The organism is Paenibacillus sp. GYB003 (assembly GCF_036577625.1).
Taxonomy (GTDB): domain Bacteria; phylum Bacillota; class Bacilli; order Paenibacillales; family NBRC-103111; genus Paenibacillus_AB.
On sequence record NZ_JARBDC010000090.1, the window covers coordinates 1 to 57,671 of the forward strand.

The 57,671-nt window shown below is 60.1% G+C and carries 50 protein-coding genes (1 of these 50 running past the window's edge); 6 read left to right on the forward strand and 44 right to left on the reverse strand.

Features of this window, described 5'->3' with window-relative positions; genetic code table 11:
- Window positions 1-639 precede the first annotated feature (639 nt).
- The 8 genes from PV407_RS28825 to PV407_RS28860 form a co-directional block, all read right to left on the reverse strand.
- On the reverse strand, window positions 640-1,317 hold the full coding sequence (locus tag PV407_RS28825) for an XTP/dITP diphosphatase (protein WP_332093467.1): 678 nt from the start codon (window positions 1,315-1,317) through the stop codon (window positions 640-642).
- Entirely contained in the window at window positions 1,298-2,059 is a 762-nt protein-coding gene (rph, locus tag PV407_RS28830) for a ribonuclease PH (RefSeq protein WP_332093468.1), read from the reverse strand. Before rph ends, PV407_RS28825 begins: the two co-directional genes overlap by 20 nt.
- 412 nt (window positions 2,060-2,471) lie before the next feature.
- Entirely contained in the window at window positions 2,472-4,781 is a 2,310-nt protein-coding gene (locus PV407_RS28835; protein ID WP_332093469.1) for a phosphodiester glycosidase family protein, read from the reverse strand.
- Between the two features lie 46 nt (window positions 4,782-4,827).
- Entirely contained in the window at window positions 4,828-6,138 is a 1,311-nt protein-coding gene (locus PV407_RS28840) for an ABC transporter substrate-binding protein (protein WP_332093470.1), read from the reverse strand.
- Window positions 6,139-6,257: 119 nt separating this feature from the next.
- On the reverse strand, window positions 6,258-8,792 hold the full coding sequence (locus tag PV407_RS28845; RefSeq protein ID WP_332093471.1) for a phosphodiester glycosidase family protein: 2,535 nt from the start codon (window positions 8,790-8,792) through the stop codon (window positions 6,258-6,260).
- Window positions 8,793-8,809: 17 nt separating this feature from the next.
- Entirely contained in the window at window positions 8,810-9,580 is a 771-nt protein-coding gene (locus tag PV407_RS28850) for a Cof-type HAD-IIB family hydrolase (RefSeq protein WP_332093472.1), read from the reverse strand.
- Between the two features lie 39 nt (window positions 9,581-9,619).
- A complete protein-coding gene (locus tag PV407_RS28855) occupies window positions 9,620-10,792 on the reverse strand; it encodes an ROK family transcriptional regulator (RefSeq protein WP_332093473.1) in 1,173 nt (390 codons plus the stop codon).
- Between the two features lie 238 nt (window positions 10,793-11,030).
- A complete protein-coding gene (locus PV407_RS28860; RefSeq protein ID WP_332093474.1) occupies window positions 11,031-12,083 on the reverse strand; it encodes a GerMN domain-containing protein in 1,053 nt (350 codons plus the stop codon).
- A gap of 184 nt (window positions 12,084-12,267) precedes the next feature.
- On the opposite strand from PV407_RS28860, the gene PV407_RS28865 reads away from it, so the two are divergent.
- Window positions 12,268-12,792 (forward strand): phosphatidylglycerophosphatase A family protein, encoded by a 525-nt coding sequence (locus PV407_RS28865; protein ID WP_332093475.1) that lies wholly within the window; start codon window positions 12,268-12,270, stop codon window positions 12,790-12,792.
- 187 nt (window positions 12,793-12,979) lie between these two features.
- Here PV407_RS28865 and PV407_RS28870 read toward each other — a convergent pair whose 3' ends face one another.
- The 9 genes from PV407_RS28870 to PV407_RS28910 form a co-directional block, all read right to left on the reverse strand.
- Complete coding sequence (locus PV407_RS28870) at window positions 12,980-13,747, reverse strand: dioxygenase family protein (RefSeq protein ID WP_332093476.1); 768 nt, start codon at window positions 13,745-13,747, stop codon at window positions 12,980-12,982.
- A 105-nt stretch (window positions 13,748-13,852) separates the two neighbouring features.
- Window positions 13,853-14,824: an MBL fold metallo-hydrolase gene (locus PV407_RS28875; RefSeq protein WP_332093477.1), complete on the reverse strand. Its 972-nt coding sequence runs from the start codon at window positions 14,822-14,824 to the stop codon at window positions 13,853-13,855.
- 247 nt (window positions 14,825-15,071) lie between these two features.
- Window positions 15,072-16,193: a Gfo/Idh/MocA family protein gene (locus PV407_RS28880; protein ID WP_332093478.1), complete on the reverse strand. Its 1,122-nt coding sequence runs from the start codon at window positions 16,191-16,193 to the stop codon at window positions 15,072-15,074.
- Between the two features lie 15 nt (window positions 16,194-16,208).
- On the reverse strand, window positions 16,209-17,066 hold the full coding sequence (locus tag PV407_RS28885; protein ID WP_332093479.1) for a sugar phosphate isomerase/epimerase family protein: 858 nt from the start codon (window positions 17,064-17,066) through the stop codon (window positions 16,209-16,211).
- A gap of 151 nt (window positions 17,067-17,217) precedes the next feature.
- Window positions 17,218-18,054 (reverse strand): helix-turn-helix transcriptional regulator, encoded by an 837-nt coding sequence (locus tag PV407_RS28890; protein ID WP_332093480.1) that lies wholly within the window; start codon window positions 18,052-18,054, stop codon window positions 17,218-17,220.
- A gap of 153 nt (window positions 18,055-18,207) precedes the next feature.
- A complete protein-coding gene (locus PV407_RS28895; protein ID WP_332093481.1) occupies window positions 18,208-19,794 on the reverse strand; it encodes a hypothetical protein in 1,587 nt (528 codons plus the stop codon).
- 1,411 nt (window positions 19,795-21,205) lie between these two features.
- Window positions 21,206-21,430, reverse strand: a complete 225-nt coding sequence (locus PV407_RS28900; RefSeq protein ID WP_138877617.1) for a helix-turn-helix domain-containing protein — start codon at window positions 21,428-21,430, stop codon at window positions 21,206-21,208.
- Between the two features lie 258 nt (window positions 21,431-21,688).
- Window positions 21,689-22,363, reverse strand: coding sequence for a YhcN/YlaJ family sporulation lipoprotein (locus PV407_RS28905; protein WP_332093482.1), 675 nt, complete (start codon window positions 22,361-22,363; stop codon window positions 21,689-21,691).
- A 142-nt stretch (window positions 22,364-22,505) separates the two neighbouring features.
- Window positions 22,506-23,303, reverse strand: a complete 798-nt coding sequence (locus PV407_RS28910) for a CAP domain-containing protein (protein ID WP_332093483.1) — start codon at window positions 23,301-23,303, stop codon at window positions 22,506-22,508.
- Window positions 23,304-23,543: 240 nt separating this feature from the next.
- On the opposite strand from PV407_RS28910, the gene PV407_RS28915 reads away from it, so the two are divergent.
- The gene (locus PV407_RS28915) at window positions 23,544-24,545 is read left to right on the forward strand and encodes a ketoacyl-ACP synthase III (RefSeq protein WP_332093484.1); all 1,002 of its coding nucleotides are present in this window, start codon (window positions 23,544-23,546) and stop codon (window positions 24,543-24,545) included.
- 179 nt (window positions 24,546-24,724) lie between these two features.
- Here PV407_RS28915 and PV407_RS28920 read toward each other — a convergent pair whose 3' ends face one another.
- From PV407_RS28920 to PV407_RS28985, 14 genes are all read right to left on the reverse strand, one after another.
- Window positions 24,725-26,071 (reverse strand): NTTRR-F1 domain, encoded by a 1,347-nt coding sequence (locus tag PV407_RS28920; protein WP_332093485.1) that lies wholly within the window; start codon window positions 26,069-26,071, stop codon window positions 24,725-24,727.
- A gap of 191 nt (window positions 26,072-26,262) precedes the next feature.
- Window positions 26,263-28,173 carry a glycosyltransferase gene (locus PV407_RS28925; protein WP_332093486.1) on the reverse strand — a complete coding sequence of 637 codons (1,911 nt, stop codon included), beginning with the start codon at window positions 28,171-28,173 and terminating at the stop codon, window positions 26,263-26,265.
- Window positions 28,170-29,270 carry a glycosyltransferase family 2 protein gene (locus PV407_RS28930; protein WP_332093487.1) on the reverse strand — a complete coding sequence of 367 codons (1,101 nt, stop codon included), beginning with the start codon at window positions 29,268-29,270 and terminating at the stop codon, window positions 28,170-28,172. The genes PV407_RS28925 and PV407_RS28930 overlap by 4 nt, the downstream gene beginning before the upstream one ends.
- Window positions 29,267-29,971, reverse strand: a complete 705-nt coding sequence (locus tag PV407_RS28935) for a hypothetical protein (protein WP_332093488.1) — start codon at window positions 29,969-29,971, stop codon at window positions 29,267-29,269. Before PV407_RS28935 ends, PV407_RS28930 begins: the two co-directional genes overlap by 4 nt.
- 5 nt (window positions 29,972-29,976) lie before the next feature.
- A complete protein-coding gene (locus PV407_RS28940) occupies window positions 29,977-30,681 on the reverse strand; it encodes a glycosyltransferase (RefSeq protein WP_332093489.1) in 705 nt (234 codons plus the stop codon).
- Window positions 30,682-31,405: 724 nt separating this feature from the next.
- A complete protein-coding gene (locus tag PV407_RS28945; RefSeq protein WP_332093490.1) occupies window positions 31,406-31,948 on the reverse strand; it encodes a hypothetical protein in 543 nt (180 codons plus the stop codon).
- Between the two features lie 160 nt (window positions 31,949-32,108).
- Window positions 32,109-33,569: a DEAD/DEAH box helicase gene (locus PV407_RS28950; protein ID WP_332093491.1), complete on the reverse strand. Its 1,461-nt coding sequence runs from the start codon at window positions 33,567-33,569 to the stop codon at window positions 32,109-32,111.
- 343 nt (window positions 33,570-33,912) lie between these two features.
- Window positions 33,913-34,554, reverse strand: a complete 642-nt coding sequence (locus tag PV407_RS28955) for a hypothetical protein (RefSeq protein WP_332093492.1) — start codon at window positions 34,552-34,554, stop codon at window positions 33,913-33,915.
- 332 nt (window positions 34,555-34,886) lie between these two features.
- Window positions 34,887-35,738 (reverse strand): sugar phosphate isomerase/epimerase family protein, encoded by an 852-nt coding sequence (locus PV407_RS28960; RefSeq protein WP_332093493.1) that lies wholly within the window; start codon window positions 35,736-35,738, stop codon window positions 34,887-34,889.
- Entirely contained in the window at window positions 35,735-36,934 is a 1,200-nt protein-coding gene (locus PV407_RS28965) for an N-acetylglucosamine-6-phosphate deacetylase (RefSeq protein ID WP_332093494.1), read from the reverse strand. Before PV407_RS28965 ends, PV407_RS28960 begins: the two co-directional genes overlap by 4 nt.
- Before the next feature lie 4 nt (window positions 36,935-36,938).
- Window positions 36,939-37,712 (reverse strand): glucosamine-6-phosphate deaminase, encoded by a 774-nt coding sequence (locus PV407_RS28970; RefSeq protein WP_332093495.1) that lies wholly within the window; start codon window positions 37,710-37,712, stop codon window positions 36,939-36,941.
- A 1-nt stretch (window position 37,713) separates the two neighbouring features.
- Window positions 37,714-39,009, reverse strand: coding sequence for a neutral/alkaline non-lysosomal ceramidase N-terminal domain-containing protein (locus PV407_RS28975; protein WP_332093496.1), 1,296 nt, complete (start codon window positions 39,007-39,009; stop codon window positions 37,714-37,716).
- Window positions 39,006-40,037, reverse strand: a complete 1,032-nt coding sequence (locus PV407_RS28980) for a Gfo/Idh/MocA family protein (RefSeq protein WP_332093497.1) — start codon at window positions 40,035-40,037, stop codon at window positions 39,006-39,008. Before PV407_RS28980 ends, PV407_RS28975 begins: the two co-directional genes overlap by 4 nt.
- A 19-nt stretch (window positions 40,038-40,056) precedes the next feature.
- Window positions 40,057-40,926, reverse strand: coding sequence for a sugar phosphate isomerase/epimerase family protein (locus tag PV407_RS28985; protein WP_332093498.1), 870 nt, complete (start codon window positions 40,924-40,926; stop codon window positions 40,057-40,059).
- Window positions 40,927-41,293: 367 nt separating this feature from the next.
- On the opposite strand from PV407_RS28985, the gene PV407_RS28990 reads away from it, so the two are divergent.
- Both PV407_RS28990 and PV407_RS28995 read left to right on the forward strand, forming a co-directional pair.
- Window positions 41,294-42,691: an extracellular solute-binding protein gene (locus PV407_RS28990; protein ID WP_332093499.1), complete on the forward strand. Its 1,398-nt coding sequence runs from the start codon at window positions 41,294-41,296 to the stop codon at window positions 42,689-42,691.
- A 255-nt stretch (window positions 42,692-42,946) separates the two neighbouring features.
- The gene (locus PV407_RS28995) at window positions 42,947-45,091 is read left to right on the forward strand and encodes a methyl-accepting chemotaxis protein (RefSeq protein ID WP_332093500.1); all 2,145 of its coding nucleotides are present in this window, start codon (window positions 42,947-42,949) and stop codon (window positions 45,089-45,091) included.
- 46 nt (window positions 45,092-45,137) lie between these two features.
- Here the strand turns inward: PV407_RS28995 and PV407_RS29000 are convergent, their stop codons facing one another.
- The 6 genes from PV407_RS29000 to PV407_RS29025 all read right to left on the reverse strand — a co-directional run bounded on the left by PV407_RS29000 (window position 45,138) and on the right by PV407_RS29025 (window position 49,339).
- Window positions 45,138-45,479, reverse strand: coding sequence for a hypothetical protein (locus PV407_RS29000; protein WP_332093501.1), 342 nt, complete (start codon window positions 45,477-45,479; stop codon window positions 45,138-45,140).
- Complete coding sequence (locus PV407_RS29005; RefSeq protein WP_332093502.1) at window positions 45,479-45,823, reverse strand: restriction endonuclease subunit S; 345 nt, start codon at window positions 45,821-45,823, stop codon at window positions 45,479-45,481. Before PV407_RS29005 ends, PV407_RS29000 begins: the two co-directional genes overlap by 1 nt.
- A 40-nt stretch (window positions 45,824-45,863) precedes the next feature.
- Window positions 45,864-46,151 (reverse strand): nucleoside-diphosphate sugar epimerase, encoded by a 288-nt coding sequence (locus tag PV407_RS29010; RefSeq protein ID WP_332093503.1) that lies wholly within the window; start codon window positions 46,149-46,151, stop codon window positions 45,864-45,866.
- Between the two features lie 98 nt (window positions 46,152-46,249).
- Window positions 46,250-47,401, reverse strand: a complete 1,152-nt coding sequence (locus PV407_RS29015; RefSeq protein ID WP_332093504.1) for a glycosyltransferase family 61 protein — start codon at window positions 47,399-47,401, stop codon at window positions 46,250-46,252.
- Window positions 47,398-48,555 carry a glycosyltransferase family 61 protein gene (locus PV407_RS29020; RefSeq protein ID WP_332093505.1) on the reverse strand — a complete coding sequence of 386 codons (1,158 nt, stop codon included), beginning with the start codon at window positions 48,553-48,555 and terminating at the stop codon, window positions 47,398-47,400. The genes PV407_RS29015 and PV407_RS29020 overlap by 4 nt, the downstream gene beginning before the upstream one ends.
- A gap of 76 nt (window positions 48,556-48,631) precedes the next feature.
- Window positions 48,632-49,339 (reverse strand): class I SAM-dependent methyltransferase, encoded by a 708-nt coding sequence (locus PV407_RS29025; RefSeq protein WP_332093506.1) that lies wholly within the window; start codon window positions 49,337-49,339, stop codon window positions 48,632-48,634.
- 292 nt (window positions 49,340-49,631) lie between these two features.
- Here PV407_RS29025 and PV407_RS29030 point away from each other — a divergent pair, with 292 nt between their 5' ends.
- Window positions 49,632-50,609: a glycosyltransferase family 2 protein gene (locus PV407_RS29030; RefSeq protein WP_332093507.1), complete on the forward strand. Its 978-nt coding sequence runs from the start codon at window positions 49,632-49,634 to the stop codon at window positions 50,607-50,609.
- 73 nt (window positions 50,610-50,682) lie between these two features.
- Here the strand turns inward: PV407_RS29030 and PV407_RS29035 are convergent, their stop codons facing one another.
- The 7 genes from PV407_RS29035 to PV407_RS29065 form a co-directional block, all read right to left on the reverse strand.
- A complete protein-coding gene (locus PV407_RS29035) occupies window positions 50,683-51,306 on the reverse strand; it encodes a UDP binding domain-containing protein (protein WP_332093508.1) in 624 nt (207 codons plus the stop codon).
- Window positions 51,243-52,010, reverse strand: a complete 768-nt coding sequence (locus PV407_RS29040) for a nucleotide sugar dehydrogenase (RefSeq protein ID WP_332093509.1) — start codon at window positions 52,008-52,010, stop codon at window positions 51,243-51,245. The genes PV407_RS29035 and PV407_RS29040 overlap by 64 nt, the downstream gene beginning before the upstream one ends.
- Window positions 52,011-52,039: 29 nt before the next feature.
- Window positions 52,040-53,140 carry a glycosyltransferase gene (locus PV407_RS29045; RefSeq protein WP_332093510.1) on the reverse strand — a complete coding sequence of 367 codons (1,101 nt, stop codon included), beginning with the start codon at window positions 53,138-53,140 and terminating at the stop codon, window positions 52,040-52,042.
- A 23-nt stretch (window positions 53,141-53,163) separates the two neighbouring features.
- A complete protein-coding gene (locus PV407_RS29050; RefSeq protein ID WP_332093512.1) occupies window positions 53,164-54,252 on the reverse strand; it encodes a glycosyltransferase in 1,089 nt (362 codons plus the stop codon).
- 95 nt (window positions 54,253-54,347) lie between these two features.
- Window positions 54,348-55,451: a glycosyltransferase family 4 protein gene (locus tag PV407_RS29055; RefSeq protein ID WP_332093513.1), complete on the reverse strand. Its 1,104-nt coding sequence runs from the start codon at window positions 55,449-55,451 to the stop codon at window positions 54,348-54,350.
- Window positions 55,452-55,493: 42 nt separating this feature from the next.
- Window positions 55,494-56,579: a glycosyltransferase gene (locus tag PV407_RS29060; protein WP_332093514.1), complete on the reverse strand. Its 1,086-nt coding sequence runs from the start codon at window positions 56,577-56,579 to the stop codon at window positions 55,494-55,496.
- Between the two features lie 18 nt (window positions 56,580-56,597).
- Entirely contained in the window at window positions 56,598-57,206 is a 609-nt protein-coding gene (locus PV407_RS29065) for a class I SAM-dependent methyltransferase (RefSeq protein WP_332093515.1), read from the reverse strand.
- 227 nt (window positions 57,207-57,433) lie between these two features.
- Between PV407_RS29065 and PV407_RS29070 the strand changes: the two genes are divergently transcribed.
- Window positions 57,434-57,671, forward strand: the 5' portion of a protein-coding gene (locus tag PV407_RS29070) for a glycosyltransferase family 61 protein (protein ID WP_332093516.1). 887 nt of this gene lie beyond the right edge of the window; the window shows 238 of its 1,125 coding nt (coding positions 1-238); it begins with the start codon at window positions 57,434-57,436; its stop codon lies beyond the right edge, outside the window.

A 57,671-nucleotide genomic window follows, 5' to 3' on the forward strand; every position in this document is an offset into this window, starting at 1 on the left:
CTACGCCGTGAAACCGTGGTCCCAATTAGACGCAGCACTGCACCGAAAACCGAGTAAGCGGAGTAAAGGCCGACAGAAGAAGGATCCCCCGGTTCCCCGAGAAGTGATGGAAGTGACCGGGGTATGTGTCCGGCAGCCGAAAAAGCGGAACAGGTAATTTGATATAAATCGACCAATATTTGTAAATGGATGATTCCTGCTCGTAAGAGTAGACAGCCTTTTTCAAGTTGTACGGTGAAAAATAATGTCGACAATATCACATTCTTTTTGCTTGCCCTTGTTTTGTTAGCTTTGATGCAACGCTAGTGGAGCTTTTCCCGATAATTCGATACGGCGCCTATAGGAGTGCGAATGAACTGGAGGTTTTCCCGTTCGTCCGATTCCGGTGGCCCGGCTGCATTCGGATACGCGGGAAGTGGAAACGAAAGTCGCGACCCGCTTCATGCAGCCGACGTTTACGAACACCACGGAGCCTAATTCGCAAAAAACGCTTTATTAAGAGCTAACGGTCTCCAATGCATTCGCGTTTGAGCGGCGGCTTGCTCTCGGCAAAGAAAGCATCGCTTTGTCAAATTAAAGCTCCCTTAACGAAAAAAAAGAGGGCGAAAGCCCTCTTTTTTTCGTCAAGGAAGATACCGCCTACTCCGTTTCGGAGCCCGTCGCCGGCGCGCCCGCGATCAGCTCCCGCAGCTTGCGCAGCGCCTGCGCCCGATGGCTGACGGCGTTTTTCGCCTCCAGCGGCAGCTGGGCCAGCGTCGCGCCGTATTCGGGCGCGTAAAACAGCGGGTCGTAGCCGAAGCCGCCGTCGCCGAGCGGCGTATCGACGATGAAGCCGTCGAACGCCCCGTCCGCGAACAGCGGAGGCTTGCCCGGCACGAACAGCGCGAGCGCGCAGACGAAGCGGGCTTTGCTGAGCAGCCGCACTTCCCGCCCGCCGACAACGGCCGCAGCCGGGGTGTCCCCCGCTTCCGCGAGCTTGCCGAGCTCGCCGAGCAGCTTCGCGTTGTTGTCCGCGTCCGTCGCCCCGGCTCCCGCGTACCTGGCCGAATAGACGCCGGGCGCACCGCCCAGCTTGTCCACGCACAAGCCGGAATCGTCGGCGAGCGCCGGCACGCCGAGCCGCTCGGCGACGGTCCTCGCCTTGATGAGCGCGTTGTCCCGGAACGTCTCGCCGTCCTCGACGATATCCGGTATTTGCGGATAATCGTTCAAGCTGCGCACGGCGATGCCGAGAGGCTCGAACAGCGCGGCGAATTCGCGCGCCTTGCCGGCGTTGCGGGTCGCGATTACGACCGGATCATTTGCCGTCAGCCGCACCGGCGTTCCCTCCCACGATGGCGACGAGCGGACCGAGCGCCTCTTTCTGCTTCTCGATCATCGACCGTATGCCGATCTCGGCCGAGGCCAGCAGCGCATCCAGCTCCACGCGCGAGAACGGCGACTCCTCCCCCGTCCCCTGCACCTCCACGAATTTGCCTTCCCCTGTCATGACGACGTTCATATCGACCTTCGCCTGGGAATCTTCCTCGTAGTTCAGGTCGAGGCACACTTGATTTTTCACGATGCCGACGCTGATCGAAGCCAAATAGTCGGCGATCGGCGATTTGCTCAGCTTTTGGCTTTGCAGCAGCTTGTTGACGGCATAGCAGAGCGCGACGAACGCGCCGGTGATCGACGTCGTGCGCGTCCCCCCGTCCGCCTGGATCACGTCGCAGTCGAGCGTAATCGTCCGCTCCCCGAGCGCCTCCAGATGGACGACCGAGCGCAAGGCGCGGCCGATCAGCCGCTGGATTTCCATCGTCCGGCCGCCGAGCTTGCCTTTGGCGGCTTCCCGTTGGTTGCGCACCTGCGTTGCCCGCGGCAGCATCGAATATTCGGCGGTAATCCACCCCCGGCCTTGTCCTTTCATAAAGGGGGGCACCTTCTCTTCGATCGAAGCGGTGCAGATCACTTTCGTATCGCCTACCTCGATCAAAACGGAGCCTTCGGCATGCTTCATATAGTTTGGCGTTATCGTAACGGCCCTTGTTTCCTCGTGTTGTCTTCCGTCGGTTCTCATAGTGCCTCCCGCTCCTCGTTGTCCGAAATGAAACCTCCCTCATTTTACCAAAACCAATAAAGAAAAGAAACCGAATAAGCAACCGCGTCCCGATATCATACCAAGAGCGCGGCGGTTTCGGCAACAAGAGAAACCGCCGGGGAATAAAACGCCGGCGGTGCTATAACGTCTCAAACCGGTCCGACCCCGCTTGCGGCTCCGCAGCTGCCGACGAACCGAGCAATCGTTATCCGAGCCGAATCCGCAGGTTTTGAAGACGTAACGAACTCCCTATCGTTATTTGCGGCAAATCGGATCGTTTTGTTCCACATTCGCTTTCGAGCTTTAGCGAAGGTAACGAACGAAAAAACCGGCCGCATCGGATCGAATCCGATTGCGGCCGGTTGAACGCGACGCGTTGGCCTGTATTCGTTCAGTTCGCCGGGGAGCCTCCTTCGACCGCATATTCGGCGCGGAATTGATCGAAATAAAGGACGCCGGCGTTTTTGTTCGAGGAGCTCGCTTCCTCGACCACGACGTTGCGCACTTTAAGCGGAAAAACGGTGCCTTCCGGCACGTTCGCATAGACGTACCTCCAGCCGGTCCAGTTGATGCCTCCGGAAGCGGTCATGTTCCATATCCGGTTTTTCCCGGTTCCGTCGGTGACGCCCAGTCGGAGGATATGGTTGTTGGCGTCGCCGTACAGCCACACTCCGAAGCGGGCGGGCTTGCCCCCGATTTCCCGCCCCGTTTTGCCGCCGTCGTCGAGGAAGTTGATATAAGCCCCCGACGTGCCGGAAGTTCCGGTGAAATCGTACGTCAGCTTCGCCGAATGATCGCCGAAACGGACCGGGTCGCTTGCGAGCGAAAGCGTCACCGAGCCCGGAACCGTCCTCGCCTCGGACGAGCGTATACGGCCTGCGCTTTCGAAAGGCTCGATCAATGGCGATTTGCCGGCAACAACCGAAGCTTCCGCGGAAACGGTCCCGTAACGCGCCGCGACTTTGCCCGATGCTTCTCCGTAAACGGCGCGCAGTACGCCTTGCCCGGACACGGTTCCGATTCCTCCTTCGACGGACCAATCCAGACGGTCCGGGGAGAGCAGAACCTCATGGCCGGCTTCGTCATAGGCTTTCGCCCGGAGCGCGATCGTACCGCCCGCTTCGACGACGAAGTTATCGGGAAGCAGCGTCAGCCGGGCGATACGGTCGGTTACCGCAATATCGACCGATTGCGAAACGCGGCTCTTATTCGCCCGATCGGCGTTTCCGGGCGTATCGTCCGCTGCCGTAATCCGCCCGGCGGCCGGATTCGCGCCTGCCGTAAACAGACCGGTACGGTCGATCGTGCCGATGCCCGGATCGGCCGTCCAAATCAGATCGCCGGGCGATACGGGGACGGCATTGTAATAACGATCCCACCCTTTCGCATCAAACCGTACGGAGCTTCCGGACAAAATCCGAAGCGGGCCGGACGGGGTAAGCGCGAGCCCGTCCCGATGCTTCGGCTTCGTCGTCGCAAGCACGACGAGCGCGTTGCCGACCGGCCGCTCGTGGCCGTCGGAAGGCCGGTTCAGCAAGCTCGGAACGGCGTCCCCGGGGATGCGGGCGTAATAAGTGGTCGAGCCGCCTCCGTCGATGTTGATCGCCTGCTCCATGCCAAGCGATTGCAGGTAGCGGGCCGCGGCGGGCAGCGACAAGCCGTCGGAAAAACCGGGCTGGCGTCCGTCCACGGCGAAAACGTACAGCTTGCCCTGCTTCGTGGCGAGAATCGTGCGCGGATGCAGCTCGGTATTGTTCGGATCGGAGGCGTCGAGGAGGTCAGCCGGAATTTGCCCGTCTTTCAGCAGCACGAACCCGAGCGTCGAATTGCCGGAGATGACCTGCCGCGCCTCGTTCACGCCTTTGTCGAACGAAATGTCCAGTTTCACCTTCCGGCCCGGAGCCGTATGCTCCCGCACCCAATCCGCTTTCGTCCCCGAAGCGGACAAGACGAGCTTCCCGTCCGAAATCGGCGTATCGGCCGTCTCGCTTACCGATTCGATCGTACCGGTCAGCGTCTGTCCCGCAGTCAGTTTATGATGAGGGTCGGACAAGGCGATAACCGCCTCGACGCCCCCCTCCGGCGTCCGGGTCGAATCCCCGAAACGCGGCGTATAGACGAAAGCGTAATTCGTATGCGAAGCGACCCGGGTCCGATTGATCATATTGATCGACAGCGTTTCGCCGTCGTCCGCCGTCAACGTGGCCGTCATCCGGACCGAATCTTGGAGCCGGACCGACCCGTCCGGCATGACGAGCAGCATCGTTTTGATCGTCGTAGGCGACGTGACGATCTCGCCGTCCGTTATTTGCAGCCCGGACGGTACTCCGACCGCGCTGAAGAAATCGCCGTTGAAGCCGGCCGCCGCATGCATGCCGAGTGACTCCAATTCGCCGATCATGCGGCCTACCGTTTCCTGCTCCGATACTTCGCCCCTCGAAGAGTAGGCGATCAGGCGGATATGAGGATTTTTCGGGTCGATCTCCATCAGGTGCGCGGATTGCTTCAGTCCTTCGCCGGTCATCGTGAAGCTCGTATGCGAAACTCCGGGAGCGGCTTGAAACGAAGCCGTTCCGGAAATCGCGAATCCGCCCGTTTCTTCGGCACGAGCCTGATTTCGTCCGAAATCCGCCGCAAGCGGCAACCATAATGCGGCAAAGACCGACGTTAAAGCGGCGGCGAGACGCCTTCTTTTTCCCATTGCAACCGACCTCCTCGTGCCGTATGACGAAACGGCGATTTCGGCATTATTTCGCGCTTCTCACTTCCTGAATATATTTGTCCGCGTTTTCGCCGGCCGCGCGCAGCGCCGAATTCAAATCCGCGCCGTCGACGATCATGCTCTTCATGGCGTCTCCCAAAAACGAATAAATTTTCGTATCGTATACGGTCGTCGCCGGAATCGATGCCGGCTTCACCTTGAAAACGCCGGACAAGTTTTTCCCGTCGTACAGCTTCGTATCCTTCGCGAATTCGCTTTTCAACTCCGGCTTATTCAGCACGGTCAGGTTGGTTCCCCGGTTCATGATCGTCTGCGACTCGTCGCCGACCATCGCTTCGATGAGCCGGTAGGCCGCTTCTTTATGTTTGCTGGTCGGCGTGACGATCAGCGACTGGAATTCGATTTCCCGACCGATCCCCGGCTTGTCGTCGAACGCGGGATGCGAGACGATGTCCCAGTCGAACGACTGTCCTTGCTCCTCCAGCTGCATAAGACGGCTCGTAATCGCCGCGATCCACGACGGGAACATCGCCATCTTCTGGTCTTTCATGAAATAGTTGATGCCGTACGAATAGTTTTTTTTCGGATCGACGATGCCCGGAATGTCGTAAATGCGCTTCATCATGCTCATGACGCTTTTGTAACCGTCCGTGTCAATGAGCGACTTGCCGAGCTTTTCGTCCACGACCGGGAGCGAGTATCCGCGACCGACCGTTCTCGGGGAACCCGGATCGATGCCGATATACGAGGTGCCGTTTTCGACGCGCGTCACTTTACGGGCCAGCTCGGTAACCTCGCTCCACGTCATCCCGTCCTTCGGATACGGAGCGGCGAATTTGTCGAATATCGTTTTGTTGTAAATGAGCACGCCGTAATTGAGCGTATACGGAATGCCGTACAGCTCGCCGTTTTTGCCGTAGGAGCGGACCGCCTCGATCGCCTTCGGCTCGAAACGGTTCAAGTCCACCTTGCGACGTTTGACGAATTCGTTCAAGTCGGAAACGAGCCCGAGCTGGATTATATCGTTCATGTAATAATGCGTCGTAGCGATCAAATCCGGGACTTCGCCGGCGGCGATCATGTCCTCGAGCTTCCCTTTTTTCTGCTCGATCGTAATGTTCGGAAGCTTCTTTCGAACGGCGCCGAACAGCGCCTCCAAATCTTTTTCGGTATTGATCGCGGCCAAGTGGGAGTAAAGCGTCAACGTCACCGGCTCCGTTACGGCCGGCTCCTCCTCCTTCCCTCCGCTTGCGGGCTGTTCCCCGCCTTGGCCGCACCCGGCCAGCGCAAGCGCCAGAACGAGCGGCAGCCCCGTCCGAAAGCATCGTTTGTTCATAGGTTGATCCTCCTTTTATTAATCAAATGGATTTATTATGTATGCAGCGATCGTACACCCGATTTGTAAGATCCGGATTAGCTCTATGATAATAAATTGTAAATTCATGCATGCGCCGTTCAAAACTCCGGACGTTTTCCGTCGATTCGGAACGTCCAGACGGCCGGAGGAAGAGCCGATGTGCCGTTTTTGTCCGCGGCCTCGATTTTCGCTTCGTATTCCCCATCCGGCAAATCCCGGCTCGGCACGTATTCGACCTGCCCGGTCGAAGGGTCGTACCGGTGATCGGCCAGGGTGCCGTTCAGCCACAGCCGAATCGAAGACGGGTGCACGCCGCTTCCCTCGTCGGTAACGAAAGCGCCGACGGCGGGTCTCCGGTTCGGGCTGGCGGAACCGGGCTCCGGCGTCAGCCGCCGGATCAGCGGACCGTCCACATCTTCCCCCAGGTCCATATACTCCGCGCGAAACAGGTCCAAATAAACGGCGCCGGCGCCTTTGCGCTTCTCGTCCGTCTCCGCGACGGTCAAGGCATGAACCCGGACCGGAAACGCCATCGATTCCGGAACGTCGGCATAAACGTATTTCCAGCCTTTCCAGTGCAGTCCGTCTTTTCCCGCCAAGTCCAGGTCGAACTTGCGGTCCGATCGGTCGATCGCGGTCAGCCGCATCGTATGCCCTCTTCCATCGCCAAACGCCCATAGGCTGAACCGGATCGGCCGCCGGCCGCCGCAATCGGCCAAATCGACGGTATAATCCTCGAAAATAACGGAAGCTTCCGACAATCCCGCCATCCCCGTAAAATCGTACGTCAGCTTTGCGGAAAACGTGCCGTAACGAACGGGCTGCGGACGGGCGGCCGGCGATAGCCGGACGGCGCCCGGCACCGTATTGCGTTCCTGGACGCGCATACGGTCCAGCGTCTCGAAATCGGCGATCGTCCGGGGAAGCAAACCGATGCGAACCGCGGCATGCGCCTTCACGCTTCCGTATGCCGCCGTCACTTTGCCTTCGCCCCCGAGCAAGCGGTCCGCCGCGCGGAAAACGCCGTCCTCCGTCACGGTTCCCGCACAGCCTTCGACGGACCAAACCAGTTGGTCGGCCGAAACGCAAACGTCGCCCCCGCGCTCGTCGCAGGCGGATACGAGCAGTCGGACGGTTCCGCCCGGCTCCAGTACGATTTGGGACGGCTCCAGCTGCAGTCGATGGACGCGATCCGCGACGATGACCGTCTTCTCGCAGCGCACGCTTCCGGAGCGAACGACAACCCGCCCATCTCCCGCATGCGGCCCCGCGATCAACAATCCGGTTCGGTCGAGCCGCCCGATCGTTCCTTCCGCCTCCCAGCTAAGCCGCTCCGGCGAAACGGAAACCGCGTTGCCCGCCGCGTCCCTTCCTTTCGCTTCAAAACGGATTCGGCCGCCGGCCAGCACCCGTACCTCGCCGGCGGGATCGATGACGAACTCCGACAGCTCCGATACCGGGGCCGTACTCGCCAAAAAAAGTCCATTGCCGACGGCCCGCTCGAATCCGTCGGAAGGCCGGTTGCACAAAACCGGTCGGTCCCGGCCGGGACGCCGCACGTAACAGGCGGTCGAGCCGCCCCCGTCGATATTGATCGCGTGCTCCATGCCGATCGATTGCAAATAATACGCCCCTTCGGCGAGCGTAATGCCGTCGGAATGTCCGGGCTGGCGGCCGTCGAACGTGACGAGGTACAGCTTGCCACGGGCGACGGCCAGCATCGTCCTCGGATGCCGGTCGCTGTTCGTCCTGACGGCGGGGTCGAGCAAATGACTCGGCACCTCGCCGTCCTTGAGCAAAACGAAACCGAGCGTCGAGCTCCCCGAGACGACCTGCCGCGCCTCCGATAGTTCGGAATCGAGCGACAGACCGATGCGCACGCGCAGGCCGGGCGTCAAGTTTTTCGCAAGCCAATCCGCCTTCGGGCCGGTCGCGGAAACGACAAGCTCCCCTTCTCCGATCGGCGTATCGGGGCTTTCGCTCATGCGCCGGACGATACCGCCGATGCCGACGCCCAGCCGAATCGACGCGCCGCCCTCGGAAACGGCAATGACCGCTTCCGCGGCATGGGCCGACGTTCGCGTCGACTTGCCGTAACGGAAATTGTACAGCACCGCCTGGCCCCCCTGCTCGCGGCGATGCGCCCGATTGATCGCGTCGATCGGCAAAATTAAACCGCTTTCATTTGTAAGCAGAGCGTTCATCGCGACCGATTCCTTCAGCTTTACGTTCCCGTCCGGCATAACGGCCAGCAGCGTCTTCGTGACGTTCGGCGCGGTGTATACTTCGCCGTCCGCGATTTGCAACCCGGACGGAACGCCGGCATAGCTGAAAAAATCGCCGTTGACGCCGGCGACGATCCGCTTCCCCGCCGCCTCCAATTCGGCGAGCATGCCGCCTACCGTCTCGAGCCTCGACACGGTACCGCCGGAAGAATAAACTTCCGCCCGAACGTACGGATCGGCGGGATCCGCTTCGATAATGTGCACCGATTGCAGCATATCCCGTCCGACAACCGTGCGGGCCGTATGCACAATTCCGGGAGCGACCCGATTAACCGTCTCCCGCCTGACCTCCCACGAGCCCGCTTCCTTCGCTTTCTCCATCCCGTGCGGTTCTATGCTGGCATTCATCCGATTCCGCCTCCCGACTATGCATGCATGGCGGACGTTTCGTCCGCTTCCAGCCCGAACAAATACCGCCGAATCGCTTTGGCCACCCCGTCCCGATCGTTCGTATCGGTCAGCTTGTCGGCTGCCCGCTTCAGCTCGTCGTCCGCGTTCCCCATCGCCACTCCGAGCCCGGACGCCTGAATGAGACGCAGATCGTTCAGGTTGTCGCCGATCGCCATCACGTCGCCGATGTCGATGCCGAGCAGCCCGCATACGGCTCGGACGCCGGTTTCCTTCGATATGCCCTTCGGGGAAATTTCCATATTGACCGGCGCGGACCGGGTCACCTCGACCGTTCCCCAGCTTTCGACCGTTTCCCGGAGCCGCCGAATGACGGCGACGTCGTCGTGGCGAATGCCGAACTTCATCCAGTCGCGCGCGAACATCTCCTCCGTCCAATTCCGTTTGCTGGTCAAGCTTTCCGTGCTGTAGCCCCAAAACCAAGCGCCCGCGTCCGCGGCCAGCTTATGCAGCCTGCGAACGTCGTCATGGCCGAGCACATGGCGCTCCAGCAGCTCGCCGGGACTTTTCCAAACTTCCGCCCCGTTGACGAGCACCATCGGCGAATCCAGCCGCAGCTCCTCCCAAAACGATTTGGCCGTCTGCGTCCCCCGTCCCGTGGCGAAAATGACCGTAACGCCGTTGTCCGCCGCGTAACGGATCCAATGCCGCGTTTGCTTCGACACGCTGTTGTCTCCCGTCAGCGTCGTCCCGTCCAAATCCAGCGCGAGCAAGCGATAATTGGGCAAGCTATTCTCCTCCCGTCCCGCCATCCCGTCGAAACAGCGTCATCGGTAAACGTGCAAGCTTTCGATCGGAATGTCGAAATAATGGTTCATGACAAGCCCGCAAGCCGTTACCGACTCGTCGGGCGTTTCCGGCAAATGGATCATATGCACCCCTCTGCACGATTCGGGCACGCATTCCCGGATAAACTTGCGCAGTTCCGGGAGCAGAAACGATTGCATCGTATCGGTCAGCTTTCCGGTCAGCAGCAAATGGTCCGGATTGAAAATCGTCACGAGGTTGCCGACCGCCCGGCCGATCGCATCGACCATCTCGCCCCACATCGCGACCGCCTCCGGCTCGTTCGCGCTTACCCGCTCGCGCAGCTCCTCCACGGTCAAACCGCCGTGACGTTTGAGCGAGCTCGTCGAAGCGACGGTCGTCAAGCAGCCCTTCCCCCCGCAATGGCATGACCTCGCCCGTTCGCCGGATATCGCCTTGTAATGTCCGAATTCGCCGGCCACATGGGTCGAGCCGGTCACCAGCTGTTTGTTCAAAACGATCGCTCCGCCGATGCCGTAATCGAATTTCAGCGTAATATTGTGCTGCGAGCCTGCCAAATGTCCCCTTAAATTTTCGACGATGGAGAGCAGGTTGGCGTCGTTTTCCACATAAACGGGCAGTCCGTATTTCCGCTCCAGCCGTTCGCCTACGGGAAACATTCTCCATCCGAGCCCCGCGGAGTAGATGACGACGCCCTGCTTCGAATCGACCATCCCTTGAATGCTGCAGCCGATTCCCATCAGCCGGAGCGGGTCGGGCAAATGCTTCATCAGCTCGTCGATCACTTTGCATATGTACTCCAAAGGCTGCTCCGCGCCTTTATAAACCGGAACATGCTCGGTCGCCTGCTTAACGAGATTGTTATGGAAATCGACGAGCGATCCGCGAATGTATTTGGTCGCCACCTCGATGCCGATCGCGTACATGCGCGTGCCGTTCACGACGAGAGGAACCGGCTTCCGTCCGCCGCCCCGCGTCACCGGCTCCATCTCCAGAACGATGTCTTCGTTCAGAAGCCGGTTCACGATATTGGTGATCGTCTGCTGCGTCAATCCGGTTTTCTCGGCGAGCTCCACGCGGGATATCGGGCCTTCCATATATATGAGCCGCAAAACCTTTTGCTGGTTGATCGATTTCAACAGTTGGTTGCTTGTCGTTTTCTCCGGAGGCACGTCGAGAAGCCCCTTTCCGCTGCGGCAGCCGTCCTTAATCAGGTAGTCGGGCTTCGTTCCGTCAACTTAATAAAATCATTTGATTAACTGTATCATAAACGAGATGGCGCGGCGATGCAACCGTTTTCGCCGATTCGTACGAAACTTTTCGCACATAAAAAGAAGCGCCGCCCGGCGGACCCGCAGTCCGCGAAACGGCGCTTCCTTATAGGGGGCGTACGTTGCGTTTCGATGCGCGTTACAGCTTGACGGCGTTCACGTCGCTCGGGCGGGATACCGGCTTGCTGTAGCTTTGGTTGTCGGTCGAGCTCACTTTGACGTCGCCGCCGACCATAATTTGCACCTTCGCGTCGCTCGCAAGCTCCGTCAGCGACAGAACGACCGACTGCAGCGCCTCGCCCGGCGCCTTGCGGTCCGGACCGAGCAGCTTATCCGAGAAGTTGACGGTAATGACGCCGTTCGCCGACTCGATTTTCGGCACTTCGACGGTTGAGTTCATGACCGAGAACAGGGCGCCGTTTTTCGGTCCGGCGATCAGCTGCTCGACGGTCGCCGTCGCCTTGTCTTCGGTCCGTTTGACCATCCGCGTGACCGGAACGTAATACGATTCGCGCGCGTCCGTCTGTCCGAGGAAATAAAGGGTGACCGGCGTCGTCTGTCCGAAGTCCGTCCCGTCCGCCTTTTCCAGATTGATGCCCATGGCGCGGCTGAGCGCTCCGTTGATCGGCAGGCGTCCTTTCGGCATTTCCTTGAGCGGCTTGCCTTCGACCCAGATGACGACTTCGTTCACGTTCGGAAATCCGGTCAGCGCCCACGTCACCGCCTCCACGACTTTTCGCTCGTCCGCTTCGTTGTAACCCGCGAATTCTTTGGAGAAATCGACCGTGGCCGTCTTTTTGTCGGCGTTGATGTCCAGCCCTTTCACGGTCGTCCCTTTCGGCAGCACGCCTTTGAAGCCGGACGGCGACAGCGCCTCGCCCGGGCCGCCTTCGACCATGTACTCCAGCGTCGTCCGCGCCACCGATACCGTATTTTTCGGAATTTGCACCGTGACGGGGGTGACGTAGTTGTTTTTGTCTTTCATATACATCGTCACTTTCGGGCCCGTCTGCACGCTCGCGCCGGTCGGAACCGCTTCTCCGGCCGTTCCCGTCTTGCCGTTTTGTCCGGCCACGTTTTGCGGCGGATCGATTTCCTGGCTTTCCTTCGTCTGGAGCAGCGAGCAGCCGGACGCAAGGACGACGGTGACCCCGGCTATGGCAGCCCATTTGGTCCATTTGGTCAATCTCATAGGAATCCTCCTCTTCGTATCTTGTACTACTATGTATACGAGCCTGTCACCGATTTATAACCGCGAAAAGCCGCACTTTCGTACCGGGCGAAGCGGCGTCCGCGCGTAAGCCGCGCCCGTGATGAAATCGGGGCGCTTGGGCAACAATGTAGGGAGGCGCATTTACCGAAACGGAGGTATCGACGTGGACTACAGTTTGGATAGCGGGAAAGTGGCGGAGGCGACCGAGCGTCTGCTGCGGCAACGGGGCGTGGACAAACGGGAAATCGGGGAGCTCGTTCTGTTTTTGCAGCGGGACTATTATCCCGAGCTGACGATCGAGGAATGCCTCGAGTCGGTTGAAAGAGTGCTGTCCAAACGCGAGGTGCAAAACGCGATCTTGACCGGCATTCAGCTGGACATGCTCGCGGAGGAGGGCAAGCTGCTGCCGCCGCTGCAGGAAATCGTGTTCAACGACGAAGGGCTGTACGGCTGCGACGAAGTGCTGTCGCTGGCGATCGTCAACGTTTACGGCAGCATCGGCTATACGAACTTCGGCTATATCGACAAAACGAAGCCCGGTATTTTGAAGCGGCTCAACGAGAAAAACGGCAAGGACGTCCATACGTTTCTCGACGATATCGTCGGGGCGCTGGCGGCCGCGGCGAGCAGCCGTATCGCCCATCGGAAGCAGGCGGCGAAGGAGAGCGGGACTTCGGGCATGGATTGACAAACCGAACCGACTCGGCCGGGACGGTTAACGAATCGAGGCATTCCGATCAGCGCGAAAACGATCGCTTTTCAGAGGCTAACGAATCGACGCATCGCTATCGGGCCGACTGTAAAAAACAAAGCCCTCCCGCTACCGGACCGGACTTGAGCGTTGCCGGGGAGCGGCGAGGGCATTGTCTCGACCGTCAAAACTTCAGGCACAAGTAGCTGAGCGTTCCCATATCGTAGCTGCGATGAATGACTTCCGGCTTCCGCCCGGGATCGCCGCTTCCCATCGCGATGAACAGCGGCACGAAATGCTCCGCCCGCGGCACGGCGAGACGCCCGTGTGGCGCTTTGTCCGCGAAGTCGAACAGCGACTCGGTGTCCCCTTGCCCGATCTTCTCGATCAGCCAGTCGTCGAATTCGACGGCCCACGGCTCGGGCGTCTTTTGCCCCCACTTGATGATGCGCAAATTGTGCACGGTGACGCCGCTGCCGATGACGAGGATGTCCTCCTCGCCGAGACGGCGGAGCGCTTCGCCGATGCGGTATTGCTCCGCCGGCTCCGCGTAAGGATTGACCGATGCTTGCACGACGGGAATGTCGGCGTCCGGATACATCCGGTGCAGCAGCGTCCACGAGCCGTGGTCGAGTCCGCGCGACGTATCTTCGGCGACCTCGATGCCCCCGCCGCGCAGCCGGTCCTTCACGACGCCGGCCACGATCGAGGAGCCGCGGGCCGGATAACGGATCCGGTACAGCTCGTCCGGAAAGCCGCCGAAATCGTAAATCGTGTCGTACGCGTCGTCCGACGACGATACGGTCGTTACCGGCCGCTCCCAGTGAGCGGTGAAAATGACGATCGCCTTCGGCTTGATCGAACGTCCGAGCTCGGCCAAAAACCGGGTGTAGTCGGTTTGCTCGATGGCGAGCATCGGCGAGCCGTGCGCCAAAAACAACGATGGAACCATGCGAAGTTCCTCCATTCCCTAGTAACTTACTTTATGTAAGTTAGTATAACGGAATAACCGACTTACGTCAAGTGAAACGGATCCGCAAGGAGCATTCCGCCTTCGTCACTTGACGTACATCGTCGCTTCTTCGCTCTCGATCTCCTTGATCCGGCCGCCGTTGCGCAAGCAGATCAGATGCGCGATCGTTTCCGACAGCGCGAAGCGAAGCTGGTGAATCGACAGCCGGTTGCCGAAATAAGCGATGCACAGCTCGAAGGCCGAACGCGGCTCGGTCAACGCCGCCTCCATCGCGGCCAGCCGCTCTTCGTGATGGCGCACGATTTCGGCCGCCCGCGCGCCGAAGCCGCGAAACGGCTCGCGATGTCCGGGGTACGCCAGCTCGACGTTCAGCCCGCCAACTTCCTTCAGGCTGCGCATGTACGAGCTCAGCGGATCTTCGTCGAAGCCCGGGATGTATCCGACGTTCGGCGTTATTTGCGGCAGCACGTGGTCCCCGCAAAACAGCTCCGCCCGCTCCTCGTCGTAAAAGCACAAATGACCGGCGGCATGCCCCGGCGTGACGATCGGCCGGCAGGTCCGGTCTCCGATCGAAAATAGGTTGTCCGGATCGATCGCGGTCAATTCCGGCTGCGGCGAAACTTGCGGCATAAAGCCCGTCATATGATCCGTCATTTTCTCCAGCGTCGCCTCGTCCATGCCGTGCCGGCGGAACAGCGCGAGCAGCGTCCCGCTCATCGTCTCGCCTTCGCCCCATAAGGCGCGCGCCTGCTCGGCGCCGACTTTCGATAGATGCACCTTCGCGCCCGATCGCTGCTGAAACCAGCCGCTGAGCCCGTAATGGTCGGGATGATGGTGCGTCAGGACGATGCCGTCCAGCGCCGTGATCGGCAGGTCGAACTGCTTCATCGCGGCTTCCCACAGCCGCTCCGCCTCCTCCGTATGCAGGCCGGGATCGATCAGCGTCCAGCCGCCGCCCGAGCGGACGACGTAGCTGTTCACCCAGCGCAGCGGAAACGGCAGCGGCACTTTGATTTGGATCAGCGTTTCGGTTATCGGATTAAACGGTTTGATCACGGTTATGGTCCTCTCCTCGCGTAATACAGACGATTATACCACTCGGCACGGGCCGGAAAAAGCCGACCGAAAGCCTTTCGGCGACGGGCGTTCGCGCTTTGGCGGCAGGTTGCTTCTCCGCAGCGGGAAATAGCCGTGATAGCGGCCGCTCCGTCCGTAAGCCGCTTCCCGCCGGCCACCCTCCATGATAGCGGAAAGGAAAAAACATTCCCGAGGCGCACCCGGGAATGTTTCCGTATCGAACCCGTTATTTTTTGTAGCGCGAAGTGGCGATCCGTTCCTGCAGCAGCGCATGGAACCGGTCTTCGTCGAGCGGCAGATCGGCCCAGCCGTCCGTCCACGCCGACATGTACATCGCGTTCGACAGCGAAAGTCCGCGAATGCCTTCCTGTCCCGGCGCCACGAGCGGCGTTCCTTTCAAAATCGCGTCGACCCAGTTTTGCGTAACCGCTTTGTGGCCGTTCGGGCTCGCCGCGACCGGCACGTCGATTTTCCAGCATTCGGGCTGGGCGAAGCCGGCTTTCGCGTTCCGGTTGAATTCCGGCTCCGGCACGCGCAACCGCCAAAACGTCAGCTTGTTGTCCTCGATGACGACTTTGCCGCGGTCGCCGGTAATTTCGTACCGGTTCGTTCCCGGCGTTTCGCCAACCGTCGTAATAAATACGCCGGTCGCCCCGTTCGGATATTCGACGTAAGCGGTAACCTCGTCCTCGACCTCGATGTCCCGGTATTTGCCGAAGGAGCAAAAAGCGCGCACGCGCGTCGGCAGCATGCCGACGGTCCATTGCCACAGGTCGAGCTGGTGCGGACACTGGTTCAGCAGCACGCCGCCGCCTTCGCCGGCCCACGTGGCCCGCCAATTGCCCGAATCGTAGTAGCTTTGCGTCCGGTACCACGTCGTAATGATCCAGTTCGTCCGGCGAATTTCGCCGAGCTCGCCGCTGGCGATCAAATCCTTCAGCTTGATGTAAAGCGGATTCGTCCGCTGGTTGAACATCATCGCGAACTTGACGTCGCTTTTTTCCGCCGCTTTGTTCATCTCCCGCACCTGCTTCGTGTAAACGCCGGCCGGCTTTTCGCACAGCACGTGGATGCCGCGCGCAAACGCCTTCATCGACGTGCCCGGATGGTCGAAGTGCAGGTTGCAAATCATGATCGCATCCACTTCGCCCGAATCCAGCATGGCGTCCACCGTTTCGAACGTATGCAGCTGCTCGCCGAACTGCTCCTTCGCCCAGCGCAGCCGGTCCGCGCTGATGTCGCATACCGCGGCCAGCTTTGCGCCCGCCACTTCCCCCGCCGCGATATATTTCGCGTGGGACGTTCCCATATTGCCGATTCCGACGATGCCGATCCGTACTACGCTCATGTTCGTCCGCTCCTTCTACAATAGCGATTTGATATAGTCGAGATTTTGCGCCAGCAGCTCCTCGGACGGCGCCGACAAGCTGAAATCTTCGAAGCTGAGCCAGCCGTCGTAGCCGACGCTTTTCAAGTCCGCGATCACCTGCGCCCAATCGGCGAAGCCTTCGCGCATGGGCGCCGAGACGGTTCTCCATGCCGTCCGTCCCGCAGGCGCTCCTTCCGGGCTGACCGCGCGTTCCCAGACGGCGTTTTTGATATGCACGTGCGCCAAATAGTCGCCGAGCACCTCGAGCCCCATCCGGTACTGCTCGTAACCTTCGTACACCATATTCCCCGGGTCGAAAATGACGCCGATCCGCGCCGGATCGAAGCCGTCCACCAGCCGTCGGGCGAGCCCGGCGCTCGGGGCGATAAAGTTCATATGCATTTCGACGAGGCCTTTGACGCCGTAGCGGCCGGCCAGCTCCTGCACGCCTTCCAAATAGGCGCGCGCTTCCGCCAGCAGCTCCCCGTACGGGCGGGTCCGGTTGTAGCCCGGCACGGCGATGCGGATGGAGGGCGCGCCGAGCTTGACGGCAATGCGCATGTCCCGTTCGGCGGCGGCCAAATCGCCGACTTTCAAATAGCATCCCAAATTCGGTACGGCGAGGCCCGCTTCGTCGGTCAAACGGCGCAAGCGCTCCAAATGCCCGTCCGTCGATCCGACGTCGACCGTACACCGGTTGTTCCCCCAAAACGACGGCTTCTCCTCGATCCGGCCGCGATCGACGGCCGCGACGCGCCACTCGACGCCGTCGTAGCCGTGCTTGTGCAGCAGCGCTACGGCTTCCTCCGGCGAATATTCCGGCAGCATGGCCGTAAAAACGGCGAATTTCAATCTGGACACTCCCTTGTCCGACCGCGCGCGAAACCAAACGATCGCGCAGCGTCGTCTCTTTTCCACTCATCCTACCATAAAGGAGTGCCGGTCTCTTTACCCTCGTTGCCGTATCGGTTCGGGTCTGTTGACTGTCGTTGGCATATGCGCTTCACGTGAATGCGGCTTGCTTCCGGAACTGCTCGGGCGTGCAGCCGACCCGGCTTTTGAACATGCGCGTAAAATGCGATGGATGCTTGAAGCCGACTTTATAGCAAACGTCGGTGACGGACATATCGCGGTCGAGCACGAAATGGATTTTCGACTGGTTGATTCGCCGGTGGTATACATAGTCGAAGATCGTCGCGCCCGTCACTTCCTTGAACAGCTTGGACAAATAATATTTGTTCAGATGAAGCCGCTCCTCGAGCTGCTCCAAATGCAAATCCTCGTGGTAATGCTCTTCCACGAAATCGATGATGTTTTGCGCATGGCGCTCTTTGTCGGACGGAAACACCGGCGGCGCATCGGACGATTGGCAGCGTTCGTAGACGAGCAGCATCAGGTCGAGAAAGGCGACGATAAGCCGGTCCCGCGACAGCGCGCCGTCCTCGAACGACAGTCTGCACATCTTTTCCAGCATCGCCTCGACTTCGATCCGGGCCGTCCCTTCCAGATGGAGGCGAACGTTTTTCATTTCGTAAAACGGCTGCAGCACGTTGATGGCGAACGGCGCTTCGGTAAAAGGCTTGATGAAGGCGGGATCGAAGTGCACGATCGTCCGCCGGTACGGGACGCTCGTGTCGACGTTCGGGCAGTGCAGCGTCATGCCGTGCATCAGGATCAAATCGCCGGGCGACAGCACGAATATTTTGTCGCCGATCAAATAGTTCGCTTTGCCGCCGTGGAAATAGTAAAGCTCGAAATGGGTGTGCGAGTGGAACTTCATGCTGGTGCCATTTTCGCTGTAATGGGCTTCCAATGGCCGTATATGGAATGGCGGTCTCACCGGGCTCCCCCTAACGATCGTTGTCGGTCGCAAGCAGCTTGCTTCTTCCGGTTCAAGTGTAGCACGGACGCCGCCCGCGCATAAAGCGAAAAAAAAAGCGCCCGGTCGGATCCCGTAAGGCGATCCCGGGCGATCCGGTCCGCTGCAGGCGGATTATCGGGCTGCGGCAAGCCGGTCGGCGCTGACCGCGTATATCCATTTGCCGTCGGAGGACGTTCCGAGCAGTCCGCTTTGCGGCGTCAAGTTCGGGTACAGCTTGCGGCTTTGGCCGCTGTCCGCGTCGAACGCATAGATGTGGCGCACGGCGCCCCTGGCCGGGTCCTCGTATCCGGCATACACGAACGTATGGCCGTCCCCCAGCCAATGAACCGGGTAGCCGCTCAATCCGGCAGGATCGCCGCTTACCTTGTTGTCACCTTTATAAAGGCCCCCGTTCGCGTACATCCGGTACGCGCCGTCGGCGGAAGCCGTAAACCAGGACCACGTGCCGACGCCCTCCGGAACGTCCCACGTCCCGATATCGCCCGTTTTCCAATCGTATTGATGGCGGATCTCGTTAAAGCCGTCCGATTTGTACATCCACGTATAAATCCGGCGGCCGTCATCGTAGAACGAAACCGGCACCGGCACGCTGTCGTTCACCATGTTGATCCCGGTCCGGCCGGTCAGCGCTTTCGGAAACCGGCGTTCCTTGCCGCTTTCCAGGTCGTACAGCACGAGATCGAGGTCGCTTACGTGCCGCTCGGACGGACCGACCGCGGCGACGACCGTTTTGCGGTCGCGGCTGAACTCGGCGCCGTGCACGTAGCCGTCCAGCTTGACCTTGTACGCGTCCTTGCTGCCGGAAATGCCCGGGACGTCCGTCCCGGCGTACATAAATCCGCGTTTGTCGACGGTAAACGTCCCTTCTCCGATATAGTTCGTATAGAGACGGAACGGGACATGTTCGATTTTGTTCGCCGTCGCGTCGTAGAGCGAATAAACCGGGACCGAATAGGCGTCGCATTCGCAATAGTGAGTCGGCCGCGTAAGCAGCCAATACCGGCCGTCGCCGCCGAGCGGCTGCATGCCGTATGGCACTTCGAGCGACGTCAGCTTCTCCGCCGTTTTGCCGTCGGGAGAAAGCCGCCACAGCTGTCCCGGGGCTTCCACGACTACGCCGAAATCGACATGCTCGTTGATTTCCGCCCCGTTCTTCGTCTTGGCGCCGGCGAGCCGTACCGTATAATGCCGGCTTGCCGGCTGAACGGCGTCTTCCGCGGCTAGCAGCAGCTCGATTCGCAGCTCCCGGTCCGAAGCCCAAGCGAACTTGAACTTGCCGCTTACGTTCGCATTGCCGGGGATGGCGGCGTTGGCCGAAACGATCGCCTGCTCGACCGACGCCCGGTCCATCGCCTCGTCGAACTTGACGAGGAACGTTTGCTTGGACGGCGGCACGAGCGTTCGCCCCGGCGCCCGGATCCGCGGATCGCCCTCGAACGTAATCGTGTACGGGCCGGCCGGATCGGGATTCGATGAGCCGGGGCTTTCCGCGCCGGGCGCCACTTCCGGCGAGCCGCCGCCGTCCGGCCCGGAAGGCGCGCCGGCTGCCGGCGGCGGAACCTGCTCCGAACGGCCGTCCGCTCCGGCGGCTCCTGCGCCGGCCTCGCCGGTCTCGCCCGCTTCGTTCGGCTTCTCCGTGCATCCCGTCGTAAAGCCGACGAGCAGCGCCAGCAAGCAGGCGGCGATGCGTCGCTTCATATCGCTTCAGCTCTCTTTCCGTTTTTTCGCTTCTGCCCTTTTTGACGATTGGCGAAGGCAAAAAGTTACGATTTCGTCGCGCCCGGTTTTTCGAACTTCTGCGGCACTATAACATCTCAAACCGATCCGTCAATGCTTGCGGCTCAATTGCCGCTAACGAACCTGGCAATCGTGATCGGGGCCGAGTGCGGAGGTTTTGATGAAGAAACGAACTCCTTATCGCGATTTCCGGCAAAACGGGTCGTTTTTGTTCCACTTTCGGCTCGATCACGATGTCCGGATTCGTTAGCTGCCGCCCCGGATTCCGGCCCCATCGACGTATTCGAGGATGAGCGCAAACCGTCGGCTTCGCAAACGCAACGGACGCCACGACGCTTATTTCGCGAGAATCGGCCGTTTTCCGATCGTAACGGACAACACCTGCGCTTATTGGCTCCGAACCGCCGGCCAAAAGGGGGTTTTTCGCCCAATAGCTGCGCCTGTGAGTCTGTCGATTTAATGCGGACAGATCAATCCCCCCATCCTTATCGGTCTTCAAATCGATTTTTTTGAATGGCGTTAGTTTACAATCTCAAAAAAAATCGATTTGGAGGCAAATGAGGAGCATGAACGGAAACCATCCACAATTAATCGACGGCCTACCTGTGTCCGTTAGAAAAAAAAGATGCCGAAATGAGGCTTATTAGCGCCGCCATGTCCGTTTGACACGTGGAACTTGAGACCCGTCCCGCAGCCGCCCCCCTCGCCCCTTGCTCGTCCCCCGCTCCAACTCCCGACGACGCCGGCGCGGTCATATTGAGCCGGTATCGCCGTTTCCCGCCGTCGGCAGCAGGAAACCCGCTCCGGCTTTGGCGTTAAGGTCGGGACGGACGGTTTTTTTTGCGCAAACCGAACCTTTTTTGCAAGCCGAAACGGCAGCGGAGGGGAACGAGATGGAAATGCTCCCGTTATTTTCGGTTGTTTCCCGTTTCCGGGCAAAACAACGGGAAAACGTCCCGCTAAAATCGTACAAACCGCGCTTTTCATCGATACAGGACCATTATAACTGGAGCTTCTCCCGGTATTTCGACACGATGCCTATACGAGAGCGAGTGAACAGGAGGTTTTCCAGTTCGTTCGATACTCGATTCCAACCATCCGGCAGGTGTAGGATACGTCGGACGTTTAGACAAAAGTCGCCGCTCGCTCCATGCTTTAGCGTTTTTTTCGTTTACAAAACGGCTAGGAGACGTCACGCTCTTTGAGAGGCGCAGCTCGTGTTTTGGCGGCAGCTTGTTGGGTACAGAAAGCCGCGTTCGCTTCGGTGCTTTAGCGAAAGCAATCTTCCTGCAGCGTTTAAAAAAAACTTCCTCCCAGCCGTAAAAGATTACGGTTGTGGAAGGAAGTTTCGGCTCGCCGAATCCGGCTGCATTCAAATCTTTAGTTCCCCAAGCTTGATCAACTCGACAACCGCCTGCGATCGACCTTTCACGTTCAGCTTTTGCATGACGTTCGAGATATGGTTGCGCACGGTCTTTTCACTGATAAACAGCTGCCCAGCGATGTCTTTCGTTGTCTTGTCTTGCACGAGCAGTTCAAAGACTTCGCGTTCACGGTTGGTCAAAAGAAATTTGTTTTTGTGGTCGTTGCCCTTCAATATCGCCACCCCTCCTTGCTTGGGTTTTGTATATGTTACAAGGTGTAGGGATACAGTCAACTCCATGATATGAGCGGGTCGGCGCTTTGGTGCGAAGGCGCATAAAAATGGGCGACGCGGCCGCCCCGCATTCGAATGGCGACGATAGTCGGGCTGAAAGATTGCAAATCTATATCTATCGATTACAATGCTAAGCCGCAAAAAAGAGGCCGGCCGAATCGTCGGCCGACCGTTTCTTTGCCAAGCTTGCTTCCGCCTTTACCGAGCCGTATTGGTCGGGAAGATGCGCTGCACCATCGTATTGAATTCCCCGATAAATCCCGATACCGGCTTGCCGGCGTTCAAATCGTTCACATAGCTGTTCGCTCTGCCCACGAAGTCGGGGTTGGCCGAAACGTAGACGTTGCGGATGTTCGGTCGAGCAGACTGTACGTGCTGGGTAATTTTCGCTTTCACGTCGCCCGCGTTTTCCAAATCGCGGCCGTCCTTCGTCGTTACGGCGACATAGGCGTTCTGATCGGTCAGCAGCACGTTCGCCGTCTTGACGGGATCGATGGCCGTCAATTGATTGGCGACGTCTTGGGCCGATTCCATCCGGGTATTCGCATGCGGTCCGGTTACAGCGTCCGCCGCGCCGGTTCCCCCTTTGTAGTCGCTCCATCGATTGACGCCGTCCTGATCGAAGCCGGTCGGCCCGTTGTCGCGGTTCAATCCTCGTCTCAGGCTGTCGCCGTCCCGAATCGCGCCGGGGTCGGCGCCCCGGTACCCGTCCAGACCGAGTCTCATATCGGCATCGTTCCCGAGCGGGCGGTAATTTTTCGTCTTCACGCCGTCGTTCGTTCCGGACGTTTCATGCCGGGCGTTCGCGCAGCCGGTTGCCGCGGCGGCGACAAGAGAAGCGAGAAGCGCCAGCCGGATCGTTTTCGTAACCAAAATCGTCTCAGCTCCCGTCGTTAAGAAAATGAAAATAGCCGAACACCTTTAGGATGCTCGGCTATCCGGCCCGTCATGCGACGCGGAAAGCTGCGATCGATTGGCCGCGCCCCCAACTTATGCCGGGTCATTGTGCGGTACGCTATCTCGCAATAAACTGCTGCGTAACGATTTTGCCGCATTTTCCTCCGTCGACGATCCCGACGCCGATATGCGTAAACGTCGGATTAAGAATGTTTTCGCGGTGCCCCGGCGAGTTCATCAGCGTCTCGTGCGCGCCCTGCACCGTCTGGTTGCAGGCGATATTTTCCCCCGCGCTCGAATACGAAATGTTGAACTGGCTCATCATTTCGAAGGGCGAACCGTAGGTCGGCGACTGGTGGGAAAAATAGTTATGCTCCGCCATGTCTTCGCTTTTCAGCCTGGCGACCTCCGACAACGGAGCGTCGACGGTCAGCGGGGACAAGCTCGCCTCCTGCCGCGCCTTGTTGACGAGTTCGACCATTTGCAGCTCTTCCGGACTGATTTGTTCCGGAGGCTCCGGAGCCGGGTTCGGCTTCGGTGCCGGAGTCGGCGCAGGCGCGGGCGCAGGAGTTTGCTTCGGGCGGGGCCGCTGCGGCGCCGGGACCGGGGGCGCCCGCTTCGGCAGCTTTGCGCTGGCGTACGCCCACAATATCGATTCCAGCGTCTTATCGTCGACCGACCCGGTTGCGGTCAAGCCGTATTTTTGCTGAAACCGCTTCACGGCCGCTTCCGTCTCCGAGCCGTAGTATCCGGTAATCGTGCCGTTGAAATAGCCGAGCGACTTCAGCATGCCCTGAACGGCGAACACATCGGGCCCTTTGGCCCCTTTTCCGAACGCATTCGCCTGAACCGCGGCGCCGAACAGCAAAACGAGCGCGGCCGTCATTAGCAGAAGAAGCTTTTTGCAGCTCTTCATCCGTACATACCTCCATGACTGCACGTTCTTTTACCCCTAATATGCCAAAACGGGCAATCCGCTATTCGCTTCGTTCGTTCCCGATTCGAAGGGATTTCGAATCGAAAGGTTGACAAACGGGCGAAGCGGATGTATTGTTTCCATAACAGCATATTAGTACCTGGTACTAATACTAGGCATAAAAAAATGCTCATTCGGGCGGTGCGGCCCATTCATTCCATCCGTCGAGGAGGCGTACGCATGCAGCGTGAAACGACTTTGTACAGTGCCGCGATTACGGCAATCGGAGGCTACGTTCCGGAAAAAGTGTTAACGAACGACGATTTGTCCAAGATGGTGGAAACGAACGATACGTGGATCGTCGAACGGACCGGCATTCGCGAAAGACGCATTGCCGGGGAAAACGAATATACGAGCGACCTGTGCTTTGCCGCCGTCGAAAACATGCTGTCCCGTTATCCGGTCACGGTACGCGACGCGGATCTGATTCTCGTGGCGACGCATACGCCGGACTATCCGTTTCCGTCCGTGGCGTGTCAAGTGCAGGCCAGGTTCGGCATCGAGGCGGCCGGGGCGGTCGATTTGAACGCCACCTGCGCCGGCTTCGTGTACGGCGTTCATATGGCGGCCGGCCTGATTCGCGCCGGATTGCACCGCAAAGCGCTCGTCATCGGAGCGGATCTGCTGTCGCGAACGACCGACTACACGGACAGATCCACCTGCATTTTATTCGGGGACGGCGCCGGAGCCGTACTGGTGGAGCAGGGCGGAAGCGACGAGGAGCACCGCTTTTTGGCCTCTCATTCGGGATCCGACGGAACCGGGGGCAAGCATGTTTACCGGACGGGCATGCGCTCCGATATGTTCGGCGAGCCGCTGCGCGATACGAAGCTGATCGTTCAGAACGGAGGGGCCGTGTACAAATGGGCGGTGCAAACGGTGCCGCAAGGGATGCGCGCTTTGCTGGAGAAAGCCGGCCTCGATTCGGGGGCGATCGATTGGTTTGTGCCGCACAGCGCCAATTTGCGCATGGTCGAATCGATATGCGAGAAGAGCGGCGTTCCGATCGACAAAACGTTGTACAGCATGGTCCGCTACGGCAACACGTCGGCGGCGTCGATTCCGCTCGCATTATCCGACGCAGCGGCGGACGGCAGACTGCGGCCCGGGCAAACGCTGCTGCTGTACGGCTTCGGAGGCGGGCTTACGCATGCGGGACTCCTTGTGCGTTGGACGATATAAGGATGTAACGGTCGAAAATAACGGGCTTTGGAGACTTATTAAAGGCGCCGGAAGTCCGGTTCTCGGTCGTTTCACAACGTTTCTCCGAGAATACGAGCTTCTACGGTCAACCGAAAAAAAGCAGCCTGGCGGCAAATGCCGTCGGACTGCTTTTTCGATATATAACCCGCTTTGCCGCATTATACGATCGTAATGCCGGCGCTGGCGTATCCGATCACCGTATTGGCGACTCCTTGCGTAATCGAGAATACCATCAACAGCCGATCTTCCGGGGATACCGAAAGGGCGAAGCCCGACGCGCTGTCGGTGACGAACGTCCCGAGCGCCAGTACGGCGGGAAGCGGCATTGATACCGTTACAGCCGTCGGAGTGAAAACGTTGCTCGGCGGCCCCGTGGAAATCCATAGTGTCGCGATTACGGAAACGTCCCCGACAAGCGCCAGCGAAGCCGTATTGCTGAACGAAGCGGCAATCGACGTAACGACGCCCGCACGGGGTACCGTGAACGCATAATCGATCGGCAAGCCGCCGATGGTGCCCGACAGATCGATCGTTCCGCCCGCCACGCTGATTCCGGACGCACTGCTGCCGAAGCCGACGACGCTGCTCGTGCCGATAAGCGGATCCAGCAGGGACGTCATCGTGACAGGACCGGCCGATGCAAACGGAATGATCGCGCCCGAGCCCGTCGCTCCCGTTTCGCCGGTCGCACCGGTTACTCCCGTAGCACCCGTGGCTCCGGTTGCTCCCGTCGCTCCCGTTACACCGGGCGCTCCCGGCTCTCCCGTCGCTCCCGTGGCTCCCGTTACACCGGGCGCTCCCGGTTCTCCCGTCGCTCCGGTTGCTCCCGACGCTCCCGTTACACCGGGCGCTCCCGGTTCTCCCGTCGCTCCGGTTGCTCCCGTTACACCGGGCGCTCCCGGTTCTCCCGTCGCTCCGGTTGCTCCCGTCGCCCCCGTTACACCGGGCGCTCCCGGTTCTCCCGTCGCTCCCGTCGCTCCCGTGGCCCCTGTCGGCCCGGTTGCTCCCGTTTCACCGGTAGCGCCGGTACCGCTGTACTCGCTATACGTCAGCTGTACGTTGTCGATAAATACGTCGCTGGAGCCCGGCGTTTCGATTTTATTGAAAACAAGCAGCCCCTGCGTCGCGCCGGGCGGTACCGTGACAATCGGATACACGGTCAGCCATTCGCCGTCCAGACCGTTCGGAAGCCGGCCCGGCATTATTTCTTCGACCGCGCTGTAGCCGAGAAAGTTGAATGCATCGTCGTAATAGCTGATCGTTACGAGCACAAGCGGATTCGGACCCGCTCCGGCCGTCGCCAGCGATGCGATCAAAGCCAGCTCTTCCCCCGGCGCGACCGGAACGAGCTGGGCCAAAACGGCGTCGACGTTTCCGCCCTGCAAGCTCGCGGCATAAAAGCCGGTATGCACCGCGGTCGTCGTAATGCCGGCATTAAGCGTCAGCCAAGGGTCGATCGAGCCGGTTTCGAAATCGCCGTTAACTATAAGATTGTTATGATGCATGCCGTATGGACTCCTTTCCATCGAGGTTCGTATGCTTTCAACCGGACTGCCTGTGAACGAAGCCGGAATGAAATGCATGTACTACATTATGAAGGTTCGTCCTCGATGGAACGGGCGTTTTACAAAAAAAGGGAAGTACCTACGGGCACGCGTCTTTTATCCGAAAATACCGCGAAAATGCCGGGTTTGCGTCATCCTTTCGCGGCGAACAGCCGGTCGAAATATTGTTTGTTGTACAGCATGCTCGGATGATTCGGATTCATCGAGAGCGCGATGTCGTTATGATGCTTCGCTTCCTCGTGCCGGCCCAGCCGGTCGAGGCAGACGCACAGCTGCAAATGGGGCAGCCACGTCCACGCCGCATGGTCGACGGGCCCCATCGACTTGCCGCTGCGGGTCAATCTGGTGGCGAGCTCGTACCAGTAAGCCGCCTTTTCCGGATCTCCGCAATCGAGGAAATAGGCGCCCAGCCGGCAGCAGCTTTCCGCGCGGGGTACGTCGTAGACGAACGTGCGAACGAGCGCTTCGAGCCGGCTTTCCCGCTCGCACAGATGGCCGTAGCAGTCGGCCAGCTTCAAGCAGGCCGCCACGTTGTCTTCGATCCAGCCGAGCCCCGACGCGAGAAACTCCTCGTACTGGACGGCCGCCTCTTCGTAAAACGAATGATCGCGCAGCTCGTTCGCGTAATAATACATATCGCGAGCCGTAAATGCCTCCCCGCGCTCCTTCCGCTTGCGGTAAATTTGCAAATTGCGGTCGGTGTACGTTTTGTTTTTGTTGTGCGTGATGGCGATTTCGCTGTGCAGCACGTTGCCGCCGACTTCCAAATATTCGTGGACGGCCCCGATCCAGCGGAACCCTTTTTCCCGTTTGACGAGCCGGTTGCGGCGCAAGCTGTGGGTCGCGTTTCCGTTTTCGTCCAGGACGAGATGGTAGTGCATCGACACGCTGTCGACCGACGGATCGAGCGTGCGCTTCAGCTCGGCCAGCAGCCGCCGGTCCTTCTCCCGGATCGTATCGTCGGCGTCAAGCCACAGAATGTACTGCTGCGTCGCCTTGGAAAAGGCGAAGTTGCGCGCGGCGGCGAAATCGTCGACCCATTCGAAGTCGTATACGACGGCGCCGAAAGAAGCGGCGATCTCTTTCGTCCGATCGTCGGAGCCCGTGTCGACGACGACGATTTCGTCGGCGATGCCGCGGACGCCGCTCAAGCAGTTCGGCAGCGCCTCTTCTTCGTTTTTGACGATCAGACAGACGCTGATCGTAATCGCCGGAGGCGCCTCGGCCGCCATTCCCGCAAGCCGCTTGAACGACTCAACCCCGGCCAAATCCGCCTCCCGGTATAGATGATAGGCCGGGTAATGCGTATCGACGAACAAATCGAATCCGAGCGCCTGGGCGCGAATGCAAAAATGCCGGTCCTCCCCCCAAAACGACAAATTTTTGATTTCCGCGAACCGGACCCCGGCTCGAATCGCCTTTCGGCTGATCAAGGTGCAGGCGCCGAGCCCCCCGACCTCGTACAGCCCCGGCACGCGCAGCATGGCGAGAAAATGTTTCGTCCGCGCCGCGCTCTCCTCGTCCGTCAACGTTTCGCCCCGCCGCTTCGCCGTCATCGTATACTCGTCGCGCAGCCATACTTGCGGCATTTCGATCGTATTCGGCTGCCATCTCGTCCAGAATATGTTCGAAACGATATCTTTGCCCGTTTCGATCAGCCGTTCCAGCGTCAACGGATGGAGCACGAGATCGGAATCGACGAGAAAAATATAGTCGTAGCCGCGCTCCAGCGCATGCCGGAGCATCCGATCCTTCATGTCGGCCACTTTCCAGATCAGCTCTTCCTTCCAATAATGCGTATATTCGTCACGGCTGTACGACGCGGACGTTTCGCGGTCGGACCGCAGCACGATCGTTCCCGGCCGGCTTTCCCGGAAGGCGTGCAGCAGGTCGCGGGACGCTTCGTCTTCGTTGTCGTCGTAAAACAAATAGCCGACGTTCGCGTTCGTTCGCTTCAGCTCGCCCAGCGAATCGAGAAACGGCCGCAAAATGCTCGGCCGCTGGTGGACGGGACTCGCTATGAGCACCCGCTTCTTCCTCATGCCGATCCCTCCCCGATCATCGGTCCCCGCTTCGCGATCCGTTCGAAATAAGCTTTGTTGTGCAGCACGCCGGGATGATTCGGAACGTACGAAGCGGCGATCTCGTTATGCTCCCGCGCTTTTTCCGTATTCCCGAGCCGATCGTGGCATAAGCAAAGCTGGAGATGCGGCAGCCACGTCCAGGCCTCATGCTCGACCATGCCGGCGATTCCGTCGGGCTTGCCGAGACGGGTCGCCTCCGTATACCAAAATACCGCCTGCTCGAGCCGGTTGTCCGCCAGGAAAAGAGCGCCGGCCCTGCAGCACATTTCGGCGCGCGGACGCCCGTACAGAAGCGAGCGCAGCAACGAGCGAAGCTGGCTTTGGCGATCGTTCAACCGGCCGAAGCAGTCGGCCATCTTCAGACAGGCGGCGATGCAGTCCTCGCTCCAGCCTTGTTTGGTGGCGAGAAAGCGTTCGTAATATTGGATCGCTTCGGCGAAATAGCCGTTGTCTTTCCACTCGTTGGCGAAGTAGTACAAATCTCTGGCGTCGAACTGTTCTCCCCGTTCCGCCCGCTTCCGGTAAATGCGCAAATTCCGGTCGGTATGCGCCTTTTCTTTTTTGTGCGTCACGGCGATATCGCTGTACACGATGTTTCCGGCGACGACGAGCAGCTCGTGAACCGGCTTTTCCCAGCGAAACCCGCGGTCGCGCCGGACGAGCCGGTTGCGGCGCAGGCTGGAGAGCGCTTCGCCTTTGGCGTTCACGCTTAAATGATAATGCATCATGACGCTGTCCGTAGACGGGTCGAGCGTCTCCTTCAGCCGGATGAACTTTTCCCGGTCCGCCTGCTCGAATACGTCGTCCGCATCGAGCCATAAAATGTAGTCCTTCGTCGCCTGCGCAAACGAAAAGTTGCGCGCCGCCGCGAAATCGTCGACCCACTCGAAATCGAAAATGCGGTCGGTGAACGCCGCCGCGATCCGCTTCGTCTCGTCGGTCGATCCGGTGTCGACGATTACGATTTCGTCGGCGATGCCCTGCACCGATTCCAGGCAGCGGGCCAGCACGTCCGCTTCGTTTTTCACTATCATGCATAAACTGACCGTGATCAACCGTCGCTCCCTCCTTGAACGGCTCCTTCCAGCTTGACGAGCGCCCAGCGCTTCTCGCCGACGATGTCCCGGTACAGCTCGCTGTAACGAAACACGCGTCCCAGATCGGCCAAAAACGGATAATGGTCGAAGTCGTCGATCAGCACGAGCGCGTCCGGCTTCAGCTTCCCGCCAAACAGCGGATAGGCGAGCGAGCGGCCGTTTCCGTGCGGACCGTCGACGATGAGGACATCCGCCGACCGTTCGGCCAGCGGCAGATCGACGCGGTCGTAAAACGCGTTCCGGATCGTGTAATGATAGTAGCTCTCGCGCGGCACGTCCGTTCCGATCGTCGGCCATACGCCGGCGGCGGCGACGGGGTCCGCGAAGAGCCGTTCCCGATCGTGATCCGTAATTTGCTTCAGACCCGCCCGAAGCACCGTTATCGTTTCCGCCGCGTGCACGAGCGAGGCCAGTTCGTCCGCCTGCGCGGGATCGTGCAGCAGCGTGACGACGTTTGCGTTCAGGAGGCCGAGCTCGCCGAGCGCCCGCCAAACGAACGTAGACCGTCCGCCGCCCAGCTCCAATACGGTAACCGGCCCGTCGCCTGGCCCGATACGTCGGCACAGGTGGACGATAGCGCCGCGGTCGAGCTCCGGCCCGTACCTCCAGCTCACTTGCTCCGAGCGTTCCAGCGCCCGCTCGATGTCGCGTACAAGCATCGTTTTTACTCCTCCCACGGAACAAGATTGGGCTGCCGATCCAGAATGGAGTCGTACTGCTCCTTCCAGCCGTAACGGGCATCGGGATCGAGCGCCATATATCGCTCGTATTTCTTCTGCCGATCGATCGGATCGGCCCAGCCGTAATGCTTGATTCGCGCCGGATGGCACAAATACGAGAACGATCGGATCGTCACCGGGAAGCGGCCGCAATGCTGCGGCGTTTCGTTCCATTCGTACTCCACGCCGGGCTTGTAGCGGATCATGAAAGGGCGGTACAGGTGATGGGCCTTCCAATACAAATCTTCGCGGTAATGCGTCTCGCTCCACATGTCGTACAGCCGGAAGTAGATCGCGTCGTGGACGCCGCTCATAATGTCGCCTACTTGCCCGGCGAAGCCGGACTCGAATATTTCGTCGCCGTCCAAATTCACGATCCATTCCGGACCGGTGCTCACCGTTTCGTCCCATTGCTGCTTGCGCAGGACGACTTCGTTCGCGAAGCGGGATTCGCGGTTGCGGACAAGCCGCAGCGGAATGCCGGCGAGCGCCTCCTCGCAAATGTCCGCCGTATCGTCCGTGCTGCCGTCGTCGATGATGACCGCTTCGTCGATCCAGGCGCGGTGCGCCTCCAAGGCGCGGCGCAAATAGCGTCCGCTTTCGTTTTTGACGACCATGGAGAGCGTCAGCTTGCCGTTTCGTTTACCCATGACGGCCGTCAGCTCCTTTATCCAAAATGCGGTTCTCCGCCCGGTGGCCGGCGCCGGCATGCGGGCCGCTTGCGGACGACGATCGAATCGTCCAACTTATCATATGCCGCTTGGCGCTTGCGCGGCCCCTGCCGATACCCCCGGCTTATGACCCAAAATCGAAGAAGAACCGTCCGGAAGTACCGGACGGTTCTTTTGATGTGCAAACCGATTCGCCCTCGCGCGTGGTAAGAGAATGGGGATTAGGCTCCGGCCGCCGGTTGAATTGGCGATGTCTGTCGACGCTTAGCGGGAACGCATGACTTCGAATGCGACCCGTGAACGTTTCGCCTCAGCCTCCATTCCCTGTTGAGCTCCCGAGAGCTGTTTTCGACTTCCGTTGCTTCTTCCGTTTTTCGGACATGCGGCTAACGAACCTAGCAATCGCTATCGGAGCCGAAACTTTTTGCCGATTCGGCGCCGTTTGAACCGGAGCTCTTCCCGGCATTTCGAAACGGCGCCACCAGGAGAGCGAGCGAACGGGAGGTTTTCCCGTTCGTTCGATTCCGGCGGCCCGCCGGACGTGGAAACGAAGGTACTTGCGGGATTATCGAAAAAACCTTTCAATCCGCCATATGGCGTAATTGAAAGGTTTTTTCGGATTCGGCTTCGGGGGCTGCCGGGAGCCGCTGCCCGGCCGGATTTACGGCGTGTTTCGCGCCGGTCGCATCCGTATGCCGCGCGGTCAGGAAAGCTTCAGCGAAACGACGATTTGCCGAGGCTCGAAGCGAATATCCCGTATGCCGATCGGCGGCGGGAGCGATTCGTCCACGCGAACGACGATCGGCTCGAGCGGAAGCCAGGAAGCGGGAATCCGCAGGCTGCGGATGCGCGTTTCCTCCGGGCGGACGATCAAGTTCGGCGGCTTCCATTCAAGTGCGAAATCGACGGCGGCGCCGACTTCGACGCGCCCGGCCGCCTTCACGTTGACGTAAGCGGTCACCCGGTTCGCCCGCTGTTCGAAACGGGCGCCCTCGATCGTAACGTCCGGCCGCACCTGCGCCCGCTTCGCCAGCTCTTTTTTCAATATATCGTTCAGTTCTTTCTCGCTGATCGTTAGCTCCGGCTTGCGCACCTTTACCATGTCGACCACCTTTTGCGCGACGGAAACGGGCTCGTAAGCGAGGTCGAGCCGTTCCGAGGGACGGGCGTACCAGAGCGCCGCGCCGCAGGCGAGTACGACCGCCAGCAGCAGCGCGGCAACGACGTACAACGTTTTTCGAATCAAGGCCGCTTCTCTCCCATGTACGCGAAAGCGAGCGCCAAATACCGCGTCCTTCCGCTTTATTCGTTCCGGCTCAGCTCTTGTTCGCACTTGCCCGGTGTCGGTACCGCTTGCGTTCTCGCTTGTGTTCTCGCTCGCCGTTCGTTTGCCGTACGAGCCGTCTTTAGCTGTTCGGATCCCGGTTTTGCTTCTCCTTCAGCCAGCGCGGAGCGCCTTTATTTTTGCGGTCCGCCGCCCGCTCGCTCGCCTTCTTCCGCTGCGCCGTCTCCGGATGGGACGGAGCGTTCTCCCGCTCGTTGCGGATGCTCGCCGCTCCCATCGTCCGGAACCCGCCGGTCCGGGCGAGCAGCGGCCGCCGATCCGCCGCGCTTCCCGCTCCCGGCTTGCCGCCCGCTTCGGCACGCGCCGGCTTGTCCGCCTGACGCGCACTTGCTTCCCGGCCGCCGTTATCCCGGCCGCCCGCTCCTCGCGCCGGTCCGCCGCGCACTTCGTGCGGCTCGACCACTTGACCTTTGTACATCGCCTTGCGATGGACGGCGATTCCGAGCTGCTTCTCGAATTTGCGGATAATGAACATTTCCTGCTCCGTCACGATCGACACGGACCATCCGCTTCGTCCCATCCGTCCCGTCCGGCCGGCGCGGTGCACGTAATGATCGGCGTCCAGCGCCGGCTGCAGGTGAAAGACGTGCGTCAGCCCTTCGATATCGAGCCCCCGGGCGGCGACGTCGGTCGCGACGAGCGTTTGCAGCTTGCCGGAGCGAAAACGGCCGAGCAGCGTCGTCCGCTCCTGCTTCGGGGCGTCACCGTACAGCGCCTCTGCCGATAATCCGGCATGCCGCAGCTTGGAGGCGACTTCGGCGATCGCGTCCAGCTCGTTCACGAACACGAGCGCCGACTTCGGATCGTACAGCCGGACGAGCCGGCGAAGCGTGTCGAGCTTGTCCCGCTCCTCGCAGACGAAGACGAGATGCTCGATGCCGCCCGCCGTCCGGCTGCCGGGATCGACTTCGATTTCCCGCGGCTCCCGCATCCACCGTCCGGCCAGCCGCCGAACGTCGGGCGTCAGCGTCGCCGAGAAAAACAGCAGCTGCCGGTCGCGCAGCGCGCTTTCGATGATGCCCTCGGCCTCTTTGGCGGCGCCGAGCGCGAACATTTGATCGGCCTCGTCGATGACGATCGTGCGGACGCGGTGCATTTTCAGCTTGCGCATGCCCAGCAGTTCGGCGATCCGCCCCGGCGTGCCGACGACGATATGCGGGTGCAGCTTCAGCCGTTCGACTTGCCGGCTAAGCGCCGCGCCGCCGATGAGCGCCTGGCCGCGAATGCCCGAAGCCGCGCCGAGCTTTTCGATCTCGGCGGCAACCTGCACGCCGAGCTCGCGGGTCGGCGTCAGTACGACTGCCTGCAGCTCCTTCGCGGCGGGGTCGATTTTTTCCATGATCGGCAGCAGGTAGGCGATCGTTTTGCCCGTGCCGGTTTGCGACTGCGCCAGCAGGTCGCCTCCCGCCAGGACGGCGGGAATCGCTTCCTCCTGTATCTTCGACGGCTCGACGATGCCGTGGCGGGCCAACGCTTCGGCAAGCGCCGAGCCGATTCCAAGCGATTCGAAAGTTGCTTTCACCTTAGAGAGTCCCCTCGTTTCGTACGTTTCATTGGTAAAACTATACCATATCGGCGGCCGCGTATAAAATCGCCTGCCGGAACGCGGCCTCTCCTCCTCCCCTACATCGGACGGCGGACCGTACTCGGCGGGCGGTATTTCAAGCCATTCGCCGCGAAAATCGGCCGCGGCTCGTCAATAAGAGCCCCGAACGTCCGCTCATTTGCCGACCGCGCCGCCGCGTAACGGATAGCGGTCTCGAACGTCCGCTATTTTGCCGCAGGCGTACGAAAATATCCGCGATGATGCAAAAAGTCTCCGTCCCCCATTCGGCAATGGGTCCGGAGACATTCCGCGAAAACCGTCACGCGCGCGGCTGTGCCGCCATGCCTTGCAGCCGGAGCAGCACCGAGCGCTTATCGCCGATCACTTCCCGATACAGCTCCTCGAACCGGAACACGCGCTCCAGGTCGTCCAGAAACGGATAATGGTCGAAATCGTCCACCAGCACCAAAGCATCCGGCTTCAACTGCCGGCACAGCAGCGGGAAAGCGAGAGAGCGGCCATTGCCGTGAGGACCGTCCACGATGAGGGCGTCGATCGATTCCTCGGGCAAACCGAGCCGGTCGGCTTCGCCGTAAAAGGTGTTGCGGATCGTAAACCGGCCGTAATCCGATTCCGGCACGGGAGTGCCGACGGAGCTCCATGCGGATGCCGCTTCCGGCGGATTTCCGAACAAACGCCGCCATTCGTCGTCCGTAATTTGCTTCAGCGTCTGCGGCACAACCCGGATTCTCGCCTCCCCGGCGACTCGCCGTCCCAGCTCCGCGGCCCATTCCACATGGTGTTCCAACGTGGTCACTTCCGCGTCGAGCAAGCCGTTCCCGAGCAGCGTCCGCCAAAACAGCGTCGACTGGCCGCCCCCGAGCTCCAGCAGCCGGACGGGACCGGCGGCTATACCGAGTCTTCGGCACAGCTGCGCGAGCGAAGTTTTCGTAAGCGCCATCGGCCCGAACCCCCATCCCGACTGTTCGGAAAGCGTCAGCCCGATCTCAATATGTTTCGTCCGAATCGAAATCACCCTCCCGCCGCTTCGGCTAACTTAAAAGGCTCACTCCACATTATGTTCGATTCGGTCGAACATTTCGGGCTATTCGGGCGATTCCGGACGAAAATGAAAAACGGGAATACGTCTGCCGGCAGTCGCCCGACCGTACGATACGGCCGTTCGTCCGCCGGCGGCGCTTCCCGCCCGGCCTTGCTCTTTCCAGCCCTTAGCCCTTCAGCCCTTCAGCCCTTCAGCTTTCCAGCTCTCCGGCGTCGATGGCTGCCGCCCCGTCAAGCGATGCCGAGCATCTGCTTCACTTTCGCGAGATCGTGCGCCAGACGCTCGTACGCCGGAAACGGCGCGTGGCATTCCAGCGTAATCCAGCCGGAATAGCCCGTTTCCTTCAGCGCGTCGAACAGCGGCTGATGATCGGCCTCGCCTTCGCCGAGCCGGGTTTGCAAAAACTTCTCGTCCCCGTGCTTCGTCCGGTTGACGAACGTGCCCGGCGCGCCGACTTCCGCGACGCGCTTCTCGTCCTTCACGTGAACGTGGAACATCCGTTTCCCGAGCGCGATGACGGAATCGCGGCCGTAGTCCGTGTCGGTGATGTACATGTTGCCCGCGTCGTGAATGAGGCCGACGTTGCTTGCGCCGACCATGTCCAGCAGCCGCAGCCCGGACTCCGCCGTTTCGACGAGCGAAACGTTGTGGATTTCCAGCACGATGCTCTTGCCGTGCTCGGCCGCGAGCGCCGCGCATTTCCGCAGCCAATGGGCCGCCTTCGCGTAATGGTAGTCGTGCGCCAGGAAGGCGTTCGGTCCGCCGGAGCCGACGCGAATCATGTCCGCGCCGAGCGTTCCGGCCGCTTCCAGAATGCGCTGGAAATCGGCGAACGCCTGCTCGCACTCTTTGTCGCTAGCGGTCGAGAAGCCTCCCATATAGCCGGCGATCACCGGAATTTCCAGACCGAGTCCGTCCGCGACGGAGCGGATTTCCTTGATTCGCGCCGCACTCGTCGTGCCCGACAAATGCGGCTCCCGCGCCGCGATTTCAATGCCGTCGAAGCCGAGCTGCTTCGTCAGCCGCAGCGCCTCCTGGATGCTGTGGTCGATCAAAACGCCGCTGAATGCCGCCAGTTTCATATCCGTTTTTCCTCCAGTTCGTAGACGAGCTCTCCGTCCTTGTACGTCTCCAGCACGCGAATCCGGTCGCCGCTGCGCTCGAACCGCACGATGTCGGCCGGCGCGCCGGCCGTCAATCCGTCGCCCGCGGGCAGCTTCATGAAGCGGGCCGGACGCACCGAGGACATCTCCCACGCGTCCGTCAAGTCGGCGAGGCCGCTGCGCAGCACGTGCTCGATTCCCCACAGCAGCATTTGCGCCGAGCCCGCCAAAATTTTCGGATTGCCGGCGAGCGACAGCCGCCCTTCCTCGGTGAGCACGACTTTGCCGCCGACGTGCGTCTCGTATTCGCCCGGCGGCATGCCGCACAAATAGACGGCGTCGCTGACCATCATCGCCTGCGCGCCTTTCGTCCGGAAGACGACCTTGAGCACCGATTCCGGCAAATGAAACCCGTCGGCGATGACGCACGACCATAGGTCGTCCTGCGCCAGCTGCTCCCAAATGTAGTTCGGATGGCGCGGCAGCGTCAGATGCGCGCCGTTGCCCAGATGCGTGGACATGCGGGCGCCGGCCCGCACCGCCTCGCGAATTTGCTCCGGCGTCGCCGCCGTATGGCCGATCGACACCGTCACCCCGCTCGCGGCGCATTTCGCGATAAATTCCGCGCTGTTCGGCCATTCCGGCGACAGCGTCAAAATGCGGATGCGTCCGCCGGCGGCGCGCTGCCACCGCTCGAACAGCTCCCAATCCGGCGCGCGGACGAACTCCAAGCCGTGCGCTCCTCTCGCCCCGTCCTCCGGCGAGATGAACGGGCCTTCGACGTGAATGCCGGCGATCGACCGGTTCGTCCGGGCATCGCGGTCGCACGCGCCGGCGATGATGCCGACCGCTTCCTCGATCGCTTCCGGCGAGTTCGTGATGACCGTCGGATAGTACGACGTCACGCCTTCGCTCCACAGCGCGCGGCTCGCCCTGACGACCGTATCGGCCGTAAACGGCAGCGTGTTGAAGTCGTCCCCCGCATAGCCGTTGATCTGCAAATCGACCAGCCCCGGGGCGATCCACGGCAGCTTGTCGGTCGGCGCGTAGTCGAGCGCCTCCAGCTCGGCGATGACGCCGTCGCGCACGAGGACGCGCACCGGCTTGCCGGTCGCATAATGAATGCCTTCCAGCATCGAAAAACCGCTTCCGTCTCCGATTCCGTTTGCGCTCATCCCGTCACGCTCCATACGAATCGCGGTCCACGTACAGCGTGCAGTTCGGGTGATTGCGCAGGATGGTGGACGGGCATTCCGTCGAAACGGGGCCGTTCAGCGTGCGGCGCACCGCCGCGCGCTTCGTCGGGCCGGGCACCATGCAGTACAAATACGAGCCCGACAGCAGCGTCGGAATCGTCAGCGTAAGCGCATGGGTCGGCACGTCCTCGAACGCGGGGAAGCAGCCGTCGTTCACCTGCTGCTGGCGGCATTCGTCGTCCAGCTCGACCGGCTTGATCGTAAGCGGGTCGTTGAAGTCGGCGACCGGCGGATCGTTGAACGCGATATGGCCGTTTTCGCCGATGCCGAGGCAGACGATATCGATCGGCGCCTCGCGCAGCAAGTCGCCGTACCGCTTGCATTCCGCCTCGATCGAACTGGAGCTGTCGATCAGATGGACCGTCCCGGGCTTCACTTTGTCGAACAGCCGCTCGCTCAAAAAACGGCTGAACTTTTGCGGAGCGTCGCTCGGCAGCCCGATATATTCGTCCATATGGAACGCGGTGATCTTCGACCAATCGATGTCCGGATCGGCCGCGAGCGTCTCCAAAAATTCGTTTTGCGACGGCGCCGCCGCGAAAATCATCCGAATGGCGCCTTTCGAGCCGAGCAGCTCCTTGATTTTCGCCGCGGCCGCGCGGCCGGCGGACGTGCCCAAATCGCCGCGGTTCGCGTATACGTTCACTTTCAGCCGATCTACCGACTCCGCCTTGACAGGCTGTGGTTGCAAACTCATGTCACTCTTCCTTTCCGATCAATTCGTCGATCGCGCTTTTGATGACGTTCTCGATTTCCGGCGCGAACGCCGCCGGCAGGGCGAAGTACACGCCGGAATCCTTGCCTTCGTAGCCGCCTTCCTCGATTTGCGCGGCGGTCGGGACGTACCCGATCATGCCGTTGCTGTATCCCATCGGCAGCGTCCGCCCGCCGGTCCGCCGTTTGATGTATTCGCCGTATTCCAGCACGATTTCCCCGTCCATCGCCAGAAAGGACAAATCGCCCGACAGCCGCAGCAGCGTCAGCTCGAGCGGGATGCTCGGCCGCAGCCTGTTCGGGTCGCCCAGCAGCTTCCGGCCCCACTGGGCGGAGACGCCGCCCTCGGCGACGCTCGCCTCGAGCCGCTCCTTCGTCGGCAGCTCTTGGAACGGCAGCTGCGCGACGGCCCGTCTGCCGGCTTCGAGCGCCGGGGCGATCTCCTCCATCGGTCCGGCCAGCACGCGCTCGACTTCGTCCGCGAGCGTCCGGCCGAGCCGCGCGACGTCCTCCTCGGTGCCCGAGTAAAACTTCCCGTCGCGATGCAGCGCCGGGCGCACGTTGCCGGTGCAGCCCTGCAGAAACGAGACGACGGCTCCGCAGCCGATCGTCGCCTCCAGCCGTTCCGCGGCGACGCCCGGATATTCCGACGTGACGTAATTCGAATTCGTCGTCGTCGGATGACACGCATAATGAAGGAACACGGCCTTCGTGGAGCCGTCCTCCTTGCGGAACCGGACGACGTTCACGTCCGGATCGAGCGGGCCTTCCGGATTCGGCGCCATCGTCATCCGCCCGCCGACCAGCTTGCGCCGGTTGACGCCGACGACGCATTCGCCTTTGCCGCGCCATACCGTAACCGGCTCGAGCCGCGCGACCGCTTGTTCGACGCCGCGAAGCAGCGCCTCGTCCAGCTCCCGCAAGTAGTCCTCGTCCGGCAAGCCGAGTACGTCGCAAAACAGCGTGCTCGTCTGCGGACCGCCGTGCGTATGCTGGGCGCTCAAAATGACGTCGGCGGGCCCGATGCCGAAGCGCGACCCGAGCTCGGACCGGATGCGCTCCATCCGTTCGCTGCCCCACCAGATGATGTCGCCCTGCGCGATCAGGAGGCGGCGCGTACTCCCGCCGCTCTCCTGCTCGAAAACGTTCACTCTCGCGAACAGCCGGCGGTTGACGCCGAGATACGGCCCGCTCCGGTTGCCAAACCCGGCAAGCGGAATCGGCCTCGCCGGCGTGATGTCGATCTTGGCGGTGCCGAGCAGAAGCGCGCCCCTGCTCATTCGGACACCTCTTCCAGCTTCACCGGAACGCCCTTCGCCGACGAGTCGTAGATCGCTTCGACGAGCTGGACGGCGCGCAGGCCGTCGATGCCCTTCAAATACAGTTCGTCGCCGTTTTCGATCGAGGCGATCACGTTTTCCATCTGCACGCGGTGGTTCACATGGGAAATGCTGCGCGGGTCGGAGACGCCGCCGTAATTCGTGTTGCCGCCCAGATCGGGCGGCTCGATTCCCGGCACCGTCCAATGCGCGATCGCGGACCCTTCGAGCTTGATCGTCCCCTTCTCCCCGTACAGGTTCAAGGCGGCCGCGAAGCCGGGCTGAATGCTCGTCGACGCCATGATCGTGCCGAACGCGCCGTTTTTGAACGTCAGCAGCGCCAGCCCGATATCCTCCGCCTCCATCCGGTGCGTCTGGGTAGCCGTTTTCCCGTACACGGTGTCGACAAGGCCGCCGAACCAGAGCAGCAGGTCGATCGAATGGATGCCCTGGTTCATCAGGGCCCCGCCGTCCTGCGCGATCGTTCCGCGCCACTCGGCGCTGTCGTAATACGATTGGGCGCGGTAAAACGGCAGCGATACTTCGACGAGCAGCAGCTTGCCGAGCGCTCCGCTGTCGAGTACGTTGCGCACCGCGACGTGCTGCGCTTCGAACCGGCGCTGCGAGATGACGGACAGCGTCACGCCGTTCTTCTTCGCCGCCCGGATCAGCTCCAGCGAATCCTTCGTATTCATCGCGATCGGCTTCTCGACGATCAGATGCTTGCCCGCGTTCAGCACGTCGAGACCGATCGGCGCGTGGCTGCCGCTCGAGGTCGTGACGCATACGATGTCGATGTCCGGGTTCGCCAGCAGCTGTTTGTAATCGGTCACGTAACCGCAATTTTCTTTCTCGGCGAACGCCTTCGCCCGTTCCTCCGTCCGGTTGGCGACGGCGACAAGCTTGCCGCGCTCAAGCTCCTTGATCGCGGCGGCGTGAAAATCCGCGATCGAGCCGGTGCCGATAATGCCGAATCCCCAAGTTTTCACTCTCGTCTACCTCCCCGTATCAATTCGACGGAAACGCTTCGCGCACGAGCACGCGGAAGGCGTCCAGCGTCATGCGCGAGCCCGCTTCCTTCGAGCCGCCCTCCGGCTTGTAGTGCGTCTCGATCGTGAACAGCCCTTCGTAGCCGTCGTCCCGCAGCGCCTGCAACTGGGCGATGAACGGAACGTTGCCCGAGCCGACCGGCACGCATCGGGACGAGCCGTCCGGCAGCACGTAGGCGTCTTTTATGTGAACGTGTGCAAGAACGTCTTTAATGAACCCGTAGCCTTCCGGGAACGCCGGGCGTCCGCCGTACGCTTCGTTGCCGGGATCCCACAGCGCTTTCATCGCCGGCGAGCCGACGGCGCGCACGATGCGTCCCACTTCTTCGGCGAAGCCGCCGTTGCAGGCCGGCTCGTTTTCCTGGAGAAGCAGAATGCCTTCCCGCTCGGCGATCGCGGCCGCTTTCTTCAGATGCTCGACGATTTCGCCGAAATAGCGCTCCGGCTCCTTCTCGCGCCAAAACGAAAAGATGCGGATGTTCGTCGTGCCGAGCGCCTTCGCGATGGCGATCACGCGCTTCAGCTTCTCGTGATGCGCTTCCGCGCTTTCCTCCGCCTGGCCGAACACGTCGCCCGAAGCGACCGGCCGCGACGGATCGAGCGCGCATTTGTACAGCGGCGAAGCGATCGCCGATACCGAAAGCCCTCTCGCGTCGATTTGGGCGCGAACCGCCGCCACCTGCTCGTCGCTCATATTCGCGATATTGACGCCGTCCACGACACGCACCTCGATGTGCTTCAGCCCTTGCTCCTTGATCCAGTCGAGCGATTTTGCGAAATTGTCCGGATACACCTCATCCGTCAAAATGCCTAAACGATCCAATACCAAAACGGATTCTCCCCTTTCGACTCGGAACGGGAGTCTTGTCCGACGGCTCGCCACGGGCCCAATTCGATTCAACTCGGGACGGAGGGAAGAGAGCAATCCCTCGACCGAATCCGGAAACGAATAAACATTGGCCCGGAAGGCGGCATCGGCCAAAGTCCCGGCCGGATTTCACCCCATTATAACTATACCAAGGTTGGGCGGCGAAATGTTGATCTTTCTTTCGAAAGCAGTTAACTTTTTTTTCGTTTCCGCCCGCCTCCAACCTGTATTATAGTTGTATCATATTATCCGCATCCCGTCGATCGCTTCTCGAACCGGCGGTTTTCCGCTATAATTTGGATAAAACGATTCGAAACGGAAGGTACCTATGAGACGAGACAACGAATTCCGCTACTCCCGCCTGGCGAACATTTTGCGCGAGCAGATCATGTCCGGCTTCATCAAGCCCGGGGAATATTTGCTTTCGGAAAACGAGCTGTGCAAATATTACGGGATCAGCCGCACGTCGGTGCGCAAATCTTTGGAGCAGTTGCAGAAGGAAGGGCTGATCGTCAAAAAGGTCGGACAGGGCACGATCGTCTCGCCCGATCTCGTCATACCGCCAAGCGAGCGGCGGACGCTTCGCATTCTCGCCACTTCGCCTTCGCATTACGCCGATCTTTGCCTCGGCCATATCATCGAGACGTTTCAGAGCAAATTTCCGCACGTGGACGTCAAGCTGCTCAGCATCCCGAGCTGGAACTTCTGGGAATCGCTGCGTGCGAGCGAGGAGCTCGGCCGCTATCCGGATCTGGTGCTCGTGACGGACCGCAACTTCGCCGACGCCGCCCTGACGGAATCGTTTCTCGATCTGGGCGACCATCTCGGCGACCTGCTCGGCTCCCTGTATCCGCGCGTCGCCCTGCCGTTCCGCGACCGGGGCGTCCAGATCGCCGTCCCTTCGACGTTTTCGCCGGTCTATTTGGCATATAACCCGGACCTGTTCGCCAGGTTCGGCGTGGAGGAGCCTGCCGACGGCTGGGACAAGGACGCCTTCGTCGAAGCGTCCCGCCGGCTGACGGCCGACCTGGACGGAGACGGCATCGTCGATACGTACGGCTTTTCGCTTTCCGCGCTGTTCAGCCGCTGGCCGGTCGTCGCCCTGCAAAACGGCGTCAAGTTCGATTCGTTCTCGAATCGCGACGATATCGTGCGCTCGCTCAATTTCTTTCACGACGTCCTGTACCGCGAACGGGTCGCGACGCTGTCCCGGGGCTCGCGCCCGTTTCTGCACGAGAAAGCGGCCATGACGCTTACGACGACGATCGAAATGGCCGGGTGGCGCAGCGACCAGATGCCGTTCGAATCGAAAATCGCTCCGCTCCCGTTCGGACCGCATCAATCGACGCTGCTCGTCGCCAACGCCTTCATGGTGCCGAAAGAAAGCGAGGAGCGGGAGCTGGCGCTCTCCTTCCTGCGCGTCGCGTTCGATCCCGCGCTGCAAAGGCGGCTGACCGAGGAAACCGGCTTTTTGTCCTGCATGCCGGGCGTGACCGAAGCCGTTTGGGACGCCGCCAGCTTGTCCGGGCTCAACATTTCGAAAGGCCGGATCGAGAACGGCTATTTCCTGCACGAGCTGTTCGCCGACGTCGACACGATCGAGGAGCTGGGCGCCGAAATGGAACTGTTTTGGGGCGGCTTGGAAAAGGCCGAGTCGCTCGCGGACCGGATGACCGGCATCCTGAACAAAGTTCCGCACAAGGCGAATCCGGCTTCCGACGGCTGATGCCGTGCCGAAAGTCGCATCCCCCGCCGAAAGCTCCCGGGTTCCGGGAGCTTTTTCGCCGTCCGCCATCGTCCTTGCGGCTTATAAGTCCCTCCCTTCTTCCCCGGCAATCGTCTGCAAGTCCCGTTTTCCCCCGCCGAAACTGGAATGTTTTTCTACGAAATTTGTCGCATGCGAAAGGAGAACGGAAATTGTTGTCGAATAGGTAGGTGAACTTCATGCGAACATGACGAAAATGGCGAAGGTGGGATTTTTATGAAAGGGACATTGTCGAAAGCTGTCTCGAAATTGTCGAAATTTTGGGGCAAGGCGAGAGATGGCGTGTCCGCGACCGACATGAAGCGATTGGGGCGGCAAATCGGCCTGCAAAATCCGGTTAGATCGGTAGGAACGAAGCTGCTGCTTATTTTTTTCGCGAGCATCGTGCCCCTCGTTCTCGTAATCGGCATCATGTCTTATCAAATATCGAAGAGCGTCATCAAGAACAAAGTGGCCGACGCCTCCCAGCAGACGATCTCGCAGGCGACCGACAAAGTCGACTTCATGCTGGAGAGCATGGAAAATATTACGGTTCAGATCATGTCCGACGACGCCGTCGCCGACAACATGACCAAGTACAAGGACAAGTCGCTGTCGCAATTCGACAAGCTGCAGACGGGACAGCTCGTAAGCAACCGGCTCAAAAGCTATACGCTGTCCAACAATAAAATCGCCGACATCAACATTTTGCCGCTGAGCGCGGAATCGACCGAATCGTACCGGACGGCCACTCCGGCCAAGGACGACGTCTACAAGTCGGACTGGTTCAAAAAAATCGTCGACGGCGACGGCAAGGCGGTATGGCTGCCCACGAAAAAATCCGGCTACGTCTCGACGCCGAATTCGTTCGCGGTCGCGCGCGTGCTGCGCAACATCAAATCGAGCACGGTCGAAGGCGTGCTGATCGTGGAGCTGAAGACGAACGCGCTGAAAGACGCGCTCGGCGTCGTTTCGATCGGCGAAGGCAGCGAAATCGCGATCGTCGGCAAAGACAACAACATCGTGTTCACGGAGCAGGGCGGAGAGCCGGAAACGCCGTACATAATCGACGTAAACGCAAACATAGCGAAGACGGGCGAGACGTCGTCCAACTTCGAAACGGAAAAGGACAATGAATCGATTCTTGCCGTCTACGACCCGATCGCCAGGGCGGACTGGCTGCTTGTCGGCATCATTCCGGTCGGCGAGCTCGTCAAGGACGCCTCCGTCATAGCGAAGCTGACGGCCGGGATGGTCGTGCTCGCCATCGTGCTCGCCGTGCTTGTCGGCATTCAGGTCATCCGCATGATCGCGAGACCGCTCGTCGCGCTGCGCAACCTGATGACGGAAGGCGCCCGCGGCAACTTGACCGTGCGCACGAAGGAGACGAACCGCCGCGACGAAATCGGGCAGCTGTCCGCCAGCTTCAACGAAATGATGGAGCAGATTACGGCTCTCGTGTCGCAAACGAACGCATCGGCGCAGGAAGTGCTGCAAACCGCCGCCGAGCTGTCGGAAGCGTCGAAGAAAACGTCGATCTCGGCCAAGGAAATCGCCGTCGCCACGGAAGAGATCGCCAGCGGCGCGTCCTCGCTCGCCGTCGAAGCGGAGCGCGGCAGCGATTTGACCGGCGGCATCGGCGTCAAGGTCGGCCACGTCGTCGACGCGAACGAGATTATGGAGACGGCGGCGGCGGAGGTGCAGGCGGCCAGCCGCAAAGGCGCGGACTACATGTCCGAGCTGATTACGAAAACGGGAACGACCGAAGACATGATCCGCGCGATGGCCGAGAAGGTCGAGAAGCTGCAGGAGAGCACGAGCTCGATCCGCAAAATATTGGACATGCTGAACAACATTACGAAGCAGACGAACATTCTCTCGCTCAACGCGACGATCGAGGCGGCCCGCGCCGGAGCGGCCGGCAAAGGGTTTATGGTCGTCGCCGACGAAATCCGCAAGCTGGCCGACCAGTCGCGGCAGTCGATCGACGTCGTCGCGCAAATTACCGACCGCATCCAGACGGAGATGAAGGAAACGGTCGGCGTTTTGTCCGAGGCGTATCCGATCTTCCAGGAGCAGATCGCGTCGGTGAAAAATGCGGACGACATTTTCAAGCAGGTGCAGGCGCAAATGGACGGCTTCGCCGGCAAGCTGCAGGAAGTGACCGCGTCGGTCCGCGAGCTGCAGGATTCCCAGCTCGTTCTGTCCGAGGCGATGAGCAACGTCAGCGCGGTCGCCGAGCAGTCGTCCGCCACCTCGCAGGAAGTGGCGTCGCTCAGCTCGGAGCAGCTCGGCATCAGCGACGGACTCGTCCGGCTGTCCGGGAAGCTGGAGCGTTTGTCCGATTCGCTCAAGGAATCGCTGAGCAAATTTTCCATTTGACCCGCCGCGGGATTTCCGAACGATCGCAAACGACAAGCACCCTCGCTCACGTAGCTTCGTGGCGGGGGTGCTTTTCCGGTTGATGCTGCGTTTCGCCCGCGCCGTACAGCGGCGCGACCCGCAGCGCTTCGTTCGTCCACGGGCGCGCCGGCTGCGACGAGCATACTTCGCCGATCGTAATGCCGACCATTTTTTCCATGATGGCAAGCTGGTAACGCGCGATCGCTTCGAGACTTTTGCGCAGCTCTTTATCGTCGCCGGCGCCCGAGGCTCCCCCTTCGTTCATGTCGGCGGCGCTCTCGATAATGCGCGCCATCGCCCGCTGGCTGCGGGCGAGCGACTCCAGAATGTCGAGCTTCATTTCCTGCTGCCTCTTCAGCCAGCCCATTACGTATCGTCTCCCAAGCCGCCGAACAAGCCGCCCATGCCCAAGCCGTCCATTCCGCCCGACGAGAAATCTTCGTTTTTGTTCAGCACGACTTTTAAATTTTTGGATAATGCGTTTTCCAGCTTGGTGAGGCCGTCGATCAGCTCGACGAACGACTCGTGCATTTCGAGAGGCTTTTTCAGCTGATCTTCGTGATTGTCGTAGCTTTGATGGTTCAAATGCACGCAAATCCAATCCCGCGACTTTTCCGCCTCGTTCGCCTTCGCCTCCAAAATAAGCGACAGGTCGTGCTGCATTTTGGCCGATGCCCGGAGCATCCACAAAAACGAATCCGCCCGTTCCATCCTATTCCCTCCTTCGCTCCGCGGGCCGCTTAAGCCGCGTTCATTCCTCTTCCGTCTCGGACAGCTCCTTAATGACCAGCTCCAGATGGTCGCCGATCGCGTCGGCCAAATCGGCCAAACTGCTCAAATAGGCGGTTACGCTTTTGGTCAAATCGATCGAATTGGCGGCGATCGCCTCCGTCCCGCCGAATTGGATCGATTCGTTCGGCAGCGCCGTTACGATATGGGCGATATTGAAAATCGACTGCCGTTTCGCTTCGAGCACGCGGGCCATCTCGCAATGCGATTTGGCCATGTGGGCGATAATCGAGGTGACTTCATGCTGCAAGAAGTACTCCCCCTTCTAGAATTACAAAACTTCCCCATATTTTATGATCGGAGTTCGCCGGTTGTGCAGCCGCGGAGACGGTTTCTTCGCTTCGCGGCTCAGCTTCCGGCGGCGAGTCGCCGGAGCATGGCGACGAGCGAACCGATATCGACGGTCAAGTCGGCGTATACGTTCCCGACCAGGCCGATGTGCTCGCTTTCGGTCAGCCTGCGGCCCGCGCCGATCAAGTACGAATAGCGCAAGCCGTAATAGCTGCTGATGTGCCAGAAGCACGGATACATGTATTCGGGTGCGAAAATGTCGAGAACCTGCGTCCCGGGGCGGCAAAACATAATGTTGGTGAGGCTGGCGCCGTGCGGAGAGACGATCGTTTTGGCCGAATGGAACAGCCGCACCTGGTCGGCGACCGACATTCCGCCCAGCGTCACCTCCCTATAGCCGTGCGCCTTCATCACGCGAATCACTTCGGCTTCGTTCCGCACCTTCCGGTGCTTCGCGTCTCTCCGGCTTATATAAATGCGATCGTATCCGCCTGTGGGGCGCGGTTTGACGATTCTGAACAGCTCGCTGCGCAAAAAATCGGTCGCCCATCGCGGCACTTGATTCGACAAAAACGGCAGCAAGCTGTACGGCTGCAGCGACGGCACGACAAGCCGGGCCGCCCGCAGGTGCAGGCCGTCGTAGGAACGGACGATTTGATGCTTCGGTATGCCGAGCAGCGCGAGCGATTCTTCCTGAAATCGGGCGGGACCGTCGCCGGAAATAATGTATTTGTCGACCGTCAGTCCGCTCCTGCGGATCAAATCGATGCGGCCGACGGCGTCGATCATCCAATGGAAATAGTTGCGGCTCCATACGAACGTCAGCACCGCCACCGTCTCCGTCGTACGGACGGCGGGGGGGAGCGATTGCCGCTTGAACACCGGATGGACCCAGTTCGGGATATGAAAATTGAGCGAGACGTCCCAAATCAGCTTGTTGTCCGGAGCGATGACGGCGCTCGAATGATTGTCGCCGCCGAAGTACCGTCCTTCCGGGATGACGGCCACATACCCTTCCGGCGATGTCGGGCTTCGCTGCCGAAACACGGGATGCGGCGCGGGATCGACGGTTCCCGGCACCGTCATGCGAACCGTCTGCGCCGGATGAACGAAGCAGTGCCGCGCGCCGCCGGCCGCCGGCCCGTTCGCGGAGGCGGCGATCCACTCCCGCAGCGTCGTATACGTGCCGACAGGAATCGCTTCACTCATCCCCAAGGTCCCCTTTCCATCCGAAGAAGCATGCCGGTCAAGACGGCGGTGTCGATCGTCATGTCGTCAACGCGACGCTCGACGTCCCCGATGCCGGAGGCGGTCGGCAGACGCTCGCCTTGGCCGAGCATGCAGTAATAATCGAGTCCGAGCTGATTGCACAAATACCAATATACCGGGTTGACGTAATTGGGCGCGAACAGCTCCAGCACCTGCGTGCCCGGCTTGCAGAAGAGCAGGTTCGCGAGTCCGGCGCCGTGCGGCGCGGCGACGACGTCCGCTTCGGCGAACAGCCGGATCTGCTCGGCTACCGGAAGCGACTCGAGCTCGACTCTCCGAAAGCCGAATCGTTCCAGTAATCGGCACACCTCGTCCTCGTTCGTCACTTTGCGGTCGAACGCAAGCCGGCGGCTGACGTAAATGCGCCGAGGCCCGGGCGTCGGCGAGGCGGCGGCCCGGCTCGAAAGCGCCGATCGCAAATAGCGGCTCGCCCAGCCGGGCATCGAATGCGGTACGAACGGAAGCAGCCGGTACATGTCGAGCGACGGAACGACGAGCCTTCGCGCCTTCAGGTGCGCGCCCGGCCCGAGGCGGGCGATTTTCCGCTCCGGTATGCCCAGCATGGCCAGCGTTTCGGTCTGGAAGCGGGAAGGGCCGTTTCCGGTTACGATATATTTGTCGATGCGGATGCCGCTTCTGTCGATCAGATGAATGCGCGCGAGCACGTCGCCGAGCCAGTGGTAATAATTGTGGTCCCAGAGGAAGTGGACGACGGCGACCGTCTCCCCCGTATAGGTCGATTTCGGCAGCGCGCGTCTTTTGTATACCGGATGAATCGCATTCGTCCGCTTGTACTGCATCGACACGTCCATCACGATTTTATTGTCCGGGGCGATGACGGCCGCCATCCGGTTTTCCGCGACCCAGTACCGCCCTTCGGGCAATACGGCGACGTACGCCTTCGGAACGGAGACCGCTTCGCTTTGGAAGGCGGGAAGAAGCGGAAGCGACGCGCTTTTCGGTTTGGCCAGGCGGACGGCTTCCTCCAGATAGATCACGTTTTGCATTTCATGATCGCGCAGTCGGCCGGCGCGCGACCGCTCGACCCAATGCCAGAGCGTCGGATATACGCCGCTCGGAGTCGCTTCGCTCATGCTTCTTCTCCCTCCCCCGCGACAAAAAGATGCGGGCTCAACCTGAAAGCTGCACCGCGTTCCGCTTCCACGTCGGTCACATTCCTTTTTGCAAAACGATGAGCCCGTTCCAATACGTCGGATGGCCGTTGTCCGCCGTCGTTACGTCGAGAAGGACGCGGTACTGTCCCGGGTACAGATTTATGAAATCGAACGTCGCCTGGCGGGGCTCCGGCCAGTTCGTATCGTCGACGAGGATGATGCACCCGTCCGCGAAGTACGGCGACGCGTATTGCAGCCCCTGCAGCTGATTCATGTAATCGTGCGGGCCGTCGAAGAAATAGAGGCCGATCGGACTGCGGTGTATGTTCGTAAAATAATCTTTGTAGTCCATGTCGTAAAACTGGTGCCCCGGACCTTTATGCTTGTTGAACCTATGCATGAATTCCGCTCGCGGGCCGCCGAACTCCGAGAAGTTGTCGACGCCGATGCACGGTTTGCCGGGATTGTTCAGCAGCCCGGCCAGGAAGGAAAATCCGTTCCATACCCCCACGTTGACGAAGCATTGGTTCGGCGGAAGCTGGGAGACGACCCGATTGATGATCGAGCCGATCGCGAAGGAGGACATTTTCGGCATTTGCCAGATGCCGGCCATCGCGGTTCTCATTTTCGCCTCGTCCGCGGGCAGCACGGTGTTGGAAAATTCGAACGCGGCGTCGGTCCCGTACATTTTGTCCTGCGGCACCGGCGTTCCGGGCTGCACGTACCGGAACGAAATTCCTTTAATAAACTCTTCGTTCGTCATAATTGAAGCATTTCCCCTCTCGCAAAATGACATATGCCGTTCAACCATTCCAGTACATGCGGCTTGGCCGGAAAGAGCAACCGATATTTGCCATTGGAACATCGCCCTTTTTCTTCCTTATCCCTCCAATTCAGGCAAAGTTCAGGGCCGTCTTTCCTTCTCTTATCCTATGACGGCTAGCGGAAGATGATTGGACATGTCGCCCCGACCATCCGTCTAAACATTCCGACAATTCTAGCATACAGTAGAAGAGACAACCGTTTGGCCGTTACGGCGACTGGAGGAACCGACTATGAAAATATCGGTAGTGATGGCGGTATATAACGGGGCGGCTTATTTGGAGAGATCGGTGAACAGCATTCTCGCCCAAACGTACGGCAATTTCGAATTCATTATCGTTGACGACGGATCGACGGACCGGACGTGGGACATTCTCTCCCGCTTTTCCGACAGCCGGATCCGAACATGCCGCTTGCCCGCGAACTGCGGCACCCCGACCGCCTTGAATATCGCGGTGGAGGAGGCGGAAACGGAATGGATCGCCGTACAGGACGCCGACGACATAAGCGTTCCCGAACGGCTCGCCGTGCAGGCGGAATATATTCGGAACAATCCCGAGCTGATCGCGGTCGGCGCGAAAATATCGTGCTTCGGCGAAGACGATATCGACCCGAAGCGTCTTCGCCGCGCGGAGTCGAATCTCAATTACGGCTTAAGCCGCGAGGAGCTTTATAGAAACCGTTACTTCGTATGCGCGATGTGCCACGGCACGGCGATGTATTCGAGAACGCGCTTTTTCAAAGCCGGTGGCTACGATCCGGAATATCGGATTACGCACGATTACGACTTGTGGCTCAAAATGTTTCAGCTCGGACCGATCGAGAAAATCGACCGGGTGCTGTACCGGTACCGGGTCCATTCCGGCTCGCTTTCCCACCATGACGGCATGGCGACCTACATCGAGAAGCTGATATGCTGCATCCGCCGAATACGCCAATTCGAATACGGCCGCCGCTCCGGTCCGATCGACTTGATCGTATTCGCGAACAAAGGCATATGCCGAATCATGGCGAACGACGTCATCCCGCATTGCCCGGCGCGGGTTCGTGCTTACTTCGAAGACGAGACGCAGGCCGAATACGCCTGGGAGCTTTTCAAAGGAGGCAAGGCCGACGGAATCGCTCTGCTTCAATCGCCGCACCGGAACGCCTTGAACGGCTTTTTCCTGAGGAAGGGGATGGTCATGAACAAAAATTTGTTTCTGTTGTGAGAATCCCGTCCAAATCGGCGATTCGACACGACAAAGCCGGGACGTCCCGCGCCCCGGCTTCCCTCGCCACTCGCTACCACAACAAACCTTTATAATTCCCGAAATCCGAAAGAGCCCCCGGCACCCCCGCCAGGTCGACGACGACTTTCGTAGGAAGCGCGCTCTTCGCAAACTCGACGTATTGTTCGTTTTTCCGGGCTACGACGATCAGCTCGGCGAACCGGCCCACTTCCTCCAATTCCGGCTCCATCAACCGGATCAGATGAGGGACGGCCGTCTCCAAATATTCGTTGCTCGCCCCGATCCGAAGGGAATCCTCCACGTTTTTGTCATGGATGCGAATATCGTACCCTTTCCCGAGAAGTCGTTCCAGCAGCTTCACGATCGGACTTTCGCGCAAATCGTCGGTTCCTTCCTTGAAGGCGAGGCCGAGAACGCCTATGCGCATCCGGCCTTCGGCGACGATCAAATCGACCGCCCTGTCGATATGCATGTCGTTGCTTCTCTCGATGGCCGGCAGAACGGCCGTTTCCACATGCCGCGACCGCGCGATCGCGTTAATGGCCCGGACGTCCTTCGGCAGGCACGAGCCGCCGTACGCAAAGCCGGGCTTCAAGTAAGCGGGCGAAATGTTCAGCTGCCGGTCGCGGCAAAAAACTCCATCACCTGCACCGGATCGATTCCGAGCGAGCGGCAAATGGCTCCGATTTCATTCGCGAATACGACTTTCAAGGCATGGAACGAATTGCCCGCGTATTTGATCATTTCCCCGACCTCGCGGTCCGTTTCGACGATCGGCGCGCGAATGCCTTCGTATAAACGGCGGAGCGCGGCCGACGCCGTCTCGCTGTCCGTACCGATCAGCGTGTACGGCGGGTTGAAGTAATCCGCGATACTCGACCCTTCGCGCAAAAATTCGGGATTGCTGACGACGGCGAAATCCCGGTAGGCCCGCTTTCCGGATTCGGCGAGCAAAGCTTCGAACGCGCTCCCCGTTCCCGGAGGAACCGTCGAACGAATGACGACCGTCAAAAACCGTTCCCGCTCCGCGATCGCTTCCTTGATCTGTCCGGCCACTTGCCATAAATGGGACAGGTCGGGTTCCCCGTACTTGTTCGACGGCGTCCCGACGCAGATCATGCAGATGTCGGACCGGTCCAGCGCCTCTCTCATGTTCGGCGTAGCGGACAGCCGCCCGCTGCGGCTCTGCTCCATGATCAGGGAGGCGATGCCTTCGTCGACGATCGTCGGCAAGCCTTCGTTGATCAGCCGCACTTTTTTTTCGTTCACGTCGACCCCGATGACGCGATGTCCCATATGCGCCAAACATCCGGCAGAGACGCATCCGACATAACCGAGGCCGATGACCGTGACCGTAAACGACGTTTGTTCAACCGTCATGTCCATTCCCCATTCCTAAGATGCTCAGGCTATACGAGAACTTCGGCAAATTTGGTCAGCTCCCGGGCCACCTTGCGCGCCGTCGCTTTCCTGCTGAACTTGAGCAGCAGCTCCTTGCGCGCCCATGCGGCCCGTTCCTTGACCTCCGCCTTCCGCATGAAGACGGCCCGCATTTTGTCGCGCAAGTCGCTCTTGGACGGCTCCGCCCAAACGTGTCCGATAAACGCGGGATTTTCGTTATCCATAATTTCCACGAACTGTTCGACCTGGATAAGCTCCGCATTGCGGGAGTTCATAAAATCGACCTGCCCGCTCCAATTCGTGCCGATGACCGGCAGTTCCATCAGCATCGCTTCGAAAAACGGCCTGCCCCAGCCTTCCCCGCGGGTCGGAAGCACGAAGGCGTCGCACGCGCGGTACAGCTGAAGCAGCTCTTCCGTCGACAGCATCTGGTCGATGATGTAGACGGGCGGTTTATCGCGCTTCGGCTTCGGATGCGACTCGATCTGCTCGATCAGCAGGTTCACCTTGTTGTTGTCCCTGATTTTGATGACGAGCGCGACGTCGTCGCCCGCGGAAAACTCGTCAAGGAAAGCGTCCAGCAGCACGTCATACCCTTTGCGCCGTTTCAGGTCGAAGACGGACAAAAAACGGAACGGCTCCCGCACCGGCAGCGGCAGCGCCGGGCCGCCCGGCGTAAATCGGTCTGTGTCGAAAAAATTCGGTATTAACCGGATCGGCACGTTGACGCCCGAATTGATAAACGTCGTTTTGTTAAACGTGCTCTGAACCCACACTTCGTCGAAGCTGTTCAGCTCGGGCACCCAGCTGTCCGGTATGCGGTCCGTCTCGAAGGTGGTCCGGGCGATATTGACGCGAAATTCGGGCCTGCGGCGAACGTAGGAGCCGACCCAATTGTACAAATAAATATCGTTCGAGCCGAGCTTCGTCGTTTCGAACGAAGCGATGAAGCGCGCCTCCTCCGGTTCGAGCAGCTTATGCCTCTCGTCCGCATCCCTCGCCTCGATGCGGACGCGGAAGCCGGCCTCGTGCAGCATGCGCAGCAAAATCCGGTTCCCTTCCGCCAGTCCGTGCCCGTTATAAAAGATGCCTTCCAGGAGCACATTCACGCCTGTTCCGTACCTCCTTGCTGTCAAGCGTATTTATCCAGCGCCATTACGACCCGTTCGGTCAATCGATCCAGTCCGTATTGCTCGAGCAGCAGCGCGCGCGCCTTGCGGCCGGTCGCTTTCGCTTCCGTCCGGTGCTCCGCGACATACCTCATCTTCTTCTGCAAATCGCCGAGCGAAGGCTCCGCCCAATAATGCCCGTTGAACATCGGGACTTCGTTGTTCTCGATCCGGATCAGCCGTTCCACTTCGACCAAGTACGAATTGTCTTCGTTCATGAATTCGGTTTGCCCGCTCCAGTTCGTCCCGATCGTCGGCAATTCCATCAGCATCGCCTCGAAAAACGGCCTCCCCCAGCCTTCCCCCCGGGAAGGGAGCACGAAGGCGTCGCACGCCCGGTACAAGCCCAGCAGCTCCTGCACGGTCAGCATTTGAGCGATGATATAGACCGGCGGCTTCTCGCCTCTCGCCTTCGGGTGCTCGCTCACGATCGCCTCCAGTCTGGCGGCGTCGTTCTCACCGCGAATTTTGACGACGAGCGCTACGGAATCTTCCGGGGAAAATTCGTTCAGAAACGCCCGCAGCAGCAAATCGTAGCCTTTGCGAAGCTGCATGTCGAACACGGACAGGAACAGGAACGGCTCCGTCGCGGGCAGCGGCAATCGTTCGCCTGCGGGCTCGTATTCGCCTACGTCGAAAAAGTTGGGCACCAGCACGAGCGGCACTTGAACGCCCGAGCCGCGAAACGAAACGAGGTTGAACGAGCACTGCAGCCAAAGCTCGTCGAAACGGTTCAGCTCCGGTATCCAGAAATCCGGGATGCGATCCGTTTCGAACGTCGTACGGGCGATATTGACGCGAAAATCGGGACGGATGCGGACATCGGAGCCGACCGTGTTGCAAATGTAGACATCGTTTGCGGAAAGGGGGGTTTGCTCGAACGAGGCGATGTACCGGATTTCGTCCTCGGACAGGAACAGCCGTTTATCCGCACGGTCTCTCGCCGAAATTCGCACCCGGTAACCCGCCCGGTCCAAAATGCGGAGCAAGATCCGGTTGCCCTCCGCGAACCCGTGTCCGTTATAAAACATGCCGTCAAGCAAAATATTCACCGCTTCCCACACCTCTTTCCTTGGCGATTCGATTCGAAAGAGCCCGGTTCGTTCGCCGTATCGGCGGCATGCGGCTTTTCCGAACCGAAACCGGCTTATCGCTTTCGGAACTTTTCGAGTTCGGCCTTCACTTTCCGCTCCACGGACGCCATGTTGTATTTTTCCAGCAGCTCTTTGAGGGCGCGCTTGCCGACCGCCTTCGCTTCGCTCCGGTGCTCGTAGACGTGCCGCATTTTTTTCCGCAAATCTTCGACGGAGGGCTCCGCCCATTTATGACCGTTGTACATGGCGTAGTCCGGGTTGTTTTTGATCCGGACGAGCCGCTCCACTTCGACGGGATACGAATTGCGCTCGTTCATATATTCGGCCTGCCCGCTCCAGTCCGTGGCGATCGTCGGCATCGCCATGATCATCGCCTCGAAGATCGGTCTCCCCCAGCCTTCGCCGCGGGTCGGCAGGACGAAAGCGTCGCACGCGCGGTACAGGGAGAGCAGCTCGGGAGTCGGCATCATGCGGTCGACGATATGAACCGTCGGCCGTTTGGAAGCGGGCTTCGAATGGGCCTCGAGCTCCCGGATCAGCCGGGGCGTCTCATCGGGGCCGCGAACCTTGATGACGAGCGCCGTATCGTCCTTCGGGCCGAATTCGTCCAAATAGGCGCGGATGAGCAGGTCGTATCCTTTCCGCTCGCACAGCTGGAATACCGACAAAAATTTGTAGCTATCCTCCCGAAGCGGCAGCTGCATCTCGTCGCCCTTCAAGACGTACCGCTTGTCGTCGAAAAAATAAGGGATGAAGCGGAGCGGCACTTTCACCCCGGAATCCCGGAACGTCTTGATATTGAAGCGGCATTGGACCCAAACCTCGTCGAATTTGTTCAAAATCGGCACCCAGTCGGCCGGAATGCGGTCCGTTTCGAACGTCGTATGCCCGATATTTACGCGAAAATCGGGTCTGGCCCCCATCCGGAAGCCGACGTCGCGATTGAGAAAAATGTCGTTGCTTGTTAAGGCGGTCGACTCCAAATGCCGGATATAGCGATACTCCTTATCCGTAAGGGCGATCTTGCGTTCCCTATTAAAATCCCGGGGGAGCGCCTTGACGTTGTAGCCGGACCGGTGCAGCATATGGAGCAGCACCCGGTTCCCTTCGGCGTACCCTTTTCCGTTATAAAAAAATCCTTTCATCAAAATGTTCAAAGCGTCACCGTTCTTTCCGAAAACTGTATTTTTTTCGTCCGGTTAACGGAATTTGTCCAGCTCTGCGGTCACCTTCCGCGACGTTTCCTCCATCGAATACGCGGACAGCAGCTCGGCTCGCGCCTTTTTCCCGACCGCCCGGGCGGCGTCGCGGTTTTCGAACACGTAACGCATGTTTCGCTGCAAATCGGTAACGGAAGGCTCCGCCCAATAATGTCCGGCCAGCTCCGGCTTATTTTTCACTTCCACGAGCCGTTCGACCTTCACCGGAAACGAGTTGCCTTCGTTCATAAATTCCGTCTGCCCGCTCCAGGCCGTTCCGATCACGGGCATTTCCATAAGCATCGCTTCGAAAAAAGGCCGTCCCCAGCCTTCCCCGCGCGAAGGTAGGACGAAGCAGTCGCAAGAGCGGTACAGCCGGATCAAATCGGACCCGTTGAACATCCGGTCGATCACGTGGACGAGCGGACGTTCCCTACGGGGCTTCGGATGGGCCCGCACGATGTCGTGCAGCTTCGACACGTATTTGCCGCTGCGCACCTTGATGATCAGCGCCGCGTCGTCCCTGCCCGAAAATTCGTTCAGAAAGGCGCGCAGCAGCACGTCGTACCCTTTCCTCTCCTTTAAATCGAAAACGGACAGGAACAAGAACGATTTCCCCACGTTCAGCGGCATTTTGTCGCCTTCCGGACGGAACTGGCTTTCGTCGAAAAAGTTCGGGATGAGCCGGATCGGCACGGTCACTCCGGACCTGGAGAAGGTGTGCCGGTTGAAGGAGCACTGCACCCAAACCTCGTCGAATTTGTTCAGCTCGCCAACCCACGATTGCGGGATTCGGTCCGTTTCGAACGTGGTGCGGACGATATTTACGCGGAATTCCGGGTTATGCCGGACCTCGGAGCCGATCCAATTGCACAAGAACAGGTCGCGCGTCGGCAGCGGAGTCTGTTCGAACGCACGCAAATAGTCCGTTTCTTCGGGAGACAGCACTTGCTGCTTCATCCATTTTTTATCGATCGGACGGATCCTCACCGCATGACCGGCCCGCTCCAGGATGCGCAGCAAAATGCGATTTCCTTCGGCCAAACCGTGTCCGCTGTAAAATGCCCCTTCCAATAAAATGTTCATGCCCCGTATCTCCTTAGCTTACGGCTCTTCCATCACTTTTTGGCAAACCCACAGTCCCTTCGACTTTACTTTGACGTACCATTTCGGCAGCTCCGAAACGAGCTTCGTCGGCCCCTGCCACGTGTTGACGTCATGAAAGGCGATGTATCCGCCGGTCGCGACCATCGGACTCCAATACTCGAAATCTTCCCGGACAGCCGCATAGCGGTGGGACGCGTCGATAAACAGCAGCCCGATCTTCGACTTCCTCCGCCACTTCCGCGAAGCGTCCACCGTTTTCATCCGGATCGGCTCCACGTACTCTTCCAGTCCGAACCTCCGCAAATTTTCCTTGAATTCGTCCAGCACTTCGTCCGGATAATCGAGCGGCTTGCCGGACGGCTTCCAGCTCCACAAGTCGACCGCATGCACCCTTCCTTCCCCTCTGTCCTTTACCGCGCAGGACAGCCAGCATGTCGATTTGCCTTTCCAGGAGCCGAGCTCGACAATCGTCGGAACGGGCGCTTTGAACCGGGCCAGCCGGTAAAGCGTCTCGCCTTCGTTGCGTTCCAGCCAGCCGGGTACCGACGAAACCATCCTGTGAATGCTTTCGATCCGTTCGTCGATCCAGTCTTTCTCCGAAGACATAAAATCCCTCCTGCGCATAGTAAATCTGTGCTCGCCAGACATGTTCCCATCTTATGACGGAGGGAACATGCCCGTCATACGAAAACGGCCGGCCGGACGAAAATGTGCATCTGGACCATAAGCGCCGTCAAGTTTTGCAGACGGACCCGTTCCATTTGCCGGGTCCGTCCGGCTTGCCCGAACATATACAAATAGCGATTGCGATTTCCGCTCGAAGGAAGGGATGGTTGACATTGGGCGTTACGAAGGAGCTGCAGCCGCCGAAAAGCCGTTATCGTTCGCCGGACGAATGGTTGCGGTCGGCGGGGCTCGAGCGCGACAAGTTTTTCAAATCGTTTTACAAATCCGATCCGATTCGGTTAAACGGTCCGAAAGGGCTGGAAAATCCCGTCCACTGGATGTACCGTTCGCTGCAAAGCCGGAAATGGAAGCAGCGGAAAGGGTATGTCTTCATCATGCCCGGAG

Excerpts from the sequence above, each read along its gene's own strand:
- rph (WP_332093468.1), bottom strand. The coding sequence starts at position 2,059 with ATGAGAACCGACGGAAGACAACACGAGGAAACAAGGGCCGTTACGATA.
- PV407_RS28835 (WP_332093469.1), bottom strand. The coding sequence starts at position 4,781 with ATGGGAAAAAGAAGGCGTCTCGCCGCCGCTTTAACGTCGGTCTTTGCC.
- PV407_RS28840 (WP_332093470.1), bottom strand. The coding sequence starts at position 6,138 with ATGAACAAACGATGCTTTCGGACGGGGCTGCCGCTCGTTCTGGCGCTT.
- PV407_RS28845 (WP_332093471.1), bottom strand. The coding sequence starts at position 8,792 with ATGAATGCCAGCATAGAACCGCACGGGATGGAGAAAGCGAAGGAAGCG.
- PV407_RS28860 (WP_332093474.1), bottom strand. The coding sequence starts at position 12,083 with ATGAGATTGACCAAATGGACCAAATGGGCTGCCATAGCCGGGGTCACC.
- PV407_RS28870 (WP_332093476.1), bottom strand. The coding sequence starts at position 13,747 with ATGGTTCCATCGTTGTTTTTGGCGCACGGCTCGCCGATGCTCGCCATC.
- PV407_RS28880 (WP_332093478.1), bottom strand. The coding sequence starts at position 16,193 with ATGAGCGTAGTACGGATCGGCATCGTCGGAATCGGCAATATGGGAACG.
- PV407_RS28895 (WP_332093481.1), bottom strand. The coding sequence starts at position 19,794 with ATGAAGCGACGCATCGCCGCCTGCTTGCTGGCGCTGCTCGTCGGCTTT.
- PV407_RS28910 (WP_332093483.1), bottom strand. The coding sequence starts at position 23,303 with ATGAAGAGCTGCAAAAAGCTTCTTCTGCTAATGACGGCCGCGCTCGTT.
- PV407_RS28915 (WP_332093484.1), top strand. The coding sequence starts at position 23,544 with ATGCAGCGTGAAACGACTTTGTACAGTGCCGCGATTACGGCAATCGGA.
- PV407_RS28920 (WP_332093485.1), bottom strand. The coding sequence starts at position 26,071 with ATGCATCATAACAATCTTATAGTTAACGGCGATTTCGAAACCGGCTCG.
- PV407_RS28925 (WP_332093486.1), bottom strand. The coding sequence starts at position 28,173 with ATGAGGAAGAAGCGGGTGCTCATAGCGAGTCCCGTCCACCAGCGGCCG.
- PV407_RS28935 (WP_332093488.1), bottom strand. The coding sequence starts at position 29,971 with ATGCTTGTACGCGACATCGAGCGGGCGCTGGAACGCTCGGAGCAAGTG.
- PV407_RS28940 (WP_332093489.1), bottom strand. The coding sequence starts at position 30,681 with ATGGGTAAACGAAACGGCAAGCTGACGCTCTCCATGGTCGTCAAAAAC.
- PV407_RS28955 (WP_332093492.1), bottom strand. The coding sequence starts at position 34,554 with ATGGCGCTTACGAAAACTTCGCTCGCGCAGCTGTGCCGAAGACTCGGT.
- PV407_RS28960 (WP_332093493.1), bottom strand. The coding sequence starts at position 35,738 with ATGAAACTGGCGGCATTCAGCGGCGTTTTGATCGACCACAGCATCCAG.
- PV407_RS28965 (WP_332093494.1), bottom strand. The coding sequence starts at position 36,934 with ATGAGCGCAAACGGAATCGGAGACGGAAGCGGTTTTTCGATGCTGGAA.
- PV407_RS28970 (WP_332093495.1), bottom strand. The coding sequence starts at position 37,712 with ATGAGTTTGCAACCACAGCCTGTCAAGGCGGAGTCGGTAGATCGGCTG.
- PV407_RS28975 (WP_332093496.1), bottom strand. The coding sequence starts at position 39,009 with ATGAGCAGGGGCGCGCTTCTGCTCGGCACCGCCAAGATCGACATCACG.
- PV407_RS28990 (WP_332093499.1), top strand. The coding sequence starts at position 41,294 with ATGAGACGAGACAACGAATTCCGCTACTCCCGCCTGGCGAACATTTTG.
- PV407_RS28995 (WP_332093500.1), top strand. The coding sequence starts at position 42,947 with ATGAAAGGGACATTGTCGAAAGCTGTCTCGAAATTGTCGAAATTTTGG.
- PV407_RS29000 (WP_332093501.1), bottom strand. The coding sequence starts at position 45,479 with ATGGGCTGGCTGAAGAGGCAGCAGGAAATGAAGCTCGACATTCTGGAG.
- PV407_RS29005 (WP_332093502.1), bottom strand. The coding sequence starts at position 45,823 with ATGGAACGGGCGGATTCGTTTTTGTGGATGCTCCGGGCATCGGCCAAA.
- PV407_RS29015 (WP_332093504.1), bottom strand. The coding sequence starts at position 47,401 with ATGAGTGAAGCGATTCCTGTCGGCACGTATACGACGCTGCGGGAGTGG.
- PV407_RS29020 (WP_332093505.1), bottom strand. The coding sequence starts at position 48,555 with ATGAGCGAAGCGACTCCGAGCGGCGTATATCCGACGCTCTGGCATTGG.
- PV407_RS29025 (WP_332093506.1), bottom strand. The coding sequence starts at position 49,339 with ATGACGAACGAAGAGTTTATTAAAGGAATTTCGTTCCGGTACGTGCAG.
- PV407_RS29030 (WP_332093507.1), top strand. The coding sequence starts at position 49,632 with ATGAAAATATCGGTAGTGATGGCGGTATATAACGGGGCGGCTTATTTG.
- PV407_RS29040 (WP_332093509.1), bottom strand. The coding sequence starts at position 52,010 with ATGACGGTTGAACAAACGTCGTTTACGGTCACGGTCATCGGCCTCGGT.
- PV407_RS29060 (WP_332093514.1), bottom strand. The coding sequence starts at position 56,579 with ATGAACATTTTATTGGAAGGGGCATTTTACAGCGGACACGGTTTGGCC.
- PV407_RS29065 (WP_332093515.1), bottom strand. The coding sequence starts at position 57,206 with ATGTCTTCGGAGAAAGACTGGATCGACGAACGGATCGAAAGCATTCAC.